The sequence below is a fragment of the Anaerococcus sp. NML200537 genome (assembly GCF_026131715.1).
GTDB classification, from domain to species: domain Bacteria; phylum Bacillota; class Clostridia; order Tissierellales; family Peptoniphilaceae; genus Anaerococcus; species Anaerococcus kampingae.
Genome location: NZ_JAMXSL010000006.1, coordinates 1 through 57,671 on the forward strand (window position 1 = coordinate 1; position 57,671 = coordinate 57,671).

The window sequence follows — 57,671 nt, forward strand, 5'->3', positions numbered from 1 at the left end:
CATTAATAAGAAGATGATTAAAAGGACCATTAAAACCTTGGCACCCAAGGGCAAGATTTTAACTTCTTTTTCCCAATCTGTGCTCTTATACATTTTTTTCTCGTCTATATATGAACTTGTAAAGGACAAAGATTTTATATAATAGGTTAAATTTTCCTTAATTTTGATGATTTTATCTTTCAACTTCAATCCTTTTTGTATTTTCTAGAATAAGTTTATAATATTATCATTTTCGTCAACGTCTATATCAAGAGCATTTGGATGTTTTGGAAGGCCTGGCATAGTTAAGACCTTATTGAGATAGGCAACTATAAACCTTGATCCAGTCTTGATTTTAATATCAGAAACTGTGATTTCAAATCCTTCTGGTCTGCCCTTGATTTTTCCATCATCTGTTAGGGATGCTGGAGTTTTAGCCATACAAACTGGGAAATTTCTGTAACCAAGTTCGTCGATTTTATCAAGGACCTTCCTTGCTTCATCTGTAAAGTTAACCTTGACAGCACCGTAGATTTCCTTGGCGATGGTGTTGATTTTTTCTTCTGTAGATAGGTCATCTGGGTAGAGAAGTTTTACTTCTTCGCTATTTTCTTCAACTAATTTCACAAGTTTATTAGCAAGGTCAATAGCACCTTCACCGCCCTTGGCCCACACTTGGGTTAGGGAAAATTCTACGCCAAAGTCTTTTGCCCATTCTTCCATAAATTTAATTTCAGCTTCCGTATCTGTGACAAATTCATTGAGGGCAACTATTACTGGTAAGTTGTACTTTCTCATATTTTCCACATGCTTTTCAAGGTTTTTAACCCCTTCTTTTAAAGCTTCTAGGTTTTCTTCCTTAAGATTAGCCTCTTCTATCCCGCCATGAAGTTTTAAAGCCTTAATTGTTGCTACTACTACAGCTGCCTTTGGACGTAGGCCTGAAACCCTACATTTGATGTCTAAAAATTTCTCAGCACCAAGATCTGCCCCAAAGCCTGCTTCTGTTATTACATAATCAGAGTATTTGAGGGCTGTTTTTGTGGCTATTACTGAGTTACAACCATGGGCAATATTTGCAAAAGGACCGCCATGAATGATAGCCGGATTATTTTCTAAAGTTTGGACAAGGTTTGGATTTATAGCATCTTTAAGGATGGCTGTAATTACACCTTGAATCTTTAAATCTCTTACAAAAATCGGCTCATCATCTTCATTGTAGCCAATCATTATGTCAGCGATTCTATTTCTTAGGTCTTCTAAATCTTCTGCTAGGCATAAAATTGCCATAATCTCACTTGCAACTGTGATATCAAAAGAAGAATCTCTTTCGTCCTTGCCATTAGCATTGATTTTAATTCTTCTAAGGGCTCTTTCGTTCATATCCATGACATAGTTGAATAAAACTTCCTTAAATTTAAGCTCATTGCCCTGGAAGATGTGGTTATTAATCAGTGCCATAATTGCATTGTGGGCAGATGTTATAGCGTGGAAGTCTCCATTAAAGTGTAGGTTAATCTCTTCCATTGGTACAACTTGAGCAAAACCACCGCCTGTAGCCCCACCCTTTCTGCCTAGAACTGGGCCAAAAGATGGCTCTCTTAGGGCAACTGTTGATTTCTTACCAATTTTGTTTAGACCATCAGAAAGACCAACTGTCACAGTTGACTTACCCTCACCACTTGATGTAGGGTTGATAGATGTGACTAAAACTAAGTTTTTAGATAAATTATCAAAATCTGGCTTTCTTATCTTTGCCTTGTAATCGCCATATTTGATTAGATTTTCTTCAGAAATATTTATCTTTCCAGCAACATCTTCGATTTTTTCTTTCCTAGCCTCTAGGGATATCTCGTAATCTGTCTTCATTTATACCTCCTCTAGGGACATATGACCTATGTCCTTTCTAAAAAATAGGTTGTCACACTCTATTTTTTCTATATCTGCATAGGCTTTCTTGTAAGCCTGGTTTAAATTTTCCGCCTTAGAACATACTATTAGAACCCTTCCACCATTTGTGAAAATTTTTCCATCTTCGGCCCTTGTTCCCATATGAAAAACATGGGAATCTACCTTTTCTAGGCCCCTAATCTCAAAGCCCTTGTCATAACTTTCCGGATAGCCCTTTGATGCCATGACTATTCCAATATAAGCATCATCGTCAAATTCCACTTCAAAATCCTTGCCATCAATTACCTTCTCTGCTATATCATAAAGGCTTGATTTCATCGCCAAAAGCAGGATTTCTGTTTCTGGATCACCAAATCTAACATTATATTCTATAGTCTTAATTCCGTCTTTGGTTTTCATAAGACCTGCAAATAATATACCCTTAAATTCCCTTTTTTCCTTGATCATAGCCTTGGCAGTTGGTCTTAGGATTTTTTCCATTGCCTCGTCTATATCAGCCTGACCTATGTGCTTAATAGGCATATAGACGCCCATACCGCCAGTATTTGGCCCCTTATCGCCATCAAAGGCCCTCTTGTGATCTTGAACAATCTTCATTGGCACGACCTTATCGCCAGATACAAAGGCTAGGAGGGAAAATTCCTCACCCTCAAGGAATTCTTCTATTACAACTTCATTGCCAGCCTCGGCAAATTTTTGATTGACCATGATTTCTTTAAGAGCATCTTTGGCCATATCATAGTTTTGGGCTATTATTACACCCTTGCCGGCAGCTAGGCCATCAGCCTTGATTACAAGTGGGAAAGTTGATTTATCAAGGTAGGCTAGGGCCTTTTCATAGGATGTGAAAATTTCATAGGCTGCAGTTGGGATGCCATATTTTTTCATAAGATCTTTAGCAAAGGCCTTGGACCCTTCAAGAAGAGCTGCTCTTTTATTTGGACCAAATACTCTAATATTTTCTTTTTCTAAGATATCGACAATTCCATCTACAAGATAGGCTTCAGGGCCTACAAAAACTAGGTCGATTTTTTCTCTTTTACAAAAGCTTGCTATTTGATCATTTTTTAAATCGACACACTTTCCAAATTCAGCTACGCCTGGGTTTTCACCAGCCATAAAAATTTCATGGCCTTCCTTATATAATTTGTAAGAAATGGCAGCTTCCCTTCCGCCATTTCCCAATACTAGAACTCTTGCCATATTAATGTTTAAAGTGACGCATGCCTGTAAATACCATGGCTATACCATTTTCATTACAAGCATCGATTGATTCCTGATCACGAATTGATCCGCCTGGTTGGATGATGGCTTTTATATCGTGTCCCGCTGCTTCATCAACGCTGTCTCTGAATGGAAAAAAAGCATCTGAAGCAAGAACCGCACCCTTTGCCTTATCACCTGCTTGTTTGAAGGCAATTTCAGCTGCACCGACTCTGTTCATTTGACCAGCACCAACCCCTACTGTCTGACCATCTTTGGCAAGGAGGATAGCATTTGATTTGACGTGTTTTACAATCTTGTAGGCAAATTCTAAGTCTTTTAGGTCCTCTTGGCTAACCTTTGTTTCTGTAACTGTTTCAAGCTTGTCATAAACTGAATCATCATAGTCTTGAACAAGAATTCCACCCCTTACAGATTTTATTAATTTAGGGTTCTTGTCAGTTTTCTTTGGGATCTTATAAATTCTTACGTTTTTCTTCTTTTCTAGAATCTCTAAAGCCTCGTCTTCGTAGTCATAGGCTAGGATTATTTCTAGGAAGATTTCGTGCATTTTTTCGGCAGTTTGCTTGTCAACTGTACCATTTATAGCTACTATTCCACCAAAGATTGAAACTGGGTCTGCCTCAAAAGCCCTAGTCCATGCATCAAATACAGTTTTGCCTGTTGCAACTCCACATGGATTCATGTGTTTTAAGCCAACACATACAGTTTCATCAAATTCTTGTAAAATATCAAGAGCAGCTGAGGCATCTTGGATGTTGTTATAAGACATCTTCTTGCCATGTAATTGGACGCAATCCTTTAGGGAATAAGAAACTTCCTCATCAGATACATAAAAGGCTGCTTTTTGGTGTGGATTTTCCCCATATCTTAGCTCATCTTCTAGGGTGTAAGTTAGGGTCAATTTTTCATTTTCACCATTAATAGAATTAAAATAAGAAGCTATTAGACCATCATATTTAGCAGTCTTATTAAAAACTTTTCCTGCTAGTCTTTGTCTTGTTTCAAGGCTTGTCTCGCCCTTTTCTTCTAATTCTTTAATGATTTTTGGATAATCTTCTTTTTCTGTTACAACTGTCACAAATTTATAATTTTTGGCAGCAGACCTAAGCATAGAAGGACCACCGATATCGATATTTTCAATTATTTCTTCATGACTTACCCCTTCTTTTGCTAGAGTTTCTGCAAAGGGATAAAGATTTACGCAAATTAGGTCTATATAGTGGATGTCATTTTCTTTAAGCTCAGACACATGGCTTTTGCTATCTCTTTTTGAAAGTAGACCGCCGTGAACTTTTGGATGAAGAGTCTTTACCCTACCTTCTAATATTTCTGGAAAACCTGTGTAGTCTTCTATAGAAATGCAATCTACTCCTGCCTCTCTTAGGTGGTTTAAAGTTCCACCAGTAGAGATTATTTCAAAACCATTTGCTACAAGGCCCTTAGCAAAATCTGCCACTCCTATCTTATCACTTACGCTTATTAAAGCTCTTTTCATTTTTCCCCCTTTAAGATTTCTGCTGCTGTCTTTATATAAAGCCTATGCTCTATATCGTGCACCTGGCTTTCTATTTCATCTAAACTCTTACTATAATCAACTTTAAACTTATCTTGGGCTAGGATCTCTCCACCGTCTATCTCTTCATTTACATAATGGATGGTAACTCCAATGTATTCTTCCTTTGCTTCATAGGCTCTCTTAATTGATTCTATTCCCTTGTATTTAGGAAGAAGTGAAGGGTGGATATTAATGACCTTACCCTTATAAGCTTCAAGAAAATCTTTAGAAAGAATCCTCATATAACCTGCTAGAAAGATATAGTCTAGGTCTTTTATTTTTTCTAAAATTTCTTTTTCATAGGCCGCTTTGTTTTCATAATCTTTTGGATTAAAAACGAAGCATTCTATATTTTTATCTCCTGCTCTTTTTATAACTCTAGCACCTGGCTTATCACAAACCATAATTTCTATATCAGCTAGGCTTTTTATTTCATCTGAACTTGCTAAGGCTTCAAAATTTGTACCAGTGCCTGAAGCAAAGATTCCTATTTTTTTCATAGAAGGACTATCCCTTCCTCATCTGTGACCTCACCTAGGATAAAGGCATCCTCTATTAGGTCAAGGACCTTGTCTTTATCAGCATCATCTACAATTACTGCAAGGCCTACACCCATGTTAAAAACTTGATACATCTCATCGTGGTCGATTTGACCCTTTTCTTCAATAAATTTGAAAATTTCTGGAATCTCATAGGAATCCCTATAAATTTTCATACCTAGGCCTTTTTTAAGGGCTCTTGGAAGATTTTCTATAAAACCTCCACCTGTGATGTGGGAAATGCCAGAAACTTTTACATTTTCTAATAAGCTTCTTACTTCCTTGGCGTAGATCCTTGTTGGTCTCAAGAGAGCCTCTCCAAGAGTTTCTCCATTAAATTCATTATCTAGGCTTATATTTTCATCACTTAAAACTTTTCTTATTAAGGAGAAGCCATTAGAATGGAAACCTGATGAAGGAATGCCAATTACTGCCTGGCCAGGCTTGGTATTTTGAGCATTAATTAAGTCTTCTTTCTCAGCTGCACCTACTGCAAAACCTGCTATATCATATTCGCCTTCCTTATAAAAGCCTGGCATTTCAGCAGTTTCTCCACCTACAAGGGCAGCTCCCGCTTGTCTACAACCATCTGCTACACCCTTTACTATAGCTTCGATTTGAGCTGGGTCATTTTTGCCACAGGCAATGTAGTCTAAGAAGAAAAGTGGAATTGCACCTTGGGCAAGGATGTCATTTACACACATAGCTACTGCATCAATACCGATTGTATCGTGTTTATCCATATCAAAGGCAAGTTTTAGCTTAGTTCCTACCCCATCTGTTCCGCTTACTAGAACTGGATTTTTAAAGCCATAGGCTCCTAGGTCAAAGGCCCCACCAAAACTACCAATCATATCCATCATTCCCTTGTTTTTGGTTGACTCTACGTGTTTTTTTATTCTTTCAACTGATTCATAGCCGGCATTTAGGCTAACCCCTGCCGCCTTATATTTCTCGCTCATTTGCTCCCCTTTTTAAGTATTCTTTTTGTATATCTGTAAGTTCATCTTCAAATTCTTCCTTATAATTTCCAAGACCCTCTACATAATCACCTGTAAAAATATCAAGGGCGATTCCCTTATTAGGAGTGTCAAAATCAAAACCAACAGCTTCTTTAAGTCCGTCTACAGATATAAATTCCAAACTATCTGCCCCTATCAAATCCCTTACTTGCTCTTTTGTAAGGTTGGCTGCAATTAATTCCTTTGAGGTTTTCATATCAATTCCTGAATAAGAAGGAAAGACAATTTCTGGTGAACCTATCCTTAAGTGGACCTCACTTGCCCCAGCTTTTTTGAGCATGGAAATGATTCTCTTTGAGGTAGTGCCCCTTACTATTGAATCATCAAGAAGGATTACCCTTTTGTTTCTTACAACGTCAGAAAGAGCTGATAATTTCATCTTCACAGCTATGTCCCTAAGATTTTGACTAGGTTCGATGAAGGTCCTTCCTATATATTGGTTCTTAATAAGTCCCATCTCATAAGGAAGGTTTATTTCTTCTGCATAACCTGTCGCAAGGGATAGGGAAGAATTTGGCACACCAACTACTATGTCAGCATCAACTGGAAATTCTCTTGCCAAAACCCTGCCAGTATTTTTCCTAACTATGTGGACATTTTTGCCGAGTATAGTTGAGTCTGGTCTTGCAAAATAAATAAATTCCATTGATTCGATGGCAATATTTGAAGCCTCACAAAAGCTTCCAATCTCATATCCATCATCATCTATTTTTATAAATTCTCCTGCAGAAATATCCTTTAGAAATTCTGCCCCAATTACATTTAGAGCACAAGACTCAGAGGCGATTGTATAAGAATCATTGAGCCTACCAAGGACTAAAGGCCTGGTTGCATGCCTGTCTACTGCACCATAAAGGGCATCTTGTGTTAGTAGCATGACTGAAAATGATCCCCTAAGCTTATTTAAAGCTTCCTTGAATCTTTCTTCAATACTATCTTTTCTAGATCGTCTAATTAAATGCATGATTATCTCAGCATGGCTTGCTGAGTGGAAGACTGCTCCCTCATCTTCTAGCTTAGCCCTTAACATTCCCGCGTTATTTAGGTTTCCATTCATGGCTATGCCTAGGTGGCCATCGTTAAATTTATACAAAAGTGGCTCTATATTTTGAACGTTGGTGGAATTACCGCTTGAGTACCAAAGAGCACCCAAGGCGGAAGTTCCATCTATTTTTTCTAATTTTCCATTATCTTTAAAAACAGCTGCCAAGAGGCCAACATTCCTGTAGCCCCTAAGCCTAGTTCTTTCTGTTGAGACAATTCCTGCTCCCTGTTGACCCCTGTGTTGGAGGGCATGGAGGGCATAAAAGGCAACGCTAGGGGCCTTTTCTATATTCCAAATTCCAAACATCCTTACTCCTTAATAAATCTTATCTGGTGAAATATTTTACACCGTTTTTAAATATATCTTGTCTTTCTCTTATAGTTTGGGTCTTATAAAGAGTCTTGTATGATCTTTCAGAATGGCCCATCTTTCCTAAAATCAAACCATCCTTGCTGACCATCCCCTCTATAGCGTAGGCTGATCCGTTTGGATTGTACTTACCATTCATACTGGCATCTCCATCAGGGTCTACATATTGGAAGGCTGCTAGGTCCTTAAATTCTTCTATCCTATCGCCTACTAATCTTCCTTCGCCATGGCTTAGGACAAGTTCGTGTAGGTCATCTAGGTTAAAATCTTGGGTCCAAGGTGAATTTGTATTGGCACACCTTGTAATAGCTGTATCTGATATGTGCCTAAAGCCTGTATTTCTAAATAAACTTAAATCTTTTGAATCTAGGTCTCTAATTTCTCCATAAGGTATAAGTCCTGATTTTATAAGGGCTTGGAAGCCGTTGCATATACCAAGTATTAGCCTCTTATCAGCCAAGTGGCCATGAATTGCCTTTTTAACCTTGTCATTTTTTAGAATATTTACTATAAATTTGGCTGAACCGTCTGGCTCATCTCCTGCTGAAAATCCACCAGGAAAGGCTATTATGTGGGATTTTTTGATTTCTTTTACAAATTCATCTATAGAATCATTTATATCATTTGGCCTTGTATTTCTAAAAACAACTTGCTTAACACTCGCGCCAGCTTCTTCGAAGGCCTTTTGGGTATCATATTCTGAGTTTGTACCTGGAAATACAGGAATTACTACCCTAACATCATCTATCTTTTCCTTGTAGTATCTCTTCTCACTTCCTTGTATCGAAATATTTTCTGTCTTTTCGCCATCCTTGTTGTAATAGGTTGGATAAATCTCTTCAAGAGTTGACATATAGGCTTTTTCCGCTTCATCAAATCCTATTTCAATGCCATTTATAGAAATTTCTTCGCTTACCTTACCAATTTCTTTAAAATCAAGATCTGAATTTGCTTCGACAACTATTGAACATGGATTAAAGTCAAGAGCTGCATCATAGTCTATTGTAAAGCCTAATTTATTTCCAAGACCCATCTTAATTAAAGATGAAGAAACAGAACCAAAATCTTGGACATAGGCTGATACTACTTTTTTATCCTTGATATAAGCATTTAATTTTTCAAAATCTACCATGACTTTTTCTAGATTTGGATAAGCCTTGGCATCTTTTTCTATTTCTATGATGTATAGTTTATTGCCAATTTTTTTAAGGTCAGGAGTAATTACATCAGAAATTTTAATCGGTGTACAAGCAAAGGATATTAATGTTTCAACTACATTTATATCATTAAAGGATCCTGACATGGAGTCCTTACCACCTATGGCTGGTCTTCCAATTTCTTTTTGGGCAATGATTGATCCGAGCATGGCCTGGCTTACCTTTCCCCATTTTTTAGGGTCATCTAGGAGCTTTTCAAAATATTCTTGGAAGGAGAAATAAAGAGATTCCCTATTTCCACCAACTGCATAGACTTTTGCTACAGATTCTAAAACAGCATATATACTTGATAAGAATGGTGAATATTTTGATATCTTTGGTATAAAGCCGTAGGCCAGGATAGTTGCTGTATCTGGTGTTGAATAAAGGGTAGGAATAGCTGCAACTGAAGCTTGGACAGGTGTTATCCTTTCCTTGCCAGCAAATGGCATCATTACAGATTGAGCACCAACAGAAGCATCAAACATAGAAGCCATGCCTTTTTGGTTGGTGACATTTAAATCTTTTAGCTCATCAAGGATTGCTTCTTTAGTCACTTCTCTTTTAACAAAAGGATTTTCCCTTACATTGTCAACCAGTTCTGCCTTGGCGTGTTTTCTGACTCCTGCTGTTGCCAAAAATTCTGCGCTAAAATCTACAATTTTTGCGTCTCCGTAATACATTTCTAGGCGGTTTTTGTCAGTTATATTTGCCACATGAACGTATTCAATGTTTTCTTTTTGACATTCTTTTATAAAGGCTTCATAGTCTTTTTTATCAAGACCCACTGCCATTCTCTCTTGAGATTCTGATATGGCAATTTCTGTTGGATTTAGACCCTGGTATTTGGTTTTGACCCTATCAAGGAAGATTTCAATACCATCTGAAAGCTCGCCAATGGCAACAGATACACCACCCGCACCAAAGTCGTTTGATTTTTTGATTAATCTTGTGACTTCTGGCTTTCTAAAGAGTCTTTGAATCTTGCGTTCTTCTACTGGATTGCCCTTTTGAACTTGGCTAGAAGCAGTTGTTAAAGATGAATCATCGTGGATTACAGATGAGCCTGATGCTCCTTGGATACCATCACGACCAGTTCTTCCGCCAATCATCACGACAATATCACCAGGAACTAATTCTTCCCTCTTGTAGTCCCCATCTTTTACAGCTCCGACAACAGCTCCTACTTCCATGGTTTTAGCTACATAGGATGGGTCGTAGATTTCTCTTACAAAGGTTGTTGCAAGACCTATTTGGTTGCCGTAAGAGGAATTTCCTAGGGCCTTACCCTTAGAAATTTCTACTTGAGCAAGCTTATTTGCAAGGGTATCTTCTCTTTTTTCTAGGATATTTCCCGCACCTGACACTCTCATAGCCTGGTAAACATAGGACCTACCGGAAAGCGGATCTCTTATAGCCCCACCTATACAGGTAGATGCCCCACCAAATGGCTCGATTTCTGATGGGTGGTTGTGGGTTTCATTTTTAAATTGGATGAGCCATTTTTCTTTCTTGCCCTTATTTTCAATATCTGTAAAGAAGGAACAAGCGTTAATTTCCTCACTCACTTCTATATTTTTATCACCAAGGACCTTTATATGATATTTGCCAATAATTGATGCCATATCCATAAGTCTAACAGGCTTTGTAATTCCAAGTTCCTCTCTTAAGGATAAGTAATAATCAAAGGCTGCTTGCATTTCATCTTGAAATAGTTTTGAATTAATTTTAACTTCATCAAGACTTGTCTCAAAGGTTGTGTGCCTGCAGTGGTCTGACCAAAATACGTCTAGGACATAGATTTCAGTTTCACTTGGGTCCCTGCCTTCTTTTTTGTAATGGTCTTGAATGAATTCTAAATCTTCTAGATCAAGGGCAAGGGATAGGTCTTTGATAAGGTCTTCTAGTTCATTCTTGCCATAGTCCCTAAAACCAGTCAAATCTCTTAATGGCTTCATTTGAGAATCTATTGAAAAATCCATCTTAGAAAGGTCTTTTTCTGAAGACTCGATTGGATTTATTAGATATTTTTTTATTTCTCCTAATTTTTCCTCAGAAACTTCCCCATCAATTACGACAAGCTTGCCTGCCCTAACTAAGACATCTGCCTTATCATCAATTAATTTTAAAGCCTGCATAGCAGAGTCAGATCTTTGGTCGTATTGAGCTGGGAGAGTTTCGTAGGCTATGTAAGTTTTGCCATTAAGGTCAATGTCTTCAAAAACCTGATCTATCATTACTTCTGAAAACACTCTTTCTTTTGCCTTTTCATACAAGTCTTCTGTTATATTGTAAAGGTCATAGATTACGTAAGTTTTAAGATTTTTTATAGCAAGTTTAAAATCTCTATTCAAAAGATTTTTAAGATTTTCACTTTCCCTGTCATAGGCTGGTTTTTTTTGTACAAATATTCTCTTATTCAAAGTCATCCTCCAAATATACATTTCCTAAAAAGTTCATGTGACCGATTTTCCTATTGTGGCGAGCTTCCTTTTCGTATAAGTGAAGATAGCCTTGTTTTTTTGTGATTAAATTTATAAAATATTCTTCATTTTGGCCTAGGATATTATATAAAGTTGCTTCCCTATTTTCGATTTTTCCTACTTTTAATCCGCAAATACCCTCGATGTGGGCCCTAAATTGAGATTTAGTTGCAGATTCCTGGGTAATGTGACCTGAATTGTGGACCCTTGGTGCAATTTCATTAAAAATAACTTCCCCATTTGAAATAAAATACTCTACAGTTAGGACTCCATAATAATCATTGTCAGCTAGAATTCTTTTTGTATAGTCAATTGCCTTAGCCTCTTGGTCTTTGCTAATCCTTGGAGGAATATTTGACCTATAGAGGATATTGTTTCTATGTTCATTTTCGACCACAGCTACAATCTGAATTCCTTCGATATCTTTGACAGCCACTACAGAAATTTCCTTATCAAGGTCAATTAGCTCTTCAAGGATAGTATCTTTTTCTACTTCTTCATTTGAAGAAATAATTTTTTGTCCCTTGCCATCATAGCCAAATCTTGTAGTTTTCATCACATATTTGCCATCAATATTGTAATCATCCTTATTGGCATCAAAATATTTTACAGTAGGAATCCCCAAGGACTTGGCATATTCCTTTTCTGTAAGCCTATGCTGGCTTATTTCTAAGAGTCTTGATGATTGGACGAAATTATATTTATTTTCAAGCTTCTTATAAGAAGCTATGTCGATATTTTCAAACTCAAAAGTCACAACATCGCTCATCTGGCATAATTTTTCAATATTTTCGTATACATTAAAAGCACTATGGATAAAACAATCTGCAAATTTTCTTGCGCAGGCGTCTTCACCTGGATCTAGAATTGCAACCTTATAGCCCATTTCTTTTGCGCTCATAGCTAGCATTCGTCCAAGTTGGCCGCCACCGATTATACCGATAGTGCTTTTTGGTAATATAGTCTGAATCATAATTTCATATCTTCCTTTACTATATTTTCTAATTCAATTTTAAAATCCCTGTATTTTTCAGCTAATTTTTCATCATTTATAGCCAGAATTGCAAGGGCTGTAATAGCAGCGTTTTTTGCACCTGCCTCTCCTATAGCCATGGTTGCAACTGGCACACCATATGGCATTTGTACAATAGAAAGAAGCGAGTCAACGCCGTTTAGGGTAGATGATTTTATTGGGACACCAATCACAGGTAGAGTAGTTGACGCAGCAACCATACCTGGTAAATGTGCAGCACCACCAGCTGCAGCAATTATTAGGCTGTATCCATTTTTTCTAGCATTTTTAGCAAAGTCAACCATCAACTCTGGCGTCCTATGCGCGCTAACAACCCTCTTGTCGTAATCAATGCCGAACTTATCAAGCACAGCACAACACTCTTTCATAGTCTTATAGTCAGATTTTGAACCCATAATAACAGCTACTTTTGACATTTTAACTCCTTAACTTTTCTTCTACAAAATTAATATATCTATTTTATTATTTTTTTCAATAGCTAAAGCAAAAATAAATTTTTAATCACAAACTTGACAAATTATTCTTAATAAATAAAATTTACTTGTAAGAAAGTTCTAAATATTATATCGTAATTGTAAAAATTCTAAAGGAGACTATGATGGATTTAATTTACAAGGGCAAAACAAAGGATATTTATAGCCTTGAAAATGGCAATATCTTGATGAAATTTAAGGATGATGTAACAGGCAAGGACGGAGTTTTTGATCCAGGCGAAAACCAAGTTGGTCTTTCAATTGATGGTGCTGGCAAGGCTGGACTAAGGATGACAGAATTTTTCTTTAACAAACTAAATGAAAAAAATATCCCAACCCATTATGTTGCTGCAAATATTGATGAAAATACTATGGAAGTTAAAAAAGCTAAGGTTTTCGGTAAGGGTCTTGAATTTATCTGTAGGTACAGGGCAGTAGGATCTTTTTACAAAAGATATGGCAAATACATAGAAGAAGGTGCACCACTAGATGCTTTTTTTGAAATAACAATCAAAGATGATGCTGCAGGCGATCCTACAATTTCTAAAGACTGCCTAGAAGCCCTAAATATTGCGACAGCCGATCAATACGAAGAACTAAAAAGACTTACAAAAGAAATTTGTGGTCTAATCCGTGATATTCTAAAAGAAAAAGGCCTTGATCTATACGATATAAAATTAGAATTTGGTCTTGATGAAAATAATAATATCTTATTGATAGATGAAATCTCAGGCGGAAACATGAGAGTTTATAAGGGCGAAGAATACATCGAACCCCTTAAACTTTCAGAATTGGTCCTTAAATAAAACTTTATCCCTCTGGCACTTTGCCAAGAGGGATTTTTTATAATTTACTAAGACAAAAAGCAGGCAAAGGCCTGCTCTTTTTTTAAAATGATATTCTAAAAATAACTGCTATCAAACATAAGATAACTGCTAATGGAACATATAGAAATTTACCTATATTGTACCAAGTATTTCCGTATTGTTTTTTAGCGCCTAGGTTAATTGCTCCAAGAAGCTGATCTTTTTTCAAGATCCAGAACCAAGTTATAGCACCAATCATCGCCCCTATTGGTATAACGTAGATTGAGATAAAGTCCATAAATGGTCCCCAGCTGCTAATCATTTCCATATTTACACCTATAGCAAAAACGACAAGGCCTATTAAAAATAAAACTAGATTACGTTTTAATTTTGGGTGCCTTTGCATGAGAGATTCTGCTACTACCTCAAACATATTCTGAAGGGATGATATACCACCAAAGACAACTGCAACATATAAGATAATAGCAAAAACTCTACCAAAGCCCATATCTTGTAAGATTGTAGGTAGGACTTGGAATAAGAGCCCTGGCCCACCTGCCTGGTCCATGTTGTAGACAATTATTGCTGGAATCATTACAAAAGAAGCAAGCATGGCTGCTACAGTATCTAGAAATCCTGTCATTTTTGAAGATGAAATTATGTCTTCATCATCAGATAGATAAGCACCTACAACTAGCATACCAGATCCAGTTACTGATAGGGAGAAAAAGGCTTGGCCCATGGCCATAAGAATTGTTCCCCAATTTAGCATTTCTTTATCAAATCTAAACATGTACTTGTATCCCTCAAAGGCATTAGGAAGAGTTAGGATCCTAATGGCAAGGATTACAAAAAGCACAAAGAAAGCCGGCATCATGATTTTATTAGATTTTTCAATAGTAGATGCACCACCAATACAAGAAATTAGGGTAATAGCTATGATAAAAAAGTGGTAAGGAACCACTGAGAAAGGCTTCATAGAAAAACTATCAAAGTAGCTTGTCGTATCTACAGTTAAAAGTGAACCGGTTAGAGAATCTACCAAGGCTTTTAAAACGTAGGCAACAATTACTGCATAACCAATAGCAATCATTAGAGATCCAATAAGTGGAATGTAACCAATAAATTTGCCTAAGATTGTATCTTCCTTGCGACTTTTAAATGCCTTTTGGTAGGCACCAAGAGTACCTGTGTGAGCATACCTACCTACTGCAAACTCACTTGCAAGGCCACAGTAAGCAAAAATACTTATAAAAAATATGTAGGCAATTAAAAAAACTATTCCTCCCTTTTGAAACTTGTATGGAAAGCCCCACACATTTGCCATTCCCACGGCAGAACCAACCGCCGTTAGGATAAAACCTAATTTCGATGAAAATTTGTTCATAATAGCTCCTTATATAAAATTATTTATTTAACTTTATTTATACAAACTTTGTATATATACTCCTATACTGGGGTAAAGTATATTATGTATTATATAGCTTAAAAAACAAAATTCAAATAAAATTTTTTATATAAAAAAAGCTAGGCAAGCTAGCTTTAATGACTTATTATCGACAAGATACAAATAATAATTACAAGAGGTGTATAAATGTACCTGCCAATCTTAATAAATTTTTCACTTTGTTTTTTCTTTGCTCCCTTATTTATTTCATTTAAAAGAACATTCTTATCCATAACATAAAACCAAATTATAGAACCAGACACTGCTCCTAGTGGGATTATATAGTAGAGGGTGATGTCCATAAAAGGCTCCCATACTCCAATTGGGTGGAGAAATACTCCTAGCATAAATACAAAGCTACCCACAAGGCCTAGAGCAAACTTATCTGATATTTTCAATTTCTTAACCAAAGTATCTCCGACAGATTCAAAGATATTTTGTAAAGATGTAAGTCCTGCCATAATTATCGCTAGATAAAACAAACAAGCAAAGCCCCTACCTATTGGAATATTTGCAAATATGGTCGGTAGGATATGAAAGATTAGTTCAGGACCCTTGGCATGGCCCATTTCAAAAACAACTATGGCTGGAACAATTATAAAGGCTGAAAGTAAAGCTACTAATGTATCAAATATAGCTGTAAGCTTTGAATCTACTACTACATCTTGATTATCAGCTAGCATCCTTCCCATAAAGATCATACCAAAACCAGTTATAGAAAGGGCAAAAAGCGCATCGCCCATGGCAGAAATCGCCGTACCTATAGAAAGGTTTTCAAGGTCAATCCTAAATAGTAAGCTATAACCTTCTTCAATTCTTTCAAGCCCACTCATCCTTATCATCACTATAATATATATGACTATCATAGTAGGCATGAGGATGGAGTTTATTCTTTGCATTGATTTAAAGCCACCAAGACTCATTACTATCGCTACAATTACTATTACTAGGTGAGTTTCTATTACTGCGAAGGATCTGGATGAGAAATTTTCAAACCAGATGCTTGAGCTTGTTGTGGCAAGTGTTCCATTTAAGGTATCTATGAAAGCCTTTGCCACATAGGAAACTATAATAGTATAACCAATTGCTATGATAAGAGAAATTACCATAGGTATGTAACCATAAAAACTTGCTGTTTTTGAGCTTTTGTAATTGGTCTTTATAGCTTTTTCATAAGAACCTACAACTGATCCCTTGCCCATTCTGCCTATGGCAAATTCACTAGATAGGCCTACATAGGCGAAAAGACTTATAAAAAACAAATAAAATATCAAAAAGAAGAGTCCGCCCTTATGGAATTTATAAGGAAAGCCCCAAACATTGGCCATACCGACTGCAGAACCTGCAGCCGATAAGACGAATATGGTCTTGGATTTAGTTTTTGGAAGCTTCATAACTTATCCTTGGTATTTTTTCTCTATTTCTGCTATAAGCTTTCTATCGTTGAAATAATCAATTCCCATGGCCGCTTTAACTTGGTTAAGCTTCTCGCTTCCCTTGCTTCTGGCTTCCTCACTTCCCCTCTTAAGTATGTCAAAGACCTCATCTATGTGTTGTTCATAGTAGGCTCTTTTTTCCCTAATTGGGGCAAGTTCTTCTTCAAGGACCTTGATTAAAAATTTCTTGCACTTAACATCACCTAGGCCTCCCCTTTGGTAGTGGTCCTTTAGCTCGTCAAGATTTTTGTATTCTGGCAAATATTTTTCAAAATGACTATCATTTGAAAAAACATCTAGGTAGGTAAAGACAATATTTCCCTGAACCTTACCTGGGTCGTCGATATTGATATGGTCTGGGTCTGTGTACATACTCATGACCTTTTTCTTTACATCCGCCTTAGTGTCTGCTAGGTAGATGGCATTGCCTAAGGACTTGCTCATTTTAGCTGCCCCATCTATGCCTGGCATACGGCGAGCGATTTTTTGATCAGGGAGGACTGCCTTTGGTTCTATAAAGACCTGGCCATAGATATTATTAAAACTTCTTGCTATCTCTCTTGCCTGCTCTAGCATTGGCTCTTGGTCCTCACCAACAGGCACTATATTGGCATCAAATAATAGAATGTCTGCTGCCTGGCTTACAGGATAGATCAAAAATCCTGCTGGAAGGCTGGTTTCAAAATTTCTTAGCTTTATCTCACTTTTTACAGTCGGATTTCTTTCAAGCCTTGATAGGGTTACAAGGTTTAGGTAGTAAAAAGTAAGTTCTGTTAGTTGTTCTATCTGTGACTGGACAAAAATTGTCACCTTTTCTGGGTTAAGACCAACACTTAAGTAATCAAGAGCAACCTCGATAAGGTTTTCACGAATTTTTGCTGGATTGTCAAAATTATCTGTTAGGGCCTGGCTATCTGCAATCATGACATACATCTTGTCAAAGTTTCCTTCATTTTGCATTTTCACCCTGTTTTTAAGGCTGCCTACATAATGGCCTAGGTGGAGTCTACCTGTTGGCCTATCGCCTGTTAAAATTATATCTCCCATTTCTTCTCCCTTCATGTAAAAAAGAGGGACCGTCGCAGAATGAATAAATCGTCCCAAATCATTAGAGGAACCTCCACGAAAATTTTGCCTCAACGAGCCGGCAGGCTAGGCCAAAAATTTTCTATGAGAACCCTCTAATGATGGGACGATAGTTATTCATAGTTTTGCAACAGCCCCTATTAATTTTCATTTTTTGCTAGATAAGCATCTATAAAGCCCTGGATATCGCCATCCATTACAGCTTCTACATTTCCCATCTCATAATTTGTCCTGTGGTCTTTGACCATGGTGTAGGGTTGGAAAACATATGATCTTATCTGGCTACCCCAGGCAATTTGTGAATATTTGCCTTGGATATCTTCTATTTTTTCTCTTTTTTCTTCTTCCTTAATCTGGATAAGTTTTGATAGAAGAAGCTTCATTGCAGTTTCTTTATTTTGCATTTGGCTTCTTTCAGCCTGACTTGATGCGACTACTCCTGTTGGAATGTGGGTTATCCTTACGGCTGAGTCAGTCTTATTGACGTGCTGGCCGCCTGCCCCACTTGCCCTATAGGTGTCAATTCTTAGGTCTGATGGATCGATTTCTATTTCATTATCATCATCAAGCTCTGGAAAGACATCCACTGATGAGAAGGATGTGTGACGTCTTGATTGGCTATCAAATGGTGATATCCTTACTAGCCTGTGAACGCCTTTTTCTGCCTTAAGATAGCCATAGGCGTAAGGGCCTTGGATATAGAGGGTCGCAGACTTTATTCCGCCTGCTTCCTCATTGTTTATATCCTGGACTTCTACCTTGTAGCCTCTTTTTTCGGAATATCTAGTATACATCCTATAAAGCATGTCTGCCCAATCTGTTGCTTCAAGACCACCAGCACCTGCATTTATTGATAGGTAGCAGGAGTTTTTGTCATACTCACCATCTAGTTGGGTCTTTAGCTTCATAGATTTGATATCTTTTTCAAGCTTTTTGAGGTTATTGTCTACTTCTTCTAAAGTTTGAATCTCATCTTCATCGCTTAATTCAACTAGGCCAATCAAATCTTCATTATCTCTTAGGCTTGCTTCTAGATTTTCATAATCTTCTAGGTCGCTTTTCTTGTCAGATAAGTCTGCCATTATCTTTGATGCCCTATCTGAATCATTCCAAAAATCTTCTTTGATTGATTCTTTTTCTAGGTCTGCGATTTCTTTTTTAAGACCAGCTGGGTCAAAGACTATCTCCGATTAAGTTTAAGATTTCGCTTAAGTTTTTGATTTCTTCTTTTAGTTCAAATATTTCTCTCATCTTATCTCTTTACATTTGATTTTGAAGCTTCACGTTCTAATCTACGACGTTCTGCCCTGTTAAGATTTGCCTCATCATCTGAATTATCTAATTCTTCTAGACTTTCATCTTCTGGAACTAGGACTTGTTTTCTTTGGATGTTTTGTCTCATTTCAACATTCATCATAAACTTAACTGTGTCTTCTTGGATAGATCTAGTCATCTCTTCATACATGTCGAAACCTTCGTTTGTGTAGGCTCTTACTGGATCTTCTTGACCCATTGCCCTTACACCGATTTCTTTTCTCATTTGATCCATAGCATCTATGTGATCCATCCATTTTTGATCTATTACCCTTAGAAGGATTACTCTTTCTACTTCTCTCATAGCTTCAGGGCCAAATGTTGCCTCTTTGTCAGCATATTTTGCAAGAGTTGCTTGGGTTATATATTCAATCAGATTTTCTTGAGTGTATGAATTAATATTTTCAAAGTGTAGTTGGGTTACTGGTACTCCTAGTCCGTTTAGGTAGTTTAGAAGGGCAGTCATTTCCCAATTTTCTGGTTTTACTTGTGGGTTGGTAAAGCTAAATACCGCTTCTCTTATGATATTTTTGATCATATCGATAATAGTTTCTTTCATGTCTTCGCCCATAAGAACTTCACGTCTTTCGTTGTAGATTATAGTTCTTTGTTTGTTCATGACATCATCGTATTGTAGGACTCTCTTTCTTGTTGCGAAGTTGTTTGCTTCTACTCTTGTTTGAGCCTTTTCGATTGATCTAGAAACTAATTTTGAAACTATTGGTTCATTTTCATCAAAGTTGTATGAATCAACAAATTTAGCTACTGCTTCACCACCATTTAGTCTGATTAGGTCATCTTCTAGTGATATGAAGAATCTTGACTTACCAGGGTCACCTTGTCTACCTGAACGTCCTCTTAACTGGTTATCTATACGTCTTGATTCATGTCTTTCTGAACCAATTATATATAGGCCACCAACATCTATTACTTCTTTTTCCTCAGCCTTTATTTCAGGTCTAAAGATATCTTTGTAGTGTCTATATTTCTTTCTGATATCAAGAATTTCTTGGTCATCTGTAGCTGAGAAAGAATCAACTTCTTCAAGTAATTCTTCAGAAGTTCCCTCTCTTCTTAGCCTTTGTTTGGCCATGAAGTCTACGTTACCACCAAGGGTTATATCTGTACCACGACCAGCCATGTTGGTTGCAATTGTAACTGCACCTAGACGACCTGCTTGAGCAACAATTTCTGCTTCTCTTTCGTGATTTTTAGCGTTTAGTACTGTGTGTTTGATGCCAGCTTTCTTTAGGGCATCTGATAATCTCTCACTTGCTTCAATTGAGATTGTACCAACAAGGATTGGTTGACCTGTTGCGTGAACCTTGTTTATTTCGTTTATGATAGCATTGAATTTACCACGTTCATTTATATAAACATAGTCTACATCATCGACCCTTTGTACTGGTCTATTTGTAGGAATTTCTACTACGTCAAGCTTGTAAATTTCATCAAACTCGTCTTCTTCTGTCTTTGCAGTACCAGTCATACCTGAAAGCTTATCATACATTCTAAAGTAGTTTTGGAAGGTAATTGTAGCTAGGGTCTTGCTTTCTGCCTTAACTTCTACACCTTCTTTTGCCTCTATAGCTTGGTGAAGACCATCTGAGAATCTTCTACCTTGCATGATACGTCCTGTAAATTCATCTACGATTTCTACTTCGCCATGGTTTACAACATAGTCAATATCTCTTGTCATTGTTGTGTTTGCCTTAAGGGCGTTGTTGATATAGTGAGATAGCTCTAGGTTTTCAGAGTCTGATAAGTTTTCGATACCAAAGAATTGTTCAGCCTTCTTTGTACCTTTTTCTGTAAGGTTTGAAGTTTTTCTCTTCTCATCTACTAAGAAGTCTACATCTTCTACCTTAAACTCCCTATCAAATGGGTCTATATCAGCATCCTCATTAGGATCGATTATCCTACCTTCAAGGGTTTGAATAAATTCATTTGCCTTTTGATAGGTATCTGTTGATTCATCGCCTTGGCCTGAGATAATAAGTGGTGTTCTAGCCTCATCTATAAGGATTGAGTCAACCTCATCGACTATAGCGTAGTTTAAGCCGCGTTGTACCATGTCATCTTTGTAGATAACCATGTTATCTCTTAGGTAGTCAAAACCAAATTGGTTGTTTGTACCATAGGTAATATCAGCGTTGTAGTTTTCTTTTCTTTCGCTATTTGTAAGTCCGTAAATAATACAACCAACACTTAGACCAAGCCATGTATGAACTTTACCCATCCACTCTTGGTCACGCTTAGCTAGGTAGTCGTTTACTGTTACTACGTGGACACCCTTTCCTGAAAGAGCGTTAAGATAAGATGGAAGTGTTGCTACAAGAGTCTTACCTTCACCTGTTTTCATCTCTGCTATCTGTCCATTATGTAGTACAATACCACCTAAAAGCTGTACAGGATAATGTTTCATGCCTAATACCCTGTCACTTGCTTCTCTAACTACAGCAAATGCTTCTACTAAAATATCATCTAATGTTTCGCCGTTTTTTAATCTTTCTTTAAATTCTACTGTTTTATGTTTTAACTGATCATCAGTTAACTTTTGCATATCTTCATCTAGTGCTAGAATCTTATCGACAATCTTTTTATTTTGTTCGATTTCTTTTTGACTAAATGACTTAAATAAATTAAATAATGCCAAATTTTTCACCTTCCAATTCTTTACTTATCCTACCCTTATTATACAAAATTTCAATCATTGCTAAGCTTTAAGTCTGTAAATATATCCCATCTTTATTTGATGAAAATACCTTGTAAATTTTCCGTAAAATAAATAATAATTATTATAGTCCACTATTTATTATATAGGCTTAATTTACATTATTCAATAGGAGTTTATAATAATATAAAAAGGACCCGAAGGTCCTAATTATTTTTTATATATGTTATAAATAAATCTCAAAGATTTATAAAAATCATTTAGTTGGTACTATCATACCATAGTCGCCCTTTCTTCTCTTGTAGACGACTCTAATTTCCATATCACTAGCATCTTGGTAAACAAAGAAATTATGATTCAATAGTTCCATTTGAAGAATAGCTTCCTCAGCACTCATTGGTTTGACAGGAATAGATTTTTCTCTAGCAATTTTGATTTCTTCTTCATCTTGTTTTTCTTCGTCAGATTCATATAAATCTAATGCCTCAAATTTGATTGATTCTCCTGTCTTCCTGTCTCTTTGTAGTCTTGTCTTATGCTTTCTGATTTGTCTAACTAAGGCATCTATAACCCTATCGATAGCATTTTGGTAAGACTGATCTGCTGCTTCTGCACGAAGTATTGTGCCATTGTCTAAAAATACAGTAGCCTCCACCTCAAAATCTACACCTTCCTTAGCAAATTTCAAATCAAGCTCTTCTTCTTCGTGGAAGTATTTATCTAACCTATCAAATTTTTTCTCAGATTCTCTTGTGATGTCATCTGTTAGATTAAAATTCTTAGCTTTGATATTTAGTTTCATAATAACCTCCTATTGTCTTTTTATTTATATACCCACAAACCTTTTCCTCTAATCTTTTTTTTATTTTATCGTATAATATAAATATAATTTACAAAGGAGAATTTATGACTGAAATAAAAGATATTTTAAGCTACGACTTTCTTTCAGAATTAGTAGTTTCTAATGATGGCAACAAAATCGCCTATAAAAAAACTAAAGCAAATGAAAAAGACAATAAATACGACACAGATCTTTTCGTCTATGATAAGAAATTAGAAAAATCATACAGGCTAACAGATTCTGGAGACAATCCTATTTGTAGCTTTGACAAAGAAAATAATCTAATCTATAAAAGATATAATGATGATAAAACTGATAGCTTCTACATCTCAGATGGGGCTGGCCTTGGAGAAGAACTCTTTAAGCTAGACCTTGATGTCAAGTCTATCAAATGGCTAAGAGATGACATTTTCCTAATTTCTGCAAGCAAGAAAAAATCAAAAGAAGAAAAGGAGACAGATAAGGAAAATTCATACTTCAAAGAACTAACCACCCTTCCCTTCTGGTTTAATGGAGTAGGTTTTTTAAAAGATTCCACCACCTATTATTATCTTTACAAGCTTTCTGATAAGTCCCTTACAGAAATTTTAAAATCTGATAAAGATAATAGCGTAGGCATCCTTGATATAGATGACAATATTGAAAAAATCGTCTATACAAGAAATCATGAAGATTCAAATAGGGTCATGGAGTTTCTTGATTCTATAATTTTAAAAAATTTAAAAACCGGCGAAGAAAAAATTCTAAGCGAGAAATCTCACTCAATTTATACAATAAAATTTTTAGAAAATGAAATAGTTTTTGTTGGAAGTGATTTAAAATCAGGCGGAATAAATGAGGACTGCTTCATTTACAAAATAGATGGTGAAGGAAAAATCTCAAAAATAAATGACGATGACTTTGACAAGTCCTTTGGCAATTCCATAGGAACTGACGCCAGATTTGGGGCAGCTAAGACCTTCCAAGTCAAGAGTAATAGGCTATACTTTGTAGTAACAGAAAAGGAAGAATCCAAGCTTTATTCAATAAACTTAAAGGGTGACCTCCGTTTAGAACTTGATGGTTGTGTAGAAGACTTCTCTGTTACAGATGATGATATATATTATCTAGAAATGGCAAAAGATAGCCTATCTGAGCTTAAGGAAAAATCTACTGGCAAAAGCTTGGTCGAAAATAAAATCAAAAGCCCTGTCTACCCTATAGAAGAATTTAATTTTGAATCTAATGGCGACACCCTAAAAGGCTATGTCCTATTGCCAAAAGACTTTGATAAAAATAAAAAATACCCATGTCTACTTTCTGTTCACGGCGGACCAAAGACAGAATTTTCTGACATCTTCCACCACGAACACCAGACCTTTGCCTCAAATGGCTATATGGTAATCTATACCAACCCACACGGCTCAAGCGGAAATGGGGTCAAATATTCAGACATAAGAGGTAAATATGGCGATATTGATTTTTCTGATCTTATGAATTTTACAGACCTTGCCATAGAAAAATATCCCCAAATAGATCCTGACAGAATGGCTATTTATGGCGGATCTTATGGTGGTTTTATGACCAACTGGGCAATAGGCCACACAGATAGGTTTAAGGCAGCTTGTGCCCAAAGGTCAATTTCAAACTGGACCAGCTTTTATGGGGTAAGTGATATAGGCTATTATTTTGCAACAGACCAAACCGCATCAAACCCATACGATAGCCTTGATAAAATGTGGGACCAATCCCCAATCAAATACGCTGATAAGGTAAAAACCCCAACCCTCTTTATCCATTCAGACGAAGACTACCGCTGCCCACTTGAGCAGGGCCTACAGATGTATAATAGGATAAAACTAAATGGAGTAGATACAAAGATGTTCCTATTCCATGGAGAAAACCACGAACTATCCAGATCTGGCAAGCCAAAGGCAAGGATTAAAAGGCTTACAGAAATTAAAAACTGGTTCGATAGGTATTTAAAAGATGAAGATATCAAAGAGTAAAAGCAAAGATTTCCTAAAAAATCTAATAAATAGGCTCAAAGAACACGATATAATGACCTACTCGGCAGCCCTTTCCTTTTATTTCCTGCAAGCCTCCATCCCATTGATGATGGTAGTAGTGCAGGCAATATCAACCTTTTTAAAGGGCAATGAGACAGTCATTTATCAATTTTTGGACCTATTTCCAAAGACAAGTGCAGATTTAATCCTAAGAGCCCTAAATATAATAATTGAATCTAGCCAATCTGCAGCAGTCACAACCCTAACAGTTATTTTCGCCCTATGGTCAGCCACAAGTGGTGTAGATAAGCTAATAATGGCAATAAACCATGCCTATGGTCTAAGCCACCAGTCAAAGGCCATTAAGCAAAGACTGATGAGTGTTGTCTTTACAATAGTCTTCATAGTCTTTATAATGTTCCTCTTGGTCTTTCAAATATATGGACCACAACTTTTAAACATACTTGACCACAAGATAATTGGTACAATAAGTAATTTCTTTGGCAGTGATGTGGAGGCAATCATTGAGTTTCTATCATCGCCAATCTTTACCATCCTAACCCTAGCTGTCCCATTATTTTTGATGTCAGCAGCCCTTGGCATATTTTATAAGTATGCCCCAGGCAACTCAGAAAATAGGATACCATTTAAGCAAGCCCTTGCAGGTGGTGCCTTTACAACCATAGCAGTCTATGTAACTAGCTTTGCCTATGCATTTTTTACAAATAATTATTCAAATAAATCCCTAATCTATGGAGCCCTTTCTGGAATCCTAGCCCTCTTTATCTGGCTACTAATCGTATCAGCCCTACTCATAGTAGGAGCTGAGGTCATAGCAGCCTTTAGGGAAGGCTATAGAGACGAATATTTTGCCAAAGATTTAAATGAAGAGGATGATAAGGAAAGTGTCATAGACAAGGCCTTTGAAGCCATAAAGGAAAAAATACATGAAAAGTGAGTTCAGGAGATTTTTCCTAAATCTCAGACGAGAAATGGATGATAAATATATAAAAAATATGTCAGATAAAATTTGTGAAAATCTCCTTAAATCTGATATTTATAAGGATAGCCAGACAATCTTTGTCTATGTATCCATGGCAAAAGAAGTGGAAACAAGAAATCTAATAAAAAAAGCCCTAGCAGATGACAAGGATATCTATGTGCCAAAAATCATAGATAAACAGATGAAGGCTTGTAAATTAAATGACCTAGATGACCTTGAGCTTGGACTTTTTGGTATTCCTACAAGTAGGGATAATGACTTTATAGAAAATCCAGACCTAACCATCACCCCTGGCCTATCTTTTGATGAGGAAAAAAATAGGCTCGGCTATGGTGGCGGATATTATGACAAGTTTTTCGCCAAAAATAAAACAATAAAAGCAGGGCTTATGATCTCAGATTTTCTATCCATAAAGCTTCCGATAGAAAATACTGATGTCAAAGTAGATTTTATAATCACAGAAGAAAAAATTTACTAGATCAAATCCCTAATTATCAAGCTTTATTTCATACTTGCTAAGATTTTGTTAAAAATATATTTGACAGAATAAAAAAAACTATGTATAATCGAAACATAGAAAATAGACTATGAGAAGAAAAGTAGATTTAATCAAGCACACCTAGAGAGACTACGTGTGGTGAAAGTAGTTTGGCAAGATTAGATTGAAAATGGCCTTTGAGTTTCTTATCCGATATTTAAGATAAGACGGATTCGCCCGTTATAGCGATAGGGTATGCTAGTACCCGATGAGTTATTAATTGTGAAATTAATTTGAAATTAAGGTGGTAACACGTGGCAAAGCCTCGTCCTTTATAGGACGGGGCTTTTTTTATTACGTATTACCTACATGGAATATTTTCTAAGGCGCCTAAAATTAGAATGTAACAAAAATTAGAAAATTATTAAAAGAGGTATAAAAAATGTCAGAAAGATTTTTAATTGTAGGATCATTACTTAGAAACGAAGAATTACTAAAATACAAAAGAGAAATAGAAAAAAGAGATGATATAAACTATCCTTTCTACGATGACTTTGAAGGATATAAGGAATGTGAAGATAAGGCTGTAGAAGAAGTAGTAGAAAAACAAATCGCAGCAGGCCTTACAGAAGTAACAGACGGGGAATATTCTAAATCCCTATGGCACCTAGACTTTGTTTGGGGACTTAAAGGGGTAGAAAGATATATCAGAGAAAGCGGATATTTCTTTGAAGAAAAAGATTGTTGTAGCAAATTTGAAACCAGACGTGATATAGGACTTAGATTTGTCGGCAAACTTTCTGGCAAGGACCATCCATTCATAGATCATTTCAAAAGACTAAAGAAAATTGTAAATGGAAGGGCAATAGTCAAACAATGCATCCCTTCCCCATCCCATATCTATGGGGAAACTATTAGCTTTGGATTTTTAAAAGATTCTTATTATAAATCAGAAGCAGACTTTGAAGCTGACCTAATTTCTTCCTACAAAGAATTTTTGGATGATTTTAAAACCGCAGGTGGTGAAATTGTTCAATTTGATGATTGTCTATGGGAACAATTTGCAGATGAGGCTGAAAATGCACAATTTGATGGCAAGGCAAGAAATGAGAAAAACCTAGCCCTAGCAGAAAAATATATAGCCATAAACAACGAAGTAATCGACTATGGCCACAAGCTAGGACTTAAGGTCTACACCCACAACTGCAGGGGCAACTACGCATCTCGCCACTTTACAAATGGTTCTTATGATTCAATAGCAAATCTCTTCCTAAAGAAACAAAACTACGATAGGTTCTATCTAGAATGGGATGACGAAAGAGCCGGCAGCCTAGAAAGCCTCAATGCCCTAAAGGATAAGGACTGCGAAATCGTCCTAGGCTTCTTATCATCAAAGACAAATACCCTAGATGATGAAGAAAGATGCCTAAAACTCCTAGAAGAAGCCAGCCAAATAATAGACAAAGATAGACTCTATCTCTCCCACCAATGCGGTTTTGCATCATGCGATAATGGTAACGAGCTAAGCGAAAAAGAACAATGGGACAAGATTGCCCAAGGCCAAGAAATCGCCAAGAAATTCTGGGGAAAATAAAATATAAAATCTCTCCTTATCCCTATAGAAAAAGCACCCAAATCAGGGTGCTTTTCTTGTGGGTAAGTTTATTTAATATATTTGATAAATAGCTTTCGCTACAAGGTCGAAACAAGGGATGTGGGTTTAGGTTTTCTTTAATCACTTTTATATATTTTTAATTGCTTGTTAAGTCTACCTTGAGCATGGAACCCTTTCTTCGACTAAGTGAGCGTTAGCGAACGCACGGAGAAGTCTATTACACATACCCAATAGTTTTATCCACTTCGGTCGAAACAAGGGCCATTAACTTAACTATCAAACTTCCTAAAAGAAAAACCCGAGTCATACTCGAGTTTTCTTTTATTATTAGTCTTCTTTTTTCCTACTAATATATAAGGCGCCTGTTGATCCTACAAGAGTGCATACAATACCAGCCACTGATTCTACGCCTGTTTTGACGTTAGGTCTGTTAGTTTTTGGTATTTTTATAGAATTATTAGCCTTATTCTTCTTTCCATCTAGCTTAGAGCTTTCCTCTTTAAGCTTAGGATCCTCTGCTTTAGTCTCAGATGGATCATTTGCATTTGTCTTATCTGGATCTTTTGTTTCTGGATTATCAGGATTTTTCTCCTCTGGGACCTTAGATTCGTCAGAAGATGGAGTCTTTGGATTAGTTTCTTCTGGACTTTCAGGAATATTAGGTTTATCGTCAGGGGTACCTGGGGTTGGTGTTATTTCTCCTGGTGTTGTTCCACCTGGGTTGTCTCCTATTCCTGGGGTACCTGGATTTGGATTGCTTGGCTCTGGCTTACCTGGTTCTGGTTTGCCTGGTTCTGGCTTTCCTGGTTCTGGATTTCCTGGTTCTGGTTTGCCTGGCTCTGGCTTTCCTGGTTCTGGTTTGCCTGGCTCTGGGGTGCCTGGGTCTGGAGTTCCTGGATCTGGGGTACCTGGGTCTGGAGTGCCTGGATCTGGTTTGCCTGGATCTGGGGTACCTGGGTCTGGAGTGCCTGGGTCTGGTTTACCTGGTTCTGGTTTGCCTGGTTCTGGTTTACCTGGCTCTGGTTTACCTGGTTCTGGCTTACCTGGGTCTGGCTTACCTGGCTCTGGGGTACCTGGGTCTGGAGTTCCTGGATCTGGGGTGCCTGGATCTGGGGTGCCTGGATCTGGGGTGCCTGGGTCTGGAGTTCCTGGATCTGGGGTGCCTGGGTCTGGGGTGCCTGGATCTGGTGTACCTGGTTCTGGCTTACCTGGTTCTGGCTTACCTGGTTCTGGTTTACCTGGCTCTGTTGTTATATCTTCCCAAACAGCTGTTACTGTTATATCTTTATCTACTGTGATTTCATCACCTGCAGCGTAATCTTTATCGCCTATTTTCCAACCTTTGAATTTTTTCTTATCTGGAGCTGTGAAACCATTGGCTGATAAAGTATATTTTGAACCTTTTTCAAGTTTTGCTCCGTCCATTGTGCCTGAGCCTTCGCCTGGAGCATAGCTGACTTGAACTTCTTCTTTGGCTGGTGGAGTGGTTTCTATATCTTCCCAAACAGCTGTTATTGTTGTATCTTTATCTACTGTGATTTCATCACCTGCAGCGTAATCTTTATCACCTATTTTCCAGCCGGCAAATTTCTTGTTTGCTGGTGCGGTGAATTTGTTGGCTAAAAGTTTGTAGGTTGAACCTTTTACTAGTTCGGCTCCGTCCATTGAACCGCTTCCGTTGCCTGGCTTATAGCTTACTTTGACTTTGATGTCTTCCCATACTGCTGTGATTTCTGTATCACCGTCTATTGTTATTTTATCTCCAGGATTTTTGTCTTCATTTCCTATTTTCCAGTGGCTGAATTTTTGGTTTTTCGGAGCTTCAAAACCGTTCCCTGGTAACTCGAATTCAGAACCTTTTTTGGCTTTTTTCTCTAGCATATCGCCTGAGCCGCCGTTTTTATTAAAGGTCACCTTGTATTCGATATCTTCCCATACTGCTTCTACTACTGTATCTTCGTTTACGGTGATTTCTGCATCTGGTGCGTATTCTTTTTCCCCTATTTTCCAGCCTTTGAATTTCTTGTTTGCTGGTGCGGTGAATTTGTTGGCTAAAAGTTTGTAGGTTGAACCTTTTACTAGTTCGGCTCCGTCCATCGAACCGCTTCCGTTGCCTGGCTTATAGCTTACTTTGACCATGATGTCTTTCCATGTGGCGATTAGGGTTACATCTCCTGAGATTTTTTCTGTTTTTTCTTCAGCTTTTTTAAGTCCTTCTTGGCCTTTAATTTTCCAGCCTGCGAATTCTTTATTCTTATCTGGTGTAAATGTAGGTTTTGGAATTACATATTCATCGCCTTTTTTGACAGTTACTGGGTCCATTGATCCGGTGGCGCCTTTTTCTGTTTTGAAGGTTACTTTAAATTCTATTGGTTTCCAGATGGCTTTGATTACTTTGTCGCCGTCTACTGTTATTTCATCGCCTGGTTGTTTAAGTTCTGTATCATCGCCTATCTTCCATCCTGAGAATTCTTGGTTTTCAGGTGGGGTGAAGGTATTTCCTTCTGGTAAAGTATATGTTTCTCCAGTTTTAAAAGTTTCTACCTTGTCTTTTTCCACTTCTTCTTTACCATTATTTCCCTGTAGGGTGACGTCATAGGTTTTTGTGGCTGTGGCTGTGAAGACTTTGTTATCAGTACTTGCTACAAAATTTGTTCCCTTATCTTTATCTTTCCATACTGGTTGTGTGTAGCCTTTTTGTGCTGATAGGTTTATATTATCAATTACTGATGAATTTAGTCCTGGGAGCTTATATTCTTTTAAGTTTGTTCCTGGTTTTACCTTGTATTTTGAGTAAGATATTGGGTTATCTTTATTTCCTTCTATTGCTCCACCACTGGTGTTATCTACCTTTGTGCCTTCGCCTAGCTTAAATTCTACTTCTAGGGCATCAGTAGGAGTCTTATCTCTTTTTATACTAGTAACATGGTTACTTACGTATAGGTATTGATTGTCTACTATTAATTCTGATCCATCATCAAATTTCACAGAAATTTTACCAACAAAATCTCCTTCTTTATCGGTATTTCTTTTTTTATCGGTTGCATCAGTTATTGTTGCACCCTCTAAAAGTTTATTTATACTATCTTTGTTTTCATCTTTCTTAACTTTTATACCTTTTGACCAATCAATATCTTCTCCAACCCATTTTCTGATTTCTACTGGGTCTAGGCCTCCTAGTTCTGTGACTTGGTCGGCTTTGGTTTTTGTTACCTTCAATTTTGATTCTGGTGAGTATTTCTTATCAGAATTTTCTACATATTCCCCATTGTCTTGAACAAGAGCTTTTACTTCAGTCTCATTTTTGATCTTTAATTTATCTATTGTTATAAGACCAGTGTTTGAATCAATATCAGCAAATTCGCTACCTTCAGAGATAGTCCATGTTTTATTTTTTAAATCATGTTTAGCTACAATTTTCTTTTCTAATCCATCAGTGCCTGTGTAAGTTATTGTGTGCTCGATTATATCTGTGTCAGCTGGATCAGTGATTGGTTTGACCGTGATGGATTTTTTGTCATCAGATTCTTTTATTGTTGGAGCATCTGGTCCAATGTTTTTTACAAGGTCTTTGGCTGGGAATGTTATTACTTTTGATTCATCTTTTACATCAAGTGAACCATCAGCCTTTTTATGAGGGTTAAATATTTCATAGTTTATCCAATCACCGTTTATATTACTAGGGTTAATTATTCTTGCGTTTCCATTTTTATCGAATTCAATAAAGGCTGGCGTTCCATCCCAGTCTCCTGTTCCATTAGGTAGTTTTGATTCCCCATTTACTGTGTTTGCTGCTCTTATAGCTGCGTCTATATTTTTCTTATCTTGTTCTGTTAGTATCTTAGGGTCTTTTACTTCTGTTAGCTTAGGATGAGTAAGTTTAACTCGTTTTATGCTACAGATAGATTTTTTATCTGGTTCTTTAACCTTTATTTCAATAAAATCATCGAAGTCTATTTTCTGACCATCTGGTATTTGATAAATAAATTTATTACCACTTGCAGTTATATATGGGGTTGTAGTAGATCTTTTATCTGGAGCACATTGTCCTTCAGTCAACCCTTCACCTAGGACTTTGAATCTAATAGCAATCTTTGTACCCTCTACAAAAGGGTCTGCTAAGGTGACCTCAATTTGTTTATCTACTACTGTGATGTCTTTTACAGTTGGGGCTTTGCTTACCTCTGTAGCTTCAGTTAGTGTAAGTGTATCTGTAACGTCTACAACATAAGATGATTTATCTGTAAAAGATAATGTTATGGTTTTTTTATTATTCTTCCTATCTTTATTATATACTATACTGGTGACATATTTATCAAAATCGACAATACCTTTGTTATTAGCTTTAAATTTGTCAATAATTTCTTGTGTTTCATCAATACTTACAGTCCACTTATCTTCAGTATATACTGTGATATTTTCATTTTTTATTTTTGGTCCGTATTTATCAGCTGAGGTTTTTTCGACTACTACGGTTTTTGGGGTAGATGTACCACCATTAAATTCTTGGACAGCTGTGACTGTGTAGCCTGCTTGGACAGGATTGTCTAAATTTACGCTCCATGTGGATCCTTTTTCTGTCGATTTAATAGTAAAGGTCTTTGTTTCAATGACAGTGTTTCCATTTTTTACTGTGACACGAATTACACAGTCTACTCCTGCTTTCTTCCTTTGATTTGCTCCTATCAATCCTCCACCACTTATTATTTTAGCTCCTGGTGAAACAGGATTTATTGAAGGTTCTTTAGGTGCTTTTACCGCTGCTCTTACTTCCCCTGGGGCTTTTTGGGCAGGGGTGTTTTTTTGTATTGCTTCATCTATTAGACTAGCCTTAGCTTGTTCATAGTTTACTGATGGGTCAGCCTTGGCTTTTCTAAGCTCTGCCTTTAATTCTTCTACCATGTTGTCATTAAAGAAATAGTCATTTTTTAGTGAATTTGTCCTATTTCTGATAGATTGAATTTCATCATAAGTTAGGATGTCTTCTACATCATTTGAATCATTAGTAGATGAATCATCTGGGCTTGGATCATCTTCAAGAGACTCTATAATCGAATCTATTGAGCTCATATCAAATTCTTCTGCATGAGCCACAGGCATCGCCATTACTAGTCCTAGCATACAAGATACTAGGCCTATGGATAGTTTCCTGGTGGCGTATATTGGTTTTTTGTTTATGTTTTGGGCCTTACTTTCTAGGAGGATTTTGGCCTTTTGATACTTTTTCATAATACTTTATGCCTTTCTTTTTTAATACATATTATGCACACATTTCTGCTTTCATCTTACCCTTATATGATTTTTTGGCAAGCTGTGACCCTTGATTTTTACAAATTTATTAAGGTTTTTTTCTTATCAGATTTAAGATTTTTTTGATATATTTTGCTCATATTTTTCTAAAGTTAAAAGCACCCAGGCGAAGGGTGCTTTTATATTGCAAAAGTTTATTTAACTGTTGGTTCGATTTTGTCTTTGCCTCCCATGTACATTTGTAGTGGAGCTGGGATTTTTACGCTTCCATCTGCTTGCAAGAGGTTTTCTAGGAAGGCTATTAGCATTCTAGGTGGGGCTACTACTGTGTTGTTTAGGGTGTGAGCAAAGTAGTTGCCATCTTCTCCTCTTAGTCTGATGCCTAGTCTTCTTGCTTGGGCATCGCCTAAGTTTGAGCATGAGCCTACTTCGAAGTATTTTTCTTGGCGTGGGCTCCATGCTTCTACGTCGCATGATTTTACCTTTAGGTCTGCTAGGTCACCTGAGCAGCATTCGAGGGTTCTTACTGGGATTTCTAAGCTTCTAAAGAAGTCTACTGTGTTTTTCCATAGTTCATCATAGAAGGTTTTTGAGTCTTCTGGTTTACAGATTATTACCATTTCTTGTTTTTCGAATTGGTGGATACGATATACACCACGTTCTTCGATGCCGTGGGCTCCTACTTCTTTTCTAAAGCATGGAGAGTAAGAGGTCATCTTTAGTGGCATTTTTTCTTCTTCTGTGATGGTGTTTATAAATTTACCTATCATTGAGTGTTCGCTTGTTCCGATTAGGTAGAGGTCTTCGCCTTCTATCTTATACATCATATCTTCCATTTCAGAAAAGCTCATTACTCCTGTTACTACATCTGATCTTATCATAAATGGTGGGATGTAGTAGGTGTAGCCCCTATCGATCATGAAGTCTCTTGCATAAGATAGGATTGCTGAGTGTAGTCTAGCTATATCTCCTCTTAGGTAATAAAATCCTGCTCCTGATGTATTTCTAGATGCGTCTAGGTCGATTCCTTCAAAGGATTCCATGATGTCGATATGGTATGGGACTTCAAAGTCAGGAACTAGAGGTTCTCCAAATCTTTCGATTTCGACATTTTCTGTATCATCCTTGCCTAGTGGTACTGTTTCGTCGATTATTTGTGGGATGATTTGCATTCTTTTTTTGACTTCTTCATTGAGTTTGGCTGTTTCTTCCTCAATATGTACTAGTTGGTCGTTTATTTCTACTACATGAGCCTTGGTTCTTTCGGCTTCTTCCTTTTTGCCTTGGCCCATAAGAGCGCCTATTTCCTTAGATGTTTTGTTTCTTTCACTTCTTAGTCTATCACCTTCGGTCTTGTAGGAACGAAGTTTTTCGTCTAACTCTAGGACTTCGTCTACTAGGACTAATTTTTCATCTTGGAATTTTTTCTTGATGTTTTCTTTTACAAGTTCTGGATTTTCTCTTAATAATTTAATATCTATCATTTCTACTCCTTAAAATAAAGCATAAAAAAAGCCTCCCCCCAATTGGGACGAAGGTCTCGTGGTGCCACCCAAATTACACAAGCATAGCTTGCCTTAATTTATATTTGCTCAAAGACGGATTCAATAATTCATGCAAGAGATTTCCACCAACCATCTCCTCTCTATGTGCACTCCATACCTACTACTTCTTTTCATCGCAATATTCAATTACTAATAATATACATTATAATTTAAAAAATGCAAGATGATAAGGATTTTAAAAATCCTCTTTATATAAAATTAATAAAGAATTCACAATTTTATAAATTTATAAGGGTATAATAATTTTACTATGGAGAATGAATGTGAAAGAATTAACTAAACAAAGAAGAAAATATTATTATTTAATTATCTTAAGAGCTTTTGCTCTTATAGCAGTGTCCACCTATCACCTTTTTGCCCACGCCTTCCCTGGAGGATTCCTGGCTGTAATTGGATTTTTGTCCATGTCGGGTTTTCTGATGGAGATGACTAATGATAGGTATCTAAGCCTTGAAGATATCTTGGCAAGTATTAAAAAAAGGATAAAAAAGATTTTGCCTCCAATCATTTTTCTGATGGCTATAAGTTTGCTTATTAGTTTGATTTTTGCCAGGGAAATCTTTGATGATTCTGCCAAATCGAGCCTTGCCACGGCCTTTTGTTTTGAAAATATCAGGCAAATCATTGCAGGGGCTTCATATTTTGATAGAAACGGTAATTTTAACCTTTTTATCCATCTATGGTACATATCGATTTATGTCCAATTTATCTTTATATTTTACCTACTAAAATTTATTGGCAGAAAGATAAATTCTGATTCGATTAAGCTTATCTTGCTTAGTCTACTTACTATCGGATCTATTGGACTTTCTTATTATTTAGCTAATAATGATGTACCGATTATTAGAATTTATTATGGAACTGATACCAGGATTTATGCATTTTTCTTGGGGATGATTTTCTATCTACTTTATAAAAATTATGGAAGATATATGGAAATTTCAAAGCTAAGCCTAAAAATAATTGTGGGCGTGCTTGGGATTTTGTTATTTGTACCGATGTTTTTTATAAATGGTGAGAATATAAATATCTACAAGACATTTTTCCTAATCTATACCCTAGCTTTTAATCTTTTGATATTTTTTATCTTTAAGCTTGAAAATAGCCTAGATAAGAGAGAAAGAAAGCTTGGTTGGGGCGGATCTATTTTGGTCTTTATAGGATCTAGGAGCCTACATTATTATATTTTGCAATATATAATCCAGGTTTTCTTCTCCTACTTCCTTATAAATATTTTTGATAACAAGATTATTTATTACGGCCTACAAATTGCCTGGATAATTTTCTTAGGAGAAATATCTCACGCAATATTTTCTAGGAAAAAGCTTAACAAATACCTAGTTATCATCCCTTTTGCAAGCCTCATTATCTTTAATATAATTTCGCTTGCTATAGGCAATAAGAAGGAACAAGAAATGGCTGAGCTTAAGGCGAGATTTGAGCAAAGTCAGGAGGAGATTAAAAAGCATAACGAGCTTCAAAAGAAGAAAAGTACCGAAAAAGACCCTAAAGTTCTTCCTAAAGAAGATGAAAAAGATAAGGAAGTAAGCAAAGATAAAAAAGAAAGCAAGAAGGCTGATTCTGGCAAAAATTTCGAGGAAAAGGCCTATGATGATTTTGATTTTACCGAAAATGAGCTAGCCTATGTGAAGGATATCAGTGTGAGTGCTGTGGGCGATTCGGTTTTGATCAATATTGATAAGTACCTAAGAAACTACATGCCTAACCTCTACCTAGATGGCAAGGTTGGACGTGACATGCCTGAAGGACCTGGCATCTTGCAGGCCATAAAGAATAATGTCGGTCTTGGCGATATAGTCCTAATTTCTCTAGGATCCAATGGTTCTGCCAACCACAATGATATGCAGGCTATAATGGATATAGCTGATGGCAGGGATGTGTATTTTGTAAATACCAGCCACCTTCAATCCTATATGGACAAGGTAAATAGCGACTTGGAAGCTTTTGTTAATGACAATCCAAAGGCCCACCTAATCGACTGGAGGTCTTATGTAAAAGATAGGCCAGAATTACTCGCTGTTGATAGGACCCATCCGAATGTAGAAGGTAGCCAGGCCTACGCTGACCTAGTTATTAGAAAAATCTTAAATGAAAATAAAGTAAGACCATAATAAAAGGCCTAGTGCAGTATGAAAAAAGCCATCATTTAATGACGGCGTTTTTCATTCATATTTTGCACTAGGCCTATTTTTTATTGTTCATTTCATATACTTTTTTAACTAAAATTGGTGTAACAATAGATGTAATAACAACACCAAAAGCAATTGCTGCAGTAGCATTTGCCTTATATATTTCAAGACTTGGATTAGTTGCTGCAATTATTGATGGTATAGATACACTCATACCAGCAATTGAGTTCATAGCAATAGAGTTTTTACCGCTAAGTTTTAATACTTTTCGCTCGAAAATAAAGGATATAGGTAATAAAACTATATAAAAAACCATAGCAAGCAAAATACCTGTAAAACCAGACTTGGCTGCTTCTATAATATTAATACCATAACCAAATGACCATCCCATAAGTGGAAGACTTAAGGCCAAGCCAGGTTTCATAAATTCTCCAAACTTCTTATCAATATTACCTAAAATAAGTCCCAAAACTAGGGGGATGAGTGTTGAAATGATATTCATCCAGTTAATAGGTGAGGATTGAATTAAGCCAAAGAGCAATAACGGATAAGCTGGTGTACACATTATTGCAAGGATGCCAAAACCAGCCTGATCTACGGCTGATCCATATTCTCCCTCAAGTGCTAAATATAGAGAAGGATTAGTTGAGGCAAGGCCTACAATTATAGCAAGGGTAGATAGACCCAAGATTCCATCTAGCCCAAAAAATTTAAAATATAAAAATCCAAATCCCACAACTATAGCTGTTTTAACTAGGGCTAGAAGGCCTGTTCTTTTAAAAACTTGGCCAAGTGTTTTTAAATCAATTACAGCTCCTGAGCAAAAGCAGGTGAAAGCTATAATATAAGTAAGTCCATCTTTTGTAAGCAAGGCCTGGGTCATACCTCCTATCATAAATAGATTGGGTGCCAGAGTATAAATAATAGCTGAAATTAGCATTGGAACAAGCAACAAACCACCAGGAATTTTTTTCATAAAATCCATCATAAGCTACTCCTTAAGTTTTATTTAAGAGATAGTAAATAAAAAAATACCCTTGGCCAAGCCAAGGTGGTCAATATCTCTTATGGTGGGAAGTACTGGGCTTGAACCAGCGACCTCCACGATGTCAACGTGGCGCTCTTCCAGCTGAGCTAACTCCCCATGCCACTCTATCATATCAAGTAAGGATGGAAATGTCAAATATAATTAAATAAGGGCTGATTAGCAGCCCCTACTTCTTCTTTAATCTTCCCCTTAGTTTATAAGCACCAAATCCAAGAGCTAAGATAATAAGGATAAATGGCCAATATAGGAAAAATCCTACTATGAGCTGAGCGAAAAATTCCTTGACAAGGCCAATAGAATCTCCCATTGCTTCCTTTATCCTAGACCCTAGGTCGGGATTGTTGGAATTTCTATTATAAGAATATACTTCATTTATGCCTACATTATAGGTATCGTAGGTCACCCTGTCTTTTAGGTCAGCCTTTGCTTTTTTGAGATTATCTATTTCTCCCTGACTTTCTATAATCTTTGCATTGATAACAAGGGTATCCTCTATATTATTAGAATTTTCCAAAAGCTCATTAAATTTTTCTAGCTGTTTTTCCTTTATTTCTAAATCCTTATCTGCATCCCTAAATGACTTTTCTAAGTTGTTAGAGTTTTTGGAAACATTTATAGTTTTACCCAGGCCTTCTAGGGTCTGGTCAAATTTTTCAGCACTTTCTTTTGGAATTTTTATGGTAAGTTCAGTGTTTCTTAAGTCCCTATCTTCATTGGTCCTATTAAAATATGTTGACTCAATTTCTACAAAACCTTCTAGCTTTGCTACTGATTTTTTTATAGTATCTAGGTCCTTATCATAGGATATAGTTTCTAGGTCAATATTTACAAATCTTTCTATATAATCATTTGAATCATCTGATAGGTCTGACCCTTCTCCATAATCCACGGCCTCATCTTTTGCCATATCAGCATATCTAGGATCATCAATTTCTGGTCTTGCCTCGTCTGCATATTCATTTGCAAGGTCTGCTTCGCTATTATCTGGCTTCTGGCTAGCACAAGATATGAGGGAAAAAAGACATATCAATATTAGTAAGAAATTCTTTTTCATAGGAGCCTCCTCTTTTCTTTTACTATACTAGCGTGGCAAACGATTGCAAAGGAAGATGAAAATAAATAATTTAATCAACTAGACCATACAAAACTGAATCTATGGCCTTTTGTGGGATACCTATGTCTTCAATTACGCATTTTTTCTTATAGATTTCTCTTTCATAGATGCCCTTTTTCATAAGCTGCATAGTTACTATTAGGTCGCTATCGACTACTTCCCCTAGGTCCTGGCCGGTACTTGCATCAAGGCCTGATGGTATATCTATTGAAATTTTATATTTCATTACATTGTTGATGATGGATATTACTGTGGCGTATATTCCTGTGACTGGCCTATTTAAGCCCGTACCAAAGATGGCATCTACAATTAGATTGACATTATTTAGGCGTCTTTCCATTTCTTCTAAATCTTCTATGCTTTGAACATAAAATATCTCTTCGCAGAGCATCTGGCAAGATTCTAGATTTAGGCGGAATTCTTCACTTGCCTTTTCTAGATCGCCAAGTATATATATTTCTACATCCTTGTACCTAGCTAGGAGATTTCTCGCTAGGGCTAGGCCATCTGCCCCGTTATTTCCTACTCCGACAACTATTGCAAAATATCCAAATTTATTTAGATTGATGTGCTTAAGTACAGCTAGACTTGCCCTTTCTACAAGGCTTAGGGCTGGTACTTTTAGCACATTTATAGCATAAGAGTCGATTGCTCGCATTTTTTCTTTATCAACTAAAATCATAATCTGTCCCCTTTAGTCTAAGATCTTCCCCAAATATTTCATAGGTCTTTGAATTATTACCCAATATTCTAGAAAATATTCTAGGTCCATAAATCTCTTCTATTAAGGCTTCATCGAGATTGGATGATAGAATTATTGGTAGATTCTTATTCATCCTCTCATTTACTACATCAAATAGGTTTGATTGGTCGGTTGACCTGTGGGTTTCTGCGCCTAGGTCATCTATTATTAGAAGGTCACATTCAAAGATTAGGTCGTATTGATTTTCCAAATTTCCCCTTCTATCTTCAAAGGCCCAATAGTAATCATTTAAAAATTTAAAAAGTTTGGTTGATGTCATGTAGACTACTGAATAATTCCTATCCAATAGCTCTTTGGCTATGGAATTTATCAGGAAGGTCTTGCCTCTGCCTACTTTCCCTTGGATATAGATATTTCCGCTTTGCCTATCAAAATTGTCTATATATTTCCTTAAATCTGCTAGGATCATCTGCATATTTTCATATGGGCTTATGTTTGCATATTCTGAATAAGGGTTTTTAGAAAATAAATTGATATTAAAGGTCTTAAAATTTTCCCTATTTATGACTTGCCTTATGCCAGATCTTTTATAATTCTCATCTATTATGATTTGAGACCTGCATGAGCAAATTTCATTGCCCACAAAGCCTGTGTCCTTGCAGAGAGGATGGAAATATTTTTCCTCCATGTAATCTACAGGGAAGCCTGCCTTAAGGAGCTCTTTGTGTTTTTCTCCTATTAGATTTTTAAGCTTATCTTCATTTGCCTTTGTGTCTAAGCCTTCTGCAGCTAGTCTTATACTATCAAAACCTACTTGCTTGATTAGCTTATCTAGAGCTCTTATCTTTGGGATTTTGCCATAGACTTCGTTTATAGCCTCTTCTTGGCGTATTTTATTTTCTCTACGTCTTTCTTGTAAGATTAGACTTGCTTTTTCACTAGCCTTCATATTAGTCCCTCTGATTTCTCAATCTCTCTAGCCTTCTAGCCCTTGCTGTTTGGGCAAGATTGTCGTTATCATTTCCTATATTTGAATCAGATTTTTTCCTATAGGTCCTTACTGTTCTGGATTTTTTAAGCTTGTTGCGTTCTTCTCTCATCCTAAGTTCATTTAGGCTATTTATGCCTTGGTCTCTCCAGGTTTTTAGATAGCCCATTACATATTTTACATCTACGTTATTTGCTTCTCTTGCCTGTCTAAAGGCTTCTGTTACAAGCTCTGGATCTTGGTCATATTCTCCCAATGTCTCGTGGATCCTTGTTATGTCTGCTGGAGTGAGCTGCCTATCTATTATTCTTTCGATATTTTCAAACATGATTGACTTTCTTTGAGCCTTGTCAAAGTTTAGTTCATTGTCATTTGTAGGCTCGCTTTCTCCAAAGTACATCTGCCTTAGGGATATTATTTCTATAAAATTTGTCCCATCTGAGGCCTTTTTTTCTCTAAAGATGCCCATATTTATCCAAAAATTAACGGCTTTTTCAAATCTTTCATCATCAAAGCTTAACTGTCTTTTAATCTTTGCTACATCGACTGTGCCATCATTATATATATCCTTATAAATTAGGAGATAAACCTTGATAGCATCGCCATCTGCCATCTGAAGATAAGTATTTAAAAACATATTCTCAAAGGGGGTGGTGCCCATATCCAGTTTCAGTTCTTGCATTTCAAAGTTCATTATATTCATCCTTACTTATTTTCATATTCATTATCTTTGAATAGATTAGGCCCTTGGACATCTCAAAATATCTCTCATCTAAGTCTATGGCTTGGTTTTCAAAGACTTCTCTCGTGTAGGAGGTCTTTTTAAAACCAGCCTTCTCGTAGGCCTTTATCGCCCTTTCATTAAAGAGGTTGACATCTAAATAGAGGGTCCTATATCTCATTTCTTCAAAAAATACTACAAAAATTTCTCTTATGGATTCGTATCCATAGCCGCAGGATACGTAATTTGCATCAAAGACTATGCCTAGTTTGGCTCTTTTTAGGATTGGATTTATATTTTTAAGGCCGATAAATCCTATAAATCTGTCATCTTCTTTTCTTCTGACTGCAAAATATCTCTTATTTGGCATGTTGATATTGCCATACCAAAGCCTTAGTTCAAAGTCTGTGAGGTTGCCATAATTGTAGCCTATAAGTCTTGGGTCAGAAAAATTGCCCCAATTTTTTAGTTCTAAGGCACTTTCTCTATCTATTTTATCTAAATATATTCTAGGCATTTTCATCCCTATGGCTTAAGTTGATGAAGGTGGTGCATGGCTTGTTGAAATATAAATCAACTGTACCAGTAGCTCCGTTTCTATGTTTTGCAAAGATTAGCTTGGCTATGTTTGGCTCTACCTCTTCATCATAATAATCTTCTCTATATAGGAGCATTACAACATCAGCATCCTGCTCGATGGCTCCTGATTCTCTCAGGTCTGATAGGATTGGTTTATGGTCTGATCTCTTATCTGCCTCTCTTGATAATTGGGCAAGGGAAAGTATAGGACAATTTAGTTCCTTGGATAAGGATTTTAGGCCCCTTGATATGGATGCTATTTCATTTTGCCTATTTTCTTGTCTACCATCAGCTTGCATTAGCTGGAGATAGTCTATTACTACTAAATCAAGTCCCTTTTCTGCCTTTAGCCTTTTTAGTTTTGATTTCATTTCTGATAATCTTATGCCTGGGGTTTCATCTACATAGAGGTCTGTTTCTACTATTTTTTTGGTAGCATCTATTAGAAGTGTCCAATCATCATCTCTTATGGATCCATTGATGATTGATTCTAGGCCTACTAGGCTTACCATTGATAAGAGCCTTTGGTTTAGCTGATAGATTGACATCTCTAGAGAGAAGAAGGCTACAGATTTGCCTGCCTTAGCAGCATTCCACGCCATGGTTAGTCCAAGGGCGGTCTTACCCATAGCTGGTCTTGCAGCTAGTAATATTAGTTGGGAACTTTGTAGTCCCGAAAGTTTGTTATCTACAGCTTCAAGTCCTGTAGCAACTCCTGTTATTCTCCCTTCTGCCAGGGTTAGTTCGTTGATTTGTCGTAGGGTATCATCCATGGTGTCTGCTACCCTTACTAGACCTTGGGAGTGGTTATCTTGTGATATCTCAAATATCCTATTTTCAGCACTGGCAAGGATGTCTGAAACATCATCGCTTTGCCTGTAGGATTTTTCTATTATATCTTCACTAGCCCCGATTAGACTTCTTAATAAGGATTTGGCCTTGACTGTTTTACAATAGGTGTCAATATTTGGAGTATAAAATGAGGAGAGGGTAATCTCAGTGATAAACTCCTCCCCTCCAACTTCTTGTAATATATTTTCGTTGGACAATTGAGATATAAGGGATACTACGTCTACCTTGATGTCTTTTTCAAACATGGTGACTATGGTCTTATATATCCTCTGTGTCCTTGAATCGTAAAAGTCTACAGGTTTTATTATTTGATTTGCACTATCAAAGCTTTCATTTTTCTTTAAAATACAGCCTATGATAGCCTGTTCTGATAAGAAGTCATAAGGTAGTGGCCTTAAGCCATCTGTCATTATTCTGCCTCAGCTACCACGTTTACCTTAAGGTCTGCATTTACTCCTTCATAAAGTCTAGCGTTTAGTACGAATTCACCTACTCCATCGATTTTTTCGATTTCTTCGATTCTCTTTCTATCTATTTCGATTCCTTCTTTTGCTAGAGCTTCAGCAAGGTCTTTGTTTGTTACAGAACCAAATAGCTTTCCATCTTCTCCTACTCTTACCTTTTGTTCGATTGTTAGAGCTTCGATTTTTTCCTTAAGTGCTTCAGCTTCTTTTCTATTTTCAGCTTCTTCTGCCTTAAGTTGTTCTCTCATTTTTTCAAGTTCAGCCATATTATCTTTTGTTGCCTTTACAGCTAGGCCTTGTGGATCAAGATAGTTTCTAAAATATCCTGGCTTTACATCTACTAGGTCTCCCTTTACTCCAACTCTTACAATATTATCTGTTAGTATTACTTTCATTTTCTTCTTCCTCTCTTAAATATTCTTTTATTGCTTTTCTTAACATTTTTTCAGCATTTTCCATGCTCATCTCTAATTGGGTGGCTGCGGCTGTTAAGTGTCCGCCACCCCCAATGCGCTCTAGTATTAATTGTACCGATATATCGCCTAAGCTTCTACCTGATATGTGAATTTTATTGTTAGCCCTTGTAAGTACAAAGCTTGCGAGTACTCCCTTTATATTAAGAAGATCATCTGCAGCCTGGCTTGCAATAAGAGTAGAACCATCTATTTCTCTATTAAAGTGGGCAATAGCTATAAAATCCTCAACTATGAAGGAATCTGCTATTACCTCTGACTTATATTTTACAATTTCAAAGTCATCTTTAAACATTCTTTTTATATATACTGAGTCAGCACCCCATCTTTTTAGGATTGAGGCTGCCTCAAAGGTTCTTACACCTGTTTGGTAGACAAAGTTTTTGGTATCGACTGTTATACCTGCAAGTAGGGATTCTGCTACGGCAGTTCTTGCCTTAAAGTTTTCATCTAGATAAGATAAAATCTCTGTAACAAGCTCTGATGCTGATGATGCGTAAGGCTCTATATAAGAGACGGTGGCATTTTTGATATAATCTTTACCCCTTCTGTGGTGGTCTATTATAAATATATTATCAGTTATATCCAGAAGTTTTGGGCCTTCTGTAGAATTTTTTCTATGGTTATCTGTAACTATTATAAGGGACTGGGAAGATATTCTTCTTAGAGCTTCATCTTCAGTTAGAATATTATCCTTTAGCTCGCTAAGCTCATCTATAACCCTCGCATACATATTTTCTATAGGCTTTGTGACTTCATTTAGGATAATATAAACCCTCTTATTTATTGACCTTGCACCTTCATAAACACCAAGTGCTGACCCAAATGAATCCATATCAGGATTATTGTGGCCCATAACATAAATATCAGGGCTTGATTCCATCATTCTCTTTAGAGATTGGGAAATGACCCTTGATCTAACTTTAGAGGTTTTTTCAATTGCCTTAGTTTTTCCACCATAGTACTCATAATTATCTTCAAGTTTGACTACAGTTTGGTCTCCTCCACGAGATAGGGCAATATTTATAGCATCTCTTGAATCAGAATATATGTCAGATGGCTTTTCTCCAGCAAGGCCAACACCTATTGAAAGGGTTGGAGGAATGGAATTGCCCTTGCTTATATCCCTGACCTTATCTAAAATCGAAAATTTATCATCACGAATCTCTTTATAATCCTGATACTCACTTATAATCATGAACCTGTCATTTTCATATTTCCTAATTAGGCAATCATAAGCTTTGAAATATTCATTAATCACCCTATCTATTTCACCTAATACCTGAGCTCTTTGGTCAGATTGGGCAGAATTTCTTAGATCATCATAATTATCTATAAAAACAGAATAAAAAACTAATCTTTTTGCCTTAAAAAGTTTTTTGATTGACTCATCATAAGTATTATCTATTCCATATAAGAAGGTTTGATTACTATCATCACCCTCATTAAAAATTGTAGAATAATAAAATTGAATAATCTTATCAGCTATATTAACATTTTGTGATTGTTTAATTTCCTCATTATCAAATTCTATTTCCGCAAAGTCAGGTATGATTGAATCGATGCTCTCTCCAATTAGCTTATTGTCTGGAAATAAGTCCCTAAAAAATGAATTATGCCATTTTATTTTTCTATTTTCTTCTAAAATAGCTATTGGAAATGGCATTTCAAATACTACATTTTTGGTAATAGAATCAAATGAAAAGCTGATATTATCAACATATTTCTGCAATTCCTTATCCCTTGTAGAATTTATGTTTTTCAAAAAGAAAAACAAAATAATACAAACAAATATTCCTACAGCACCTAAGGTCTTATTATAGTAAAAAACTATTAGGGATGCAATTAGAGGAAAGGCCAAAATCAAGATTAAATTAGATCTACTAATAAATTTTTCATTATTTCGCATTTTTCCTCCTTGATCTAAAATCTATAAATATATCTGCAAAACCAAAAAATAATAGTGGAATGAAGATAACTTGAAATAAAATTATCATAAAAAACCATTGAAAGGCTCTTGTCAAAGGCAGACTAGATTTTTTAAGCATGTAGTCAAAAAGACTTAGGCCGTTTGCTACAAGTATTATCATGCTAATAAATATGAGGTTTGAAAGTATATAAGTTCTCTCTATATTCATAAAGCTAGCAAGAAAATATATGATTACAAAGATAAGAGTAAGTCCTAATAAATCCTTAAACTCTACCCTAATTTGGTCAAGTTCTTTTATATCTTCTACCCCCTTATCCATAAAGGATAAGTAATTTCTTATAAGTTTGATAGAAAGGACTGAATAAACCATGACTATCATCGAAATTAGAGAAGGATATAGGGCGCAAGCCTTCTTGTAAATATCAAGGTCAAACCTATATGAATAAGAACTTTCGACCATTTGTTTAAAATCTAATGCCATCTTATCAATAGTAAGCTTATTTTCTATCATTTCTATCTTAAATAGAAAAATAAAAACCAAGCTTATAAGGACAAAGGCCAAAAATATTTGATATTTGTCTGGTATCTTTAAGCTAATTAAGATTACAAATATTAGCCCTACCAAAACTAAGGGGATATAGCTAGTATTTATTTGCTCTATATTTAAAAATACCAGGGCACTTATATAAGTAAACCCCACCTTTACTAAGGCGGATAAGAAGCCATCCCTGAAGGATGTAAGGGCAAGTACCACTGGAATTAAAGCCATAAATATCAGGCTATATCTAGATAAGTACAGGCTGATAAGGCTCAGGCAAGCAATAAATATAGCTCCTGTAATCTTATTTACGCTTTCTGTTAATGTCATAAAATCTCCATATAAAAATTTAGCAATTTTTACTATTATACTGTACTTTAAATTCCTATTTTAACAATATTTATAAAGGCTAGACTTGCCAATATATATTAAAAATATTGACAAAGTCTAGCCGATTTTTAAAGTTATTTATTTTTTTCTAAGCGTAGGAATGTAGGGATGGAATAAAGGTATTTACGCCAATATAGGTGAAAACTACACATATAAAGCCAACTATAGCAAAGATAGCTGCTCTTTTTCCTTGCCAGCCTCTTGACCTTCTTAGATGTAGATAGATGGCATAGATTATCCATGTGATGAAGGACCAAGTTTCCTTAGGATCCCAGGCCCAATACCTACCCCAGGCTGATTCTGCCCAGATGGCACCAGTAATCATAACCATACTCAAAAAGATAAAACCAAAAGCAATAATCCTGTAGGCAATCTCATCTAGCTTTTCCTTTTCAGCTATGCCTTTATTAAAGGCATTATCTGAGAATTTATCTCTTAAAAGATACATAGCAGAAATACCAGCTGCAACAGCAAAGGCACCGTAGGAAAGAATTGCAAGAGTAACATGGATTGCAAGCCACTTGCTATCAAGGGCTGGCATTAGAGGTCTGATTGTCTTATCTCTCATAGCTGCATAGCCGATTATTAAAAATAGAATCGGACTAACAAAGGTACCCATAGCTAGAAGTTTATACTTCTTTTCAAAAATTAAATAGCAAAGGGCTATTCCCCAGGCAAAGGCGCTTGCAAATTCGTATTGGTTTGAAAGTGGGAGCCTTCCAGCATTTATAGTTCTTGCAATTATAGCAAGGGTGTGGGATATAAAGGCGACCATCATGATGTTTTTGCCTATTATCCCCCATTTTTCTGTCTTATTTACAAATAATATTATAAATAGAAACATGGCAATCAAATAGCCAAACAAGGCTAGGTAGAAAAGTAAATTTTCTACATTTAATAAATTAATCATATCTTTCTTCTCCAATAATTTTTTCTAATTTTTCCTTAGATATCTTATCTTTTTTGGCATATTTTACAAATAGATAAGAAAAGTCGTCATCTTCTACCAGGATAAAATCCCTTGGATTGATGTAGAAGGATAGGAAGAGTCCAACCATTAGTAAGCCTGCTCCTATGAGGGCAATATTTTTACCTGGGTCATGGGCCACTTGCAAGAGGGTAAACATCTGAGGGTTATCAATCACAAAGCTATACTCTTCCCATTTGATAGGCTCTCCCGGGTGATTAAGGCCCATATCTACCCTTTCCCCATCATAGAAAAGAGCATAAAGGGCTACAGGATGATGTAGAAATGGTGACTTGGTCCTAGGTTTCATCATATTAGTTTCATCAAAGTCTGGATAAAAATCTACAAATTGTAGGGCGATTTTTTTATTATCAGCTATAAAGAAGTCACCCTTATACATAAGTTTTTCTTCAAAAAACTTTTTATCCTTAAATAATTTTGCCTCATAGGCCCAGCCTGTTGAATTTTGGTAGATATTGAATCCATCAAACCTAAAAGGCTTATTTACCATGGTGAGGCCCTCATCAAGTTTTTTATTATCCTTATCAAGGACTTCTAAACTTGTTATATATTGGTCAACTGTATAATCTTCCCTAAATAGCACATCGTATTGGTTAATTTTAATCTTTTTATCAGAATTTTGAAGATCTAGGATACTTCCAGGTACTCCATGTACAAATTCATCAAAGCCCTTGTAGCGACCAAAGGCGAAGGCTAGAATAATTATGATTATCGATAGGTGGGTAAGCCATGAGCCCAAATGTCCTATCTTGCCATCAAACTTATAATAAACTTTTTTCCCATCGATTTCAGTTTCTTTTGGGCTTTTGACCTTTAAGATTTCAAAAATATCAGAATCTTTTTTTATCTTTTCAAAATCTTGATAATTCTTTAGCCTTTCTTTTATATCTGGATCTTTAAAGGATTTTTCAAAAATTATCTTAAAACGGTTTATGCTACAAAATAATAAATTTACCAGCAAAAGAAGGGTTAATAAAATATACCACCAAGACGAGTAAACCTTGTCAAAATCACATAAAATTATGATTTTCCCAAAAGATGGATAGGCTTCAAGGTAGAATCTTGGATCATTTCCTTGAGGAATTAGGGTCCCAATAATAGATGTCAGGGCTATTATTATTAGTAAAATAATCCCAGTCCTCATGGAATAGAAACTTTTTATAATTTTTTTTATAATTTTTTTCATTTTTTATCCTCAAAGTAAAAGGACTCTGTGGGAGTCCATTACTTTTATTCATATTTACTTAAAATTTCCATGCCTTGGTCTACTAGAGCTTCGGCTTCATCTAAGTTTTTATGAGCTTTATTTGAGTTATGGAAGCCTTCACCATTTTCTACCCAAACAAAATCCCATTTAAACTGAGCGTGTCTGTGAATCTCGTGTAGTTTATCCTTATCTTCTTTTGATAAGTCGCCTTTTTCGACATGGCTTGCAAATAGGTCGATGAATTTTTTAAGCTTATCGCTTACTTCATTTGTCCTATCATATACACCTTGCTGAACTTCTTCAACCCAAGCAATCATATCATCTTCACTCTTACCAGCGTGGCAAGATAGGCAAGAATTCTTGATTGTCTCTTTGGATTTAAGTGGACTTGTCCAGTGGTGAGATTTAAATTTATTGCCCTTTTCATCTTCTACTATTGGCATGTGACAATCTATACAAGAAAGTCCTGCAGCATCGTGGACTGATCCCATAAAGGTTTCAAACTCAGGGTGTTGGGCCTTAAGTAGTCCTGTGCCTGTAGCTGGGTGTTCCCAATCCTTAAAGTCAATTTCATCGTAATATTTTAGCATATCATCAGTTTCAAAACCGTACTTATAAGGTAAGATTACCTCTTTAGTTTCTGGATCTAGATAATACTCTACGTGACATTGGGCACAAGATAGGCTATCAACCTTGGCATTGTTAGAATTGACCCTACCTTCATCAATTTGTTTTCTAAAGTGTTCTCTTGTTACCTGGACTGTACCGATATCATCCATATGGCAATCATAGCAAGAAATAGTCTGCATTCCAGGATGGTCTTTAACAAACTGATCAAAATCCATGCTATTTACATCTATGCCATCTTTTTCAAGGGCAGCTACAAAGTCAGCACTCTTACAAGCAAGACAAGATGCACCTGGCTTAGGTCTTTCGGTATTTATGGCATCTTCTAGAGCATATGTATGGCCCCTTGCCCTGTCGTATTGTTTGGCAAAGTCATAACCATCATAAAATTCTCTAAGATTAGGATGAGCTTCTAGATAGTCAACTTGGACAGAACCACCAAATTTTGTTTCGCTCATATCTGCATTGGCCTTATATGTGGCAAAAACGCCTGGATATGTATCTTTGTAATCTTCTGCTGTTTTTATTTCTTTATCTTGTGAACATGCACTAAGGGCAAGCAGAAGGCCTGAAGCTATAAAAACCTTTGCAATTTTCTTAAACATATGGGCTCCTTTCATAATTTCAAATAATACTTCTTAATATTATTATAAACTATTTTGTTACAATATACAAGAAAGTTTTTTATAAAGCTAAAATACATTTTATTCTAGGCCTAAACAGGTATAATAAAGGAACAATAAGAGGAGTAAAGGATGCTAAATTCAAATATAAAAGACTATGATCTATCAATCATTTCTGATCCTCACGTTCTAGATCAAAGTTTGATTGCAGATACTGAAAACTTAAGAAAAGAATTAAAAATAGAGAGAAAATTAGTTGTAGAAAGCGAATATTTATTTAAAAAATCCCTGGAGCTGGTAGATAAAGCTGCTAGCAACTTTCTCATCCTTTCTGGAGATTTGACCAAGGAAGGAGAGTATGTAAGCCACAAGAAGGCTGCTAGTCTTATTGATAAGTGGAAAAACAAAGACAAAGATCGCAAGGCCTTTATAATACCAGGTAACCACGACATAAATTCCAAAAAGGCCTACGATTATAAAAATGATGGCCCTGCCCAAATGACTAGTCCAAGAGACTTTGAAGAAATTTATAAATCTATCTATGAAGATGATTCTATATTAGAATTCTATAAGGATAGCCCAATTTTTAAAGCCTATCTGGCAGATGTCAATGAAAAATATAAGAGGGATGAAAAATATTCCTACTATGCAAATGGCTATCTCTCATACGTTGCAAGGGTTAAAAAAGATTTTAAATACGAAAATGGCCTAACTATCATCATGATTGATAGCTCAATTTATGCAGCAGATAAGGAACAAAAACACAGGGATGGGATCTGCAATGTAGTAGGATCTATCTCAAAAGAACAACTAAGGTGGATTGCCGATAAGATTGATGAAGCCAAGGCCCGCAAGGATATGGTTATAGCTGTAAGTCACCACGCCTTTATCCCTAATTTTAGAAACCAAGAGCTAGTATTTTCTCCATTTATAATCAAAGAATACAAGACTAAGATAGAAGATAGAGACCCTAGATTAAATAATAAAACTCCTATAGAAGTCTTAGCTGATAATGGTATAAAATTCATCTTCACCGGCCACTTACACGAAAATGGTACAGCTAAGTTTACCACAGAAGAGGGAAGCCTTATCTACAATATACAAACAGGATCAACCATTACCTATCCCCTACCAATCAGACACCTAAAGATAATAAACAAAACTGGCGAAAGCCACGGTTTTGAAATTTCTGTGAAGACTGAACTTATTAGGGATTTTTCCTTTGTAGATGAAAAGAATGAGAAAAAATTTGTAGATGATGCCACAATCTACACTCTCGAAAATCAATTGTCCCTAAAGGAAGTAATATCAAATTATATAAGAATCCAGGCCAACAATCCAAAGCTTGAGGACCTAGATATAAAAAAGGAAATAATCAAGCAAATAAATTCCAATTTAGATATCAAGCTTCCCTATAATAATTATATGGATGCCTATGTATTTCCAAAAATAAGCCGCTTTTTCCCAATGAGAAAGCCTTTTGTGGGCAAAATCGAACTAATAGAAAAAAATGGCAAGCACAAAATTTTAATAAAGGCCATTGGCAATAGGATTCACATAAAATCCGATAATATAGAACTAGCCCTGGATGAGATTTTTAAACAGATAGATAAGAAAATCCTCTATCCACCCCTTCTTATTTATTTTATAGAAAAAATCTTAACAAAAGAATTTAAAATGCCTATAGATAGCAAGGGCCACACCTTCTATGATTTTGCCAACTACATCTACCAATATCGTTCTACAAATAATGATAGGCCTGACTATGTGGATGCCATGATAGCTAGGCTTAATGATAAGTCTTACAATATTATCAATGAACTAATTGATTATGCGGCAGATGAGATAAACGAAGCCTTTGACTATGTTACAAGCCATATAGTTTTTGAGATTGATGGATCTAAGGATAAATTCTACGATACTCTAATCCAAACTGAAGGAATCACATCCAATATTTTTTATAAACACATGAGGTCAAAGGTTAATAATCTAAGAGATTTCCTAGATTTCTTCTCAAGATTTATCACAAAAAAAGCACACATAAATGGTGTAGACCTTGCCAAAAAAATTGCCCACTCCCATTCTATAAGGAAGGTCAAGATGGATGTAAGTAATATGATGTTTGGCCAAAGATCTCTCCGTAAATTTATCACTGATATGATTGGTGAAATGAGTGAGGATATGGCAAAGATATACCAAAATGATCAAGATAATGATGTAGATTATTATTTCAACTATATAGAATACGATGATTTCGAAAGAAAAAAAGACTCCTAAGGATCCCTTAGGAGTTATTTTTATCTGTAATCTTCTTCTGAAAAATCTGGGTCTTGAGTGAAATTTAGGCCTAGTTTTCTAAGCATAGATTTTTGTGAATCATTTAGAATAACTGTTGAATGGGCATCTAGTCCCTTAAGTTTACCAATTTGCTTAATTGCCATGTGGGTTAAAGGGTTAGTTGTCGCTGAGATTGAAAGAGCTATTAGCATTTCATTTACAGAAAGACTTGTCTCATCACTACCTAGCTCTTTTGTCTTTAGACTTGATACTGGTTCTATTATATGAGGAGAGATAAGTAAGATTTCATCATCAAGGCCTCCAAGCTTTTTGAGGGCATTTAAGATGCATGCTGCTGGAGCTGAAAGAAGGTTTGATTTCTTGCCTGTGATTATATTGCCATCTTCTAGTTCAATAGCAAAAGCATCACTTCCTGCTCTTTTCGCTCTGTCTCTTGCGGCTAGGGCTACTTCCCTATCATCTGGACCTATCTCCATCTGGCTCATTAACATTTGAATCTTTTCTAAAGTATGGACAGGGACCTTGGCTAGTCTGTAATCAACCAGGGTATTGTAGTATCTTCTGATAATTTCTTCCTTAGAAGCTTCACTTGCCTCATTTTCATCTACTATGCAAAAGCCTACCCTATTTACTCCCATATCTGTTGGAGATTTGTATGGTGATGATCCCATTATCTTTTCAAACATCTTTTTTAAGATTGGGAAAGCCTCTACATCCCTATTGTAGGATACGGCTGATATGCCATAGGCCTCAAGATGGTAAGGATCTATCATATTTATATCATCAAGGTCTGCTGTTGCTGCTTCGTAGGCCATATTTACTGGATGTTTTAAAGGCAAATTCCAGATTGGGAAGGTCTCAAATTTAGCATAGGCAGCATTTACTCCCTTTTCATGGTCAAGATACATTTGTGATAAGCAGGTTGCCATCTTTCCTGAACCAGGACCAGGACCAGTAACTACTACTAGGGGTCTTTTGGTTTCGACATGGTCATTTTTACCAAAACCATCTTCTGATATAATTGTGGCCAAATCATTTGGATAGCCTTTTATATCATAAGTTTTATAATTTTTAATACCTAAGTTATCAAGGTATTTAATGTATTTCTTGGCCTTTTCTTGTTCTTCATATTGGGTAATCACAATGGCAGATACCAAAAATCCAAAATCTTCGAGGGCACTTTTAAGCCTTATTGCCTCTGTATCATAAGAGATACCGTTATCTCCCCTAATCTTTGAGCTTTCTATGTCTTTGGCATTTATTGTTATGATTATTTCTGTCTTATCTTTAATATTTAGAAGCATTCGTAGTTTACTATCAGGCAAAAATCCTGGCAATACCCTAGAAGCATGAGCATCATCAAAGAGCTTGCCTCCAAATTCTAGGTAGAGCTTGTCAAAGTGGCTGATTCTTTCAAGAATTTTTTCTGATTGTTCTTTTATATATTTATCGTTATCAAAAGCTAATTTCATCCTTACCTCCATTTATTACTTAATGATTATACCAAGTTTTTCTCAAAAAAAAATAAGACGTAAAAATTTTACGCCCTATTCTGTTATTATTGTTTTTGCAGTGTTTAGCAAGATTAAGATATCATTTTTGATTGAAAGATTTTCTATATATTTTAATTTTAGGTCAATTTTTATAGGCAAAATCTTTTCTAAATAAATTTTCTCGCTAGCTTCTATGGAATTATAGTAGTCACTTTCGTTTCTAAATTCTATAGAGGCGTAGTCTGTAATTCCAGGTCTTACGGCAAAGATTACATCATAATAATTATCGTAGAGACCTACCATCTTTGGTGTCTCAGGCCTTGGTCCAACTAAGGACATATCTCCTGCTAGTACATTAAAAAACTGTGGCAATTCATCTATCTTCCATTTTCTTAAGAATCCACCCACCCTTGTGATACGCGGGTCATTTTTGACTGTGAGGTTGTCAAGATTTTTGTCTGCACCAACCATCATGGTCCTAAATTTGATAATGTAAAATGGCTTTTTGTCCTTGCCAAGTCTTTCCTGCCTATAAAATACAGGGCCTTTAGAGTCTAACTTGATAGCTAGGGCAATTATTCCCACCGGTATCAAGATTAGAATTATCACTAGTAGTGAAATTAAAATATCAAAGAGCCTTTTGAAAAATAGGCTGATTTTTTTATTATTCAGTTTTTGATATATTAAATCTTCATTAATTTTTTTCACTTTTATCCTCAAATTTTGAAATCTCTCAATATTAAACTTCAAAATCTAAAATTGTCTAGGTCTAGCTTAGCTTTCAGGCCATCCTTCTGTCTTAAATTGATTTCCTTCATGGTCAATCCACATTACCTCGCAATTATTCTCTTTTGCAAATTTTAAACCATTTTCATAATCAAGTATGAAAAGATATGTGGATATGGTATCTGCAAGAGCTATATCATCTAAAATTACTGATACTGAGGTCCAATTTGTAGATGGATACAAGGTAGATGGATCTATGATATGGTGGTATCTTTTACCATCTACTACAAAATATCTTTGATAATCACCACTTGTTACTACAGATGTATTTTTAAGGCTAACTACTGCAGAGTAAGGATTATCCTTATCTTCTAGGTCCGGGTTTTGGATTGCTATCTTATAATAAGAATTTTCAGCTCCTGGATTATCTCCAATTAGCATATCATCCCCACCTACTGATAAGATACCATGTTTTAGGCCGGATTCCTTTAGTTTTTCACCAATGATTTTTGTGGCATAACCCTTACCAATGGCTCCGATATCTATTTTAACATCCTTATCATTTATATATACTGTAGAGTTTTCCTCATCAATTTCTATAGCATCTATATCCTTATGCTTGCTTGCCTTTACCAGGTCTTCTTCTGCTGGGATTGCTGCCTTGTCAGGATTATTTATTGACATTTCTCTAAAATCATGCCACAAACCTAAAAGTGATCCCATGGCTATATCTATCTTGCCATCTGTAAGCTTATACATTTCTTTAGAATATTTTGTTAAGTCTATAATTGCTTTATCGACCTTAACTGGCTTTATACCAGCATTTTGATTTATTGTATAGAAGTTGTTTACTCCTTCAAACTCATCGTAAGAATTATAAAGTTTGTGATATATACTTAATTCTTCTTCTAGAATTCCTACTAATCTATCAAATTCTTCATCACTTTCTGTATAGGCTATGAAGCTTGTAATTGTGTCAAAATAATCATATATATTTATTTGATTTTTTACAAGTTTTCCATCTATAGATCTTTCCTTAGCTTCTTCTTTACTTTCTTTCTTATTCTCTTCTTGGCCTACTTCTTCCTTGCTAGTAGAATTTTCATCATTTGTAGAATCATCTTCTACAGCTGTAAGCTTTGGCTTTATTTCTTTTGTATTTTCCTTATTATTGGCACAAGCTGTTAGTGTCAGAGCTAGTGCTAATAGTCCTATATATTTTCTCATAATATTTTATTTATGTTGATTGTCTCCATGTCTTTATTTATTGATAGACCCTCTTCTTCCGCCCAATTTAAGAGGACATCAGCTGCTACCTTATCTCTAAATTCATTCCATTCAGATTCTAAGCCTAGTTCATATACTGTGTCCAAAAACTCAGCTTCTGGTGCAATAAATTCTGCATTATCTATGAAGGCATCCCTATCTCTTTTACCTAGGCTTGAAATAAAGGCATCTCTTATGTCTGATCCATCTATCTCATCCTTGCCCGGCATCAATATATAATGCTCTACATCATCGTCTATGTCAATATAGGATTTTACTATATCCTCTCTTGTTTGAATTTCTTGATTTATCCTAATAAAATCAAGAGATTCTGTGTTTAACCACATATTTTTTAGATATGAGTCTTCATCTATCAAGGTCCATTTTTCTACTAACCAAGATAGGTTGATTGGTTTTCTATTTTTCATACTTCTCTTATCTTAAAAATAGCTACTTCATATTCCCAAAGCTCTATTTTAAGATTGTTTCCTTTCTTAACTTCTATCTTTCTTTGTTCGTATCTGTAGTCGCCATATTTGCTTGATCTAGAATTTAAAACTTCCTCAAATATCAAGTCTTCATCATAAGGTATTTCATATCCTCCGTGATAGACACCTGTCATATTTAGGACAACTAAGAACCTATCCTCATCTGCCCTTCTCTCATAGGAAAATACAGAGTTGGTATTATCATCTACTACCTTCCACATAAAGCCTTCTTCTTCATAATCATATTTATAAAAGGCCTTCTCATCTAGGTAAAGTTTGTTTAAATCCTTTATAAAATTGTGATAATCTCTGTGTATTGGATAGTCTAGATATTCCCATCTAATCCCTACATTTTCATTCCACTCTTCAAAAGTTGCAATTTCATTGCCCATGAAGTTTAAAAATTTGCCAGGATGGGTCATTTGATAAGCCATAAGGACTTTTAATTGCTTAAACTTATCTTCATAAGAACCTGCCATCTTATCAACCATAGATTTTTTAAGGTGAACTACCTCATCATGGCTAAGTGGCAATAAGAACCTCTCATTTGGGAAATAATACATGGAAAATGTGATATTCCCTTGATAGTCCCTACGATTATATGAATCAACCTTAAAATATCTAAGGGTGTCATTCATCCAGCCCATATCCCACTTATAATCAAATCCAAGACCACCTTCGCTTACAGGATGGGTTACCTTTGGATAATTTGAGGAATCTTCTGCAATTCTCATTACATCTGGATGTGTTTTTTCTAAGGTTTCGTTTAGATTCTTAATAAAGAATATATTATCCTCGTGGACCCCTCTGTCAGAATTGCCATTATAAAATACCATATAAGATACAGCATCTATCCTTATCCCATCTAGGTGAAATTCTTCTATAAGATAGATCATGGATGATTTCATAAAACTTCTGACATGTCCCTTTGAGTAGTCAAAGTTATTTGATCCCCATTCAGAATATTTTAAATCCATATATTCTGATTCATACATGGCTGTACCATCAAAATGATCTAGACCATAATAATCTGATGCATAATGAACAGCTACAACATCTAATATTACCCCAATATTATTTTGATGTAAAAGGTCTACGAATTTTTTAAAGTCTCTTACGCTTCCATACCTGTGACTAATTGCAAAAAATCCTGTTGATTGATAGCCCCAAGATGGATAAAATGGATATTCCGTAACTGGCATTATCTCTACATGGGTATAATTCATCTCTTTGATATAGGCAATAAGCCTATCAACTATGTCTAAGAAATTTACTTGGTTTGTAAATCTTAAAAATGAAGATACGTGTAGCTCGTAGATATTTAGTGGCTTATCGTATCTCTTATCCCTAGTTTTTAGGTATTCTGCATCATTAAAAACATAGTCATCTTCTACGATTTTTGAGGCAAAATCTCCCTCACCATCCATAGCATGGGCAAAGGGATCTGTCTTTTCTACCCAATTGCCATCTTTTACTACAACATATTTGTAATAATCATTTACTTTTGCATCAAAATAGCCAAAGAAATATCCGTATTGGGCATTTTTGCTAAGCTCTCTTATATCCCAAGCTGTGAAGTCCCCCTTGATATATACCTTATCGGCATTTGGTGCATAGACCCTAAATTCGTAACCATCACCTTTTTTGATTGGTCCCCAAATCTTGTGGCC

43 protein-coding genes, 1 tRNA gene and 1 other annotated feature (1 of these 45 running past the window's edge) are annotated in these 57,671 nt (G+C 36.0%); of the genes, 7 read left to right on the top strand and 37 right to left on the bottom strand.

What is annotated here, in order from left to right; all coding sequences use genetic code 11:
* From NH288_RS02520 to purE, 10 genes are all read right to left on the bottom strand, one after another.
* On the bottom strand, nucleotides 1-183 hold a 183-nt coding region (locus NH288_RS02520; RefSeq protein WP_265212857.1), incomplete at its 3' end, for a hypothetical protein.
* Between the two features lie 21 nt (nucleotides 184-204).
* Nucleotides 205-1,848: a formate--tetrahydrofolate ligase gene (locus NH288_RS02525; RefSeq protein ID WP_265212858.1), complete on the bottom strand. Its 1,644-nt coding sequence runs from the start codon at nucleotides 1,846-1,848 to the stop codon at nucleotides 205-207.
* Nucleotides 1,849-3,093 (bottom strand): phosphoribosylamine--glycine ligase, encoded by a 1,245-nt coding sequence (purD, locus tag NH288_RS02530; protein ID WP_265212859.1) that lies wholly within the window; start codon nucleotides 3,091-3,093, stop codon nucleotides 1,849-1,851. It abuts the gene before it with no gap.
* Between the two features lies 1 nt (nucleotide 3,094).
* Nucleotides 3,095-4,612 carry a bifunctional phosphoribosylaminoimidazolecarboxamide formyltransferase/IMP cyclohydrolase gene (purH, locus tag NH288_RS02535; RefSeq protein ID WP_265212860.1) on the bottom strand — a complete coding sequence of 506 codons (1,518 nt, stop codon included), beginning with the start codon at nucleotides 4,610-4,612 and terminating at the stop codon, nucleotides 3,095-3,097.
* Nucleotides 4,609-5,172, bottom strand: a complete 564-nt coding sequence (gene purN / locus NH288_RS02540; protein WP_265212861.1) for a phosphoribosylglycinamide formyltransferase — start codon at nucleotides 5,170-5,172, stop codon at nucleotides 4,609-4,611. Before purN ends, purH begins: the two co-directional genes overlap by 4 nt.
* Nucleotides 5,169-6,173, bottom strand: coding sequence for a phosphoribosylformylglycinamidine cyclo-ligase (gene purM, locus NH288_RS02545; protein ID WP_265212863.1), 1,005 nt, complete (start codon nucleotides 6,171-6,173; stop codon nucleotides 5,169-5,171). Before purM ends, purN begins: the two co-directional genes overlap by 4 nt.
* On the bottom strand, nucleotides 6,157-7,584 hold the full coding sequence (gene purF / locus NH288_RS02550; protein WP_265212864.1) for an amidophosphoribosyltransferase: 1,428 nt from the start codon (nucleotides 7,582-7,584) through the stop codon (nucleotides 6,157-6,159). The genes purM and purF overlap by 17 nt, the downstream gene beginning before the upstream one ends.
* Before the next feature lie 19 nt (nucleotides 7,585-7,603).
* Nucleotides 7,604-11,272, bottom strand: coding sequence for a phosphoribosylformylglycinamidine synthase (locus tag NH288_RS02555; RefSeq protein ID WP_265212865.1), 3,669 nt, complete (start codon nucleotides 11,270-11,272; stop codon nucleotides 7,604-7,606).
* On the bottom strand, nucleotides 11,259-12,299 hold the full coding sequence (locus tag NH288_RS02560; RefSeq protein WP_265212866.1) for a 5-(carboxyamino)imidazole ribonucleotide synthase: 1,041 nt from the start codon (nucleotides 12,297-12,299) through the stop codon (nucleotides 11,259-11,261). The genes NH288_RS02555 and NH288_RS02560 overlap by 14 nt, the downstream gene beginning before the upstream one ends.
* Nucleotides 12,296-12,775 (bottom strand): 5-(carboxyamino)imidazole ribonucleotide mutase, encoded by a 480-nt coding sequence (gene purE, locus NH288_RS02565; protein ID WP_265212867.1) that lies wholly within the window; start codon nucleotides 12,773-12,775, stop codon nucleotides 12,296-12,298. Before purE ends, NH288_RS02560 begins: the two co-directional genes overlap by 4 nt.
* Before the next feature lie 182 nt (nucleotides 12,776-12,957).
* On the opposite strand from purE, the gene NH288_RS02570 reads away from it, so the two are divergent.
* Nucleotides 12,958-13,638, top strand: a complete 681-nt coding sequence (locus NH288_RS02570) for a phosphoribosylaminoimidazolesuccinocarboxamide synthase (protein WP_106460694.1) — start codon at nucleotides 12,958-12,960, stop codon at nucleotides 13,636-13,638.
* A gap of 82 nt (nucleotides 13,639-13,720) precedes the next feature.
* On the opposite strand, the gene NH288_RS02575 is transcribed toward NH288_RS02570, so the two are convergent.
* The 6 genes from NH288_RS02575 to hpf form a co-directional block, all read right to left on the bottom strand.
* Nucleotides 13,721-15,025, bottom strand: coding sequence for a sodium-dependent transporter (locus NH288_RS02575; RefSeq protein ID WP_265212869.1), 1,305 nt, complete (start codon nucleotides 15,023-15,025; stop codon nucleotides 13,721-13,723).
* Nucleotides 15,026-15,180: 155 nt separating this feature from the next.
* Complete coding sequence (locus NH288_RS02580) at nucleotides 15,181-16,479, bottom strand: sodium-dependent transporter (RefSeq protein WP_265212870.1); 1,299 nt, start codon at nucleotides 16,477-16,479, stop codon at nucleotides 15,181-15,183.
* Between the two features lie 3 nt (nucleotides 16,480-16,482).
* Nucleotides 16,483-17,568: a tryptophan--tRNA ligase gene (gene trpS / locus NH288_RS02585; protein WP_265212871.1), complete on the bottom strand. Its 1,086-nt coding sequence runs from the start codon at nucleotides 17,566-17,568 to the stop codon at nucleotides 16,483-16,485.
* A 179-nt stretch (nucleotides 17,569-17,747) separates the two neighbouring features.
* Nucleotides 17,748-18,858, bottom strand: a protein-coding gene (prfB, locus tag NH288_RS02590; RefSeq protein WP_265212873.1) for a peptide chain release factor 2 whose coding sequence is annotated in 2 segments (ribosomal slippage) — nucleotides 17,748-18,782 and nucleotides 18,784-18,858 — 1,110 coding nt in all. Because the reading frame shifts where the segments join, the coding sequence is not laid out codon by codon here.
* A 1-nt stretch (nucleotide 18,859) separates the two neighbouring features.
* Nucleotides 18,860-21,577 carry a preprotein translocase subunit SecA gene (gene secA, locus NH288_RS02595; RefSeq protein WP_265212874.1) on the bottom strand — a complete coding sequence of 906 codons (2,718 nt, stop codon included), beginning with the start codon at nucleotides 21,575-21,577 and terminating at the stop codon, nucleotides 18,860-18,862.
* 274 nt (nucleotides 21,578-21,851) lie between these two features.
* On the bottom strand, nucleotides 21,852-22,397 hold the full coding sequence (hpf, locus tag NH288_RS02600; RefSeq protein ID WP_106460700.1) for a ribosome hibernation-promoting factor, HPF/YfiA family: 546 nt from the start codon (nucleotides 22,395-22,397) through the stop codon (nucleotides 21,852-21,854).
* Nucleotides 22,398-22,501: 104 nt separating this feature from the next.
* Between hpf and NH288_RS02605 the strand changes: the two genes are divergently transcribed.
* The 4 genes from NH288_RS02605 to NH288_RS02620 all read left to right on the top strand — a co-directional run bounded on the left by NH288_RS02605 (nucleotide 22,502) and on the right by NH288_RS02620 (nucleotide 27,499).
* Nucleotides 22,502-24,424 (top strand): alpha/beta hydrolase family protein, encoded by a 1,923-nt coding sequence (locus NH288_RS02605; RefSeq protein ID WP_265212876.1) that lies wholly within the window; start codon nucleotides 22,502-22,504, stop codon nucleotides 24,422-24,424.
* Complete coding sequence (locus tag NH288_RS02610) at nucleotides 24,405-25,382, top strand: YihY/virulence factor BrkB family protein (protein WP_265212878.1); 978 nt, start codon at nucleotides 24,405-24,407, stop codon at nucleotides 25,380-25,382. Before NH288_RS02605 ends, NH288_RS02610 begins: the two co-directional genes overlap by 20 nt.
* Complete coding sequence (locus NH288_RS02615) at nucleotides 25,372-25,905, top strand: 5-formyltetrahydrofolate cyclo-ligase (protein WP_265212879.1); 534 nt, start codon at nucleotides 25,372-25,374, stop codon at nucleotides 25,903-25,905. The genes NH288_RS02610 and NH288_RS02615 overlap by 11 nt, the downstream gene beginning before the upstream one ends.
* A gap of 100 nt (nucleotides 25,906-26,005) precedes the next feature.
* Nucleotides 26,006-26,241 (top strand) — a binding site (T-box leader).
* A gap of 106 nt (nucleotides 26,242-26,347) precedes the next feature.
* Entirely contained in the window at nucleotides 26,348-27,499 is a 1,152-nt protein-coding gene (locus tag NH288_RS02620) for a 5-methyltetrahydropteroyltriglutamate--homocysteine methyltransferase (protein WP_265212880.1), read from the top strand.
* A 348-nt stretch (nucleotides 27,500-27,847) separates the two neighbouring features.
* Here the strand turns inward: NH288_RS02620 and NH288_RS02625 are convergent, their stop codons facing one another.
* Nucleotides 27,848-32,749, bottom strand: coding sequence for an InlB B-repeat-containing protein (locus NH288_RS02625; protein ID WP_265212881.1), 4,902 nt, complete (start codon nucleotides 32,747-32,749; stop codon nucleotides 27,848-27,850).
* 215 nt (nucleotides 32,750-32,964) lie between these two features.
* A complete protein-coding gene (serS, locus tag NH288_RS02630; protein ID WP_106460707.1) occupies nucleotides 32,965-34,254 on the bottom strand; it encodes a serine--tRNA ligase in 1,290 nt (429 codons plus the stop codon).
* A gap of 338 nt (nucleotides 34,255-34,592) precedes the next feature.
* Here serS and NH288_RS02635 point away from each other — a divergent pair, with 338 nt between their 5' ends.
* Nucleotides 34,593-36,467, top strand: coding sequence for an acyltransferase family protein (locus tag NH288_RS02635; protein ID WP_265212883.1), 1,875 nt, complete (start codon nucleotides 34,593-34,595; stop codon nucleotides 36,465-36,467).
* Between the two features lie 73 nt (nucleotides 36,468-36,540).
* Here NH288_RS02635 and NH288_RS02640 read toward each other — a convergent pair whose 3' ends face one another.
* From NH288_RS02640 to NH288_RS02705, 14 genes are all read right to left on the bottom strand, one after another.
* Nucleotides 36,541-37,473, bottom strand: coding sequence for a 2-keto-3-deoxygluconate permease (locus tag NH288_RS02640; protein ID WP_265212885.1), 933 nt, complete (start codon nucleotides 37,471-37,473; stop codon nucleotides 36,541-36,543).
* A gap of 80 nt (nucleotides 37,474-37,553) precedes the next feature.
* A tRNA-Val gene (locus NH288_RS02645) sits at nucleotides 37,554-37,629 on the bottom strand.
* A 70-nt stretch (nucleotides 37,630-37,699) separates the two neighbouring features.
* Nucleotides 37,700-38,587, bottom strand: a complete 888-nt coding sequence (locus NH288_RS02650; RefSeq protein WP_265212887.1) for a DUF4349 domain-containing protein — start codon at nucleotides 38,585-38,587, stop codon at nucleotides 37,700-37,702.
* Between the two features lie 70 nt (nucleotides 38,588-38,657).
* Nucleotides 38,658-39,329 (bottom strand): NAD(P)H-hydrate epimerase, encoded by a 672-nt coding sequence (locus tag NH288_RS02655; protein ID WP_265212888.1) that lies wholly within the window; start codon nucleotides 39,327-39,329, stop codon nucleotides 38,658-38,660.
* Nucleotides 39,316-40,299 carry an ATP-binding protein gene (locus tag NH288_RS02660; protein WP_265212889.1) on the bottom strand — a complete coding sequence of 328 codons (984 nt, stop codon included), beginning with the start codon at nucleotides 40,297-40,299 and terminating at the stop codon, nucleotides 39,316-39,318. The genes NH288_RS02655 and NH288_RS02660 overlap by 14 nt, the downstream gene beginning before the upstream one ends.
* 1 nt (nucleotide 40,300) lies before the next feature.
* Complete coding sequence (locus tag NH288_RS02665; RefSeq protein WP_265212891.1) at nucleotides 40,301-41,041, bottom strand: DnaD domain-containing protein; 741 nt, start codon at nucleotides 41,039-41,041, stop codon at nucleotides 40,301-40,303.
* A complete protein-coding gene (locus tag NH288_RS02670) occupies nucleotides 41,022-41,576 on the bottom strand; it encodes a GNAT family N-acetyltransferase (protein ID WP_106460718.1) in 555 nt (184 codons plus the stop codon). Before NH288_RS02670 ends, NH288_RS02665 begins: the two co-directional genes overlap by 20 nt.
* The gene (gene dnaB, locus NH288_RS02675; protein WP_265212893.1) at nucleotides 41,569-42,900 is read right to left on the bottom strand and encodes a replicative DNA helicase; all 1,332 of its coding nucleotides are present in this window, start codon (nucleotides 42,898-42,900) and stop codon (nucleotides 41,569-41,571) included. Before dnaB ends, NH288_RS02670 begins: the two co-directional genes overlap by 8 nt.
* Complete coding sequence (gene rplI / locus NH288_RS02680; protein WP_106460720.1) at nucleotides 42,900-43,349, bottom strand: 50S ribosomal protein L9; 450 nt, start codon at nucleotides 43,347-43,349, stop codon at nucleotides 42,900-42,902. The genes dnaB and rplI overlap by 1 nt, the downstream gene beginning before the upstream one ends.
* Nucleotides 43,327-45,336, bottom strand: coding sequence for a DHH family phosphoesterase (locus NH288_RS02685; RefSeq protein WP_265212894.1), 2,010 nt, complete (start codon nucleotides 45,334-45,336; stop codon nucleotides 43,327-43,329). Before NH288_RS02685 ends, rplI begins: the two co-directional genes overlap by 23 nt.
* Nucleotides 45,326-46,225, bottom strand: a complete 900-nt coding sequence (locus NH288_RS02690) for a DUF2232 domain-containing protein (protein ID WP_265212896.1) — start codon at nucleotides 46,223-46,225, stop codon at nucleotides 45,326-45,328. The genes NH288_RS02685 and NH288_RS02690 overlap by 11 nt, the downstream gene beginning before the upstream one ends.
* A gap of 148 nt (nucleotides 46,226-46,373) precedes the next feature.
* Complete coding sequence (ccsB, locus tag NH288_RS02695) at nucleotides 46,374-47,195, bottom strand: c-type cytochrome biogenesis protein CcsB (RefSeq protein WP_265212898.1); 822 nt, start codon at nucleotides 47,193-47,195, stop codon at nucleotides 46,374-46,376.
* On the bottom strand, nucleotides 47,188-48,459 hold the full coding sequence (locus tag NH288_RS02700) for a cytochrome c biogenesis protein ResB (RefSeq protein ID WP_265212899.1): 1,272 nt from the start codon (nucleotides 48,457-48,459) through the stop codon (nucleotides 47,188-47,190). Before NH288_RS02700 ends, ccsB begins: the two co-directional genes overlap by 8 nt.
* 44 nt (nucleotides 48,460-48,503) lie before the next feature.
* On the bottom strand, nucleotides 48,504-49,712 hold the full coding sequence (locus NH288_RS02705; protein WP_265212900.1) for an ammonia-forming cytochrome c nitrite reductase subunit c552: 1,209 nt from the start codon (nucleotides 49,710-49,712) through the stop codon (nucleotides 48,504-48,506).
* Between the two features lie 150 nt (nucleotides 49,713-49,862).
* On the opposite strand from NH288_RS02705, the gene NH288_RS02710 reads away from it, so the two are divergent.
* Complete coding sequence (locus NH288_RS02710; protein ID WP_265212901.1) at nucleotides 49,863-52,007, top strand: metallophosphoesterase family protein; 2,145 nt, start codon at nucleotides 49,863-49,865, stop codon at nucleotides 52,005-52,007.
* A gap of 20 nt (nucleotides 52,008-52,027) precedes the next feature.
* Here the strand turns inward: NH288_RS02710 and NH288_RS02715 are convergent, their stop codons facing one another.
* From NH288_RS02715 to glgB, 5 genes are all read right to left on the bottom strand, one after another.
* On the bottom strand, nucleotides 52,028-53,500 hold the full coding sequence (locus NH288_RS02715; protein WP_265212902.1) for a DUF1846 domain-containing protein: 1,473 nt from the start codon (nucleotides 53,498-53,500) through the stop codon (nucleotides 52,028-52,030).
* 75 nt (nucleotides 53,501-53,575) lie between these two features.
* Nucleotides 53,576-54,229: a sugar transferase gene (locus NH288_RS02720; protein WP_106460727.1), complete on the bottom strand. Its 654-nt coding sequence runs from the start codon at nucleotides 54,227-54,229 to the stop codon at nucleotides 53,576-53,578.
* A 66-nt stretch (nucleotides 54,230-54,295) separates the two neighbouring features.
* Nucleotides 54,296-55,474, bottom strand: a complete 1,179-nt coding sequence (locus tag NH288_RS02725; protein WP_265212905.1) for an FAD:protein FMN transferase — start codon at nucleotides 55,472-55,474, stop codon at nucleotides 54,296-54,298.
* Nucleotides 55,471-55,941, bottom strand: coding sequence for an acyl carrier protein (locus tag NH288_RS02730; RefSeq protein WP_265212907.1), 471 nt, complete (start codon nucleotides 55,939-55,941; stop codon nucleotides 55,471-55,473). The genes NH288_RS02725 and NH288_RS02730 overlap by 4 nt, the downstream gene beginning before the upstream one ends.
* Nucleotides 55,938-57,671 carry the 3' portion of a 1,4-alpha-glucan branching protein GlgB gene (glgB, locus tag NH288_RS02735; protein WP_265212909.1) on the bottom strand. 69 nt of this gene lie beyond the right edge of the window, so the window shows 1,734 of its 1,803 coding nt (coding positions 70-1,803); its start codon lies beyond the right edge, outside the window — the gene reads right to left on this strand; the stop codon is at nucleotides 55,938-55,940. Before glgB ends, NH288_RS02730 begins: the two co-directional genes overlap by 4 nt.

What these genes read in the sequence shown, in the direction of transcription:
- serS (WP_106460707.1), bottom strand. Translation starts at nt 34,254, where the DNA reads ATGATAGATATTAAATTATTAAGAGAAAATCCAGAACTTGTAAAAGAA.
- purD (WP_265212859.1), bottom strand. Translation starts at nt 3,093, where the DNA reads ATGGCAAGAGTTCTAGTATTGGGAAATGGCGGAAGGGAAGCTGCCATT.
- NH288_RS02620 (WP_265212880.1), top strand. Translation starts at nt 26,348, where the DNA reads ATGTCAGAAAGATTTTTAATTGTAGGATCATTACTTAGAAACGAAGAA.
- NH288_RS02655 (WP_265212888.1), bottom strand. Translation starts at nt 39,329, where the DNA reads ATGATTTTAGTTGATAAAGAAAAAATGCGAGCAATCGACTCTTATGCT.
- NH288_RS02605 (WP_265212876.1), top strand. Translation starts at nt 22,502, where the DNA reads ATGACTGAAATAAAAGATATTTTAAGCTACGACTTTCTTTCAGAATTA.
- NH288_RS02715 (WP_265212902.1), bottom strand. Translation starts at nt 53,500, where the DNA reads ATGAAATTAGCTTTTGATAACGATAAATATATAAAAGAACAATCAGAA.
- purF (WP_265212864.1), bottom strand. Translation starts at nt 7,584, where the DNA reads ATGTTTGGAATTTGGAATATAGAAAAGGCCCCTAGCGTTGCCTTTTAT.
- NH288_RS02685 (WP_265212894.1), bottom strand. Translation starts at nt 45,336, where the DNA reads ATGCGAAATAATGAAAAATTTATTAGTAGATCTAATTTAATCTTGATT.
- NH288_RS02610 (WP_265212878.1), top strand. Translation starts at nt 24,405, where the DNA reads ATGAAGATATCAAAGAGTAAAAGCAAAGATTTCCTAAAAAATCTAATA.
- NH288_RS02580 (WP_265212870.1), bottom strand. Translation starts at nt 16,479, where the DNA reads ATGAAGCTTCCAAAAACTAAATCCAAGACCATATTCGTCTTATCGGCT.
- NH288_RS02690 (WP_265212896.1), bottom strand. Translation starts at nt 46,225, where the DNA reads ATGACATTAACAGAAAGCGTAAATAAGATTACAGGAGCTATATTTATT.
- NH288_RS02670 (WP_106460718.1), bottom strand. Translation starts at nt 41,576, where the DNA reads ATGCCTAGAATATATTTAGATAAAATAGATAGAGAAAGTGCCTTAGAA.
- NH288_RS02625 (WP_265212881.1), bottom strand. Translation starts at nt 32,749, where the DNA reads ATGAAAAAGTATCAAAAGGCCAAAATCCTCCTAGAAAGTAAGGCCCAA.
- ccsB (WP_265212898.1), bottom strand. Translation starts at nt 47,195, where the DNA reads ATGATTAATTTATTAAATGTAGAAAATTTACTTTTCTACCTAGCCTTG.
- NH288_RS02635 (WP_265212883.1), top strand. Translation starts at nt 34,593, where the DNA reads ATGAATGTGAAAGAATTAACTAAACAAAGAAGAAAATATTATTATTTA.
- purN (WP_265212861.1), bottom strand. Translation starts at nt 5,172, where the DNA reads ATGAAAAAAATAGGAATCTTTGCTTCAGGCACTGGTACAAATTTTGAA.
- NH288_RS02575 (WP_265212869.1), bottom strand. Translation starts at nt 15,025, where the DNA reads ATGAACAAATTTTCATCGAAATTAGGTTTTATCCTAACGGCGGTTGGT.
- NH288_RS02650 (WP_265212887.1), bottom strand. Translation starts at nt 38,587, where the DNA reads ATGAAAAAGAATTTCTTACTAATATTGATATGTCTTTTTTCCCTCATA.
- NH288_RS02555 (WP_265212865.1), bottom strand. Translation starts at nt 11,272, where the DNA reads ATGACTTTGAATAAGAGAATATTTGTACAAAAAAAACCAGCCTATGAC.
- NH288_RS02665 (WP_265212891.1), bottom strand. Translation starts at nt 41,041, where the DNA reads ATGAATATAATGAACTTTGAAATGCAAGAACTGAAACTGGATATGGGC.
- hpf (WP_106460700.1), bottom strand. Translation starts at nt 22,397, where the DNA reads ATGAAACTAAATATCAAAGCTAAGAATTTTAATCTAACAGATGACATC.
- NH288_RS02705 (WP_265212900.1), bottom strand. Translation starts at nt 49,712, where the DNA reads ATGTTTAAGAAAATTGCAAAGGTTTTTATAGCTTCAGGCCTTCTGCTT.
- trpS (WP_265212871.1), bottom strand. Translation starts at nt 17,568, where the DNA reads ATGGGAGATATAATTTTAACAGGCGATAGGCCAACAGGTAGACTCCAC.
- NH288_RS02660 (WP_265212889.1), bottom strand. Translation starts at nt 40,299, where the DNA reads ATGAAGGCTAGTGAAAAAGCAAGTCTAATCTTACAAGAAAGACGTAGA.
- NH288_RS02700 (WP_265212899.1), bottom strand. Translation starts at nt 48,459, where the DNA reads ATGAAAAAAATTATAAAAAAAATTATAAAAAGTTTCTATTCCATGAGG.
- rplI (WP_106460720.1), bottom strand. Translation starts at nt 43,349, where the DNA reads ATGAAAGTAATACTAACAGATAATATTGTAAGAGTTGGAGTAAAGGGA.
- purH (WP_265212860.1), bottom strand. Translation starts at nt 4,612, where the DNA reads ATGAAAAGAGCTTTAATAAGCGTAAGTGATAAGATAGGAGTGGCAGAT.
- NH288_RS02730 (WP_265212907.1), bottom strand. Translation starts at nt 55,941, where the DNA reads ATGAAAAATAGAAAACCAATCAACCTATCTTGGTTAGTAGAAAAATGG.
- NH288_RS02525 (WP_265212858.1), bottom strand. Translation starts at nt 1,848, where the DNA reads ATGAAGACAGATTACGAGATATCCCTAGAGGCTAGGAAAGAAAAAATC.
- NH288_RS02560 (WP_265212866.1), bottom strand. Translation starts at nt 12,299, where the DNA reads ATGATTCAGACTATATTACCAAAAAGCACTATCGGTATAATCGGTGGC.
- purE (WP_265212867.1), bottom strand. Translation starts at nt 12,775, where the DNA reads ATGTCAAAAGTAGCTGTTATTATGGGTTCAAAATCTGACTATAAGACT.
- dnaB (WP_265212893.1), bottom strand. Translation starts at nt 42,900, where the DNA reads ATGACAGATGGCTTAAGGCCACTACCTTATGACTTCTTATCAGAACAG.
- purM (WP_265212863.1), bottom strand. Translation starts at nt 6,173, where the DNA reads ATGAGCGAGAAATATAAGGCGGCAGGGGTTAGCCTAAATGCCGGCTAT.
- NH288_RS02725 (WP_265212905.1), bottom strand. Translation starts at nt 55,474, where the DNA reads ATGAGAAAATATATAGGACTATTAGCACTAGCTCTGACACTAACAGCT.
- NH288_RS02710 (WP_265212901.1), top strand. Translation starts at nt 49,863, where the DNA reads ATGCTAAATTCAAATATAAAAGACTATGATCTATCAATCATTTCTGAT.
- NH288_RS02570 (WP_106460694.1), top strand. Translation starts at nt 12,958, where the DNA reads ATGGATTTAATTTACAAGGGCAAAACAAAGGATATTTATAGCCTTGAA.
- NH288_RS02615 (WP_265212879.1), top strand. Translation starts at nt 25,372, where the DNA reads ATGAAAAGTGAGTTCAGGAGATTTTTCCTAAATCTCAGACGAGAAATG.
- NH288_RS02640 (WP_265212885.1), bottom strand. Translation starts at nt 37,473, where the DNA reads ATGATGGATTTTATGAAAAAAATTCCTGGTGGTTTGTTGCTTGTTCCA.